Here is a 57,671-nt window from a genome sequence, read left to right as displayed (position 1 = left end):
TCGATGACCCAACCGTATACGCCGGTGACGACGACGGTGAAGACCAGGGTGCCGAGGATGAGCAGCGGGAAGGATTCGATGCCGAAGTAAGCCAGCAGTGCCAGACTGATCGCCGCGAGGTAAGCGGAAATCATATAAACCTCGCCGTGGGCGAAGTTGATCATGCCAATGATGCCATAGACCATTGTGTAGCCGATGGCGATCAGGCCATAGACCGACCCGAGGGTCAGGCCGTTGACCAGTTGCTGCAGGAAAATACCATCCATAACGCAATCTCACGCGGTGAGCACCTGCACACCGGGGGGTGTGCGGCGCTTCTGGAGGAAAAGACAGATTTGTTGCTGGACACGATGCAGCTGGCAACCGCGATCCCCTGTGGGAGCTGGCTTGCCTGCGATAGCGGTTTCACATTCAACACAGGTGTCGACTGTCAGTCCGTCATCGCGGGCAAGCCCGGCTCCCACATGGGATCTGTGGTGTCTGCGTGGCCGCGTTAAGACTTACTTCTGCTTTTCCAACTGGTGGTATTTGCCGTCCTTGTCCCACTGGTAAACCACGTAGTCGGAGATTTTCAGGTCGCCCTTGCCGTCCCATTCCTTCTTGCCCATCACGGTCTGGACCGGGTGCGCCTTGAGCCACTTGGAGGCGTCTTCGCCCTTGTTGGACTTGGCACCGTTGAAGGCGGCCGCCAGGGTCTGGACCGACGCGTAGGCGTACAGGGTGTAGCCTTCCGGCTCGTAGCCCGCTTTGCGGAACTCGTCCACCACGGCCTTGCTGTCCGGCAGCAGGCGCGGGTCGGCGCCGAAGGTCATGTACACGCCGTCGACGTATTGCTTGCCACCGGCGGTCGCCACGAGTTCGTCGGTCACGATGCCGTCATCGGACATGAACTTCACGTCCTTGAGGCCGGCTTCACGGATCTGGCGAACCAGGGGACCGGCTTCCGGGTGCAGCCCGCCGAAGTAAACCACGTCGGCGCCGGTGGAGCGGATCTTGGTGACCAGGGCGCTGAAGTCTTTCTCGCCACGGGTCAGGCCTTCTTCCAGCACCGGCTTGACGCCGCGCTTGGTCAACTGGGCAGCGGTGGCGTCGGCCAGGCCTTTACCGTAGGTGTCCTTATCGTTGATGACCGCGACTTTCTTGCCCTTGAGCACGTCGACGATGTAGTCGCCGGCCACGATGCCTTGCTGGTCGTCACGGCCGCACATGCGGAACATGGCGCCCAGGCCACGTTCGGTCACTTGTGGGTTGGTGGAGCCTGGGGTGATCGCGATGATGCCCGCTTCGTCATACACCTCGGAGGCCGGGATGGTGTTGGACGAGCAGAAGTGCCCGACCACGCCGATCACCTTGTCCTGGTCCGCGAGGCGGTTGGCCACGGCCACGGCCTGCTTGGGTTCGCAAGCGTCGTCACCGGCCACCAGCACGATTTTTTCGCCATTGATGCCGCCGGCCTTGTTGATCGAATCGGCCGCCGCCTGGGCACCCTTCATGTACTGCTCGCCGAACGACGCGTTGGCACCGGTCATCGGCCCCGCTACGCCGATCTTCACATCAGCTTGAACAAACGTAGAAACACCCAGCGCCGCAGCAACGGCGAGGGCCAGAAAACCTTTCTTGTAAAACGTCTGGGACATGAGTGGTGCTCCGATATTTTTTGATTTTTGGCACGACGACTTGCGTTCAAACTTTTCACCGAAAGCTCAGAGCAAGGCGCGTGCCATTACGTTTTTATTCTTCAAAAAGACACGGTGTCATTGTTATTACAGGCGTTTCGGCTCAGCTCGCCAGGACGTGCAACCCTCTGGCACCCGAAGGTGCAACCGACGGACCAAAACAGTACAACCTCAAGAGGTGGCACCGGCAACCAAGCGAATAAACGACAGTTCCTACAGCTGTAACAGCCTGCGTAACGGAACTGCACATTTACAGTGCGTGATTGCTACGACTTGCACCAATACAGATTAGTAGCTTGCTAATAAAATACGGGCTTCTGAGCGGTATTTCGGCGATCAGATCACGATCCTCAGGCATTGGCCTGCGTGGTACAGCGAGAAACCGGCTTCATAAAGGCAGCTGCGCAAGCCCGCCCGCGCCAGCGGTTGCATCGGCGCGAAAGGAATCGGCAACGCCTGTGGGTCCTGGTGACATAAGTAGTCGGCAAACGCCTTGCCGACCACGCTGCCGGTGGTCACGCCGCGCCCGTTATAACCCGTTACGGCCACCAGGCCAGGCGCCGGTTCGAACAACCGCATCAGGTGATCCGGGGTAAAGGCGATGCAGCCGGTCCAGGTGAATTCCCACTGCACCGAGTTGAGGTACGGGAAGTAATGCTGTTGCACCCGATCGGCCCAGGCCTTGAGGAACCAGGCCGGTTTCTGGTTACCGTTGCCCAGGCTGCCGAGCAACAGACGGCCATCGGCATCGCGACGGATGCTGCTCAGCACCTGGCGCGTGTCCCATGAACCCTGGCCGCCGGGAAGGATCTGCCGGGCGGCATCGTCCGTCAGCGGGGCCGACGCGACCTGATAGTAGTAACCGGGGAAAAAATTGCGCCGCAGCTCGGTCCATTCGCCCTCGGTGTAGGCGTTGGAAGCGATCACTACCTGTGCAGCCTGCACCGAGCCGTTGGCGGTTTGCACGGACCAGTCCTGGCCCTGGCGCTCCAGTTGCGTGACCGGCGAATGGTCGAACAGTCGCCCACCCAACCCCACGGCTGCATTCGCCAAACCAGTGGTATAGGCCATCGGGTTCAAGGTGCCGGCGCGCCGGTCCAGCAAGGCGGCGGAGATCTTTTTAGTCCCGGTGGCTTGCTCACAGGCCTGGCCGGTGAGCAGTTCCACTGGCGCGCCACGGCGCTTCCATTGTTCTTCACGACTGCGCAGATCCGCCTCGCCACGGGCGTTGTGCGCCATGTGCAAAGTGCCCTCGCGGCGCAATTGGCAATCGATGGCGTATTTGTCGATCAGGCTGAACACCAGCGCCGGTGCCGCGCCCAGCATGCGGTTGAGCTGGCTGCCCACCGCCTCGCCGAAACCGGCTTCGATGTCGTCCGGCGGGATCCACAGGCCGGCGTTGACCAGTCCCACGTTGCGCCCCGAACCGCCATGACCGGTACGGTGAGCCTCCAGCACGGCGACGCTTTTACCCTGTTCCAGCAAGTGAATGGCCGCCGACAGACCGGTGATCCCGGCGCCGATCACGCACACATCCACCTTGACCTCGCCCTTGAGCGCGGCGCGGTCCGGCCGGCCAGGTGTGAGGTGTTCCCACAAACATGTTTCGCGCAGTGCCATTGCCAGACTCCGATGAGACCCAACAAACAGTGTTTCCGAACTGCAAACCCAATCCACTGTGGGAGCTGGCTTGTGTGGGAGCTGGCTTGCCTGCGATGCAGACACCTCGGTGTATCTGTTCCACCAGGGTGATGCCATCGCAGGCAAGCCAGCTCCCACATTGACTGCTCCGACTTGAGGGATCAGTCGAAAGTAATGCCCTGGGCCAACGGCAATTCCAGCGAATAGTTCACGGTATTGGTCTGGCGACGCATGTACCCGCGCCACGCATCCGAACCCGACTCACGCCCGCCGCCCGTCTCTTTCTCGCCGCCAAACGCGCCGCCGATTTCAGCACCGCTTGGGCCAATATTGACGTTGGCGATGCCGCAGTCACTGCCCACCGCCGACATGAACTGCTCGGCCTCACGCACATCGGTGGTGAAGATGCACGATGACAGACCTTGCGGCACAGCGTTGTTCAGGCGCAGCGCTTCAGCGAAGTCGGTGTAGCCAACCACGTACAGGATCGGCGCGAAGGTCTCGGTGCATACCACATCGCTCTGCTCGGGCATTTCCACGATGGCCGGCGACACGTAGTAGGCGTTGGGGAATGTATCTTCCAGTTGACGCTTGCCGCCGAACACCTTGCCGCCCTCGCTCAAGGCTTGTTCCAGGGCGTCCTGCATGTTATCGAAGCCGTGCTTGTCGATCAGCGGGCCAATCAGGTTGCCTTCCAGGGGGTGGCCGATGCGCACCTTGGAATAGGCGGCCTTGAGGCGGGTGACGATTTCTTCCTTGACCGATTCGTGGGCGATCAGCCGACGCAGCGTGGTGCAACGCTGGCCGGCGGTGCCGACGGCGCTGAACAGGATGGCGCGCACGGCCATGTCCAGGTCGGCGCTCGGGCCGAGGATCATCGCGTTGTTGCCGCCCAGTTCCAGGATGCTGCGGGCAAATCGCGCGGCGACCTTCGGCGCCACTTCGCGGCCCATGCGGGTGCTGCCGGTGGCGCTGATCAAGGCCACGCGCGGATCATCCACCAACGCGGCGCCGGCGTCGCGGCCACCGATGATCACTTGGCTGAGATACGCCGGGGCGCCGTCGAACTGCTTGGCCACGCGCTCGAACAGCGCCTGACAGGCCAGGGCAGTCAGCGGGGTCTTTTCTGACGGTTTCCAGATCACCGCGTTGCCGCAGACCAGCGCCAGGGCGGTGTTCCATGCCCACACAGCCACGGGGAAGTTGAACGCGCTGATCACGCCAACCACGCCCAGCGGGTGCCAGGTTTCACGCATATGGTGGCCTGGGCGCTCGGAAGCGATGGTCAAGCCGTACAGCTGGCGCGACAGGCCGACGGCGAAGTCGCAGATGTCGATCATTTCCTGCACTTCGCCCAGGCCTTCCTGGGTGATCTTGCCGGCTTCCCAGGACACCAGCTCGCCGAGGTCAGCCTTGTATTGGCGCAGTACATCGCCAAATTGGCGCACCAGTTCGCCACGGCGCGGCGCCGGCACGTTGCGCCAGGCATCGAATGCATGCTCGGCGCGACTGACCTGCTGCTCCACCTCGGCGGCGCCTTCCCAGTTCACCGCGCCAATGCGGCTGCCATCGATCGGCGAATGCACCGGTTGTTTCCCGGACTGGTACAACGCCGGGTCTACGCCGAGACGATCAAGCAATGCGGCAACCATGGAAGACTCCTTCAAATCTGCAAACAAAAATTGCGCCGCCCAAGACACGGCGATCCAGGGCTTATTTGTAGCGGGCCCAAGACTTGCCAACAAACGACGATTAGGCGAGATATCATTCCGTTTATTCATGCAAAGAATAAAAAAGAGGCGTGCCGTGCTGAACAGAAGACATTTGCCCTCGATCACTGCCTTGCAGTGCTTCGAAGCGGCCACCCGCCACCTGAGCTTTACTCGCGCGGCCGAGGAACTGAACCTCACCCAAAGCGCGGTAAGCAAGCAGGTGGCGCAGCTGGAAGAATTGCTGCAGCACCTGCTGTTTCGCCGGGTGCGCCGCCGCTTGCAAATGACCCCAGCGGGCGACCTGTACCTGGTGGAAGTGCGCAAGATCCTCACGCAGGTGGAAATGTCCACGCACTACCTGCGCTCCTACGGCGGCGAAACCGAAGTGCTGCGCGTGTCCACACCCTACACTTTCGGCGCGCGCTGGCTGGTGCCGCGCCTCAAGGGTTGGCGGCTGCGCCACCCGCAGATCCATCTGGACCTGTGCAACGAGCAGGAGCCCGACGAGCTGCTGCAAGGCAAGGCCGATATGGCCTTCTATTTCGGCCAGGGTTCACGCCCCGGTACAGAGAGCCTGATGTTGTTCAGCGAAGAGCTGATTCCCGTGTGTGCGCCAGAGAGCTTGCCCACACAGCCGTTTACTGACCCAACGCAACTGAGCGATCTGGTGCTGCTGCAAAACGCCTCACGGCCGCAAGGTTGGCACGACTGGTTCGCCAGCCAGGGCTTTCACACCGAACACAGCTACCACGGGCCGCGTTTCGACACCTTTTATATGTGCATTCGCGCCGCGCAAGTCGGCTGTGGCGTGGCGCTGTTGCCGCGGTTTCTGGTGGAGGAAGAGTTGGCCGACGGCAAGCTGGTGATTCCCTGGCAGCATGCGATGCCGAGCCAGGATGCGTATTACCTGGCCTATCCGGAGCATTCGGCGGAAGTGCCCAAAGTGCGCGAATTCGTGAAGTGGATGATGGAGCAGGTTTAGCTCTTTTTTGCCTGTACCACCGCCATCGCAGGCAAACCAGCTCCCCCACTTGGAATGCATTCACCTGTGGGAGCTGGCTTGCCTGCGATGGCGGCAGTGGCTTCACTGAAAAAATCACTGGCAAAACAACACAGGTCTATGCGCCACTAGCCCCCTTCCTCAATTGTGCGTAAAGGTCGACGCCCATCGTCGATCCGTCTGGAGATTCCCGTTATGAGCGAGAGTGTGTTTGCCGATCGCATCGTGCAGAACTTGCTCGACACCGACTTCTACAAGCTGACCATGATGCAGGCGGTGCTGCACAACTACCCCAACGTGGAAGTTGAATGGGAGTTCCGTTGCCGTAACAGCGAAGACCTGCGGCCCTACCTCGCGGAGATCCGCTACCAGATCGAACGCCTCGCCGAGCTGAGCCTGAGCCCGGACCAGTTGGGTTTCCTGGAGCGCATCAGCTTCATGAAGCCGGACTTTTTGCGCTTCCTCGGGCTGTTCCGCTTCAACCTGCGCTACGTGCAGACCGGTATCGAAAACGGCGAGCTGTTCATCCGCCTGCGCGGACCGTGGCTGCATGTGATCCTGTTTGAAGTGCCGATGCTCGCCATCGTCAGCGAAGTGCGTAACCGCTACCGCTACCAGACCGTGATCCTCGAACAGGCGCGCGAGCAGCTGTACCGCAAGTTCGACTGGCTGACCGCCAACGCCAGCAGCGATGAGCTATCGGAGCTGCAAGTGGCCGACTTCGGCACGCGTCGGCGCTTCTCGTACCGGGTGCAGGAAGAAGTCGTCAGTGTGCTCAAGCATGACTTCCCGGGGCGTTTTGTCGGCACCAGCAATGTGCACCTGGCCCGTGAGTTCGACATGAAACCGCTGGGCACCATGGCCCATGAATGGATCATGGCCCACCAGCAACTCGGTCCGCGCCTGATCGACAGCCAGATCGCCGCGCTGGATTGCTGGGTCCGCGAATACCGTGGCTTGCTCGGCATTGCCCTGACCGATTGCATCACCACCGACGCCTTCCTGGGCGACTTCGACTTGTACTTCGCCAAGCTGTTCGACGGTTTGCGCCATGACTCCGGCGATCCTGTGCAGTGGGCAGAAAAAGCCATCGCCCACTACCACAAGCTCGGCATCGAGCCGATGAGCAAGACCCTGGTGTTTTCCGACAGCCTGACGCTGCCCAAGGCCCTGGAAATCTTCCGCGCGCTGCGTGGCCGTATCAATGTGAGCTTTGGTATCGGCACCAACCTGACCTGCGATATTCCAGGTGTCGAGCCGATGAGCATCGTGCTTAAAATGACCGCCTGCAATGGCCAGCCCGTCGCGAAGATTTCCGATGAAGCGGGCAAGACCCACTGCACCGATCCGAATTTCGTCGCCTATTTGCGTCACGTTTTCAAAGTACCTGCCCTATCCAGCAAGGAGTGAATCATGCAAGCCGTACAGCGTGAGATTGCGCAGCAGCTCAAGGTCCAGGCGCCCTTCAAAGACCAGGCCGCCCTTGAGGCCGAGGTTGCCCGGCGCGTGCGTTTTATTCAGGACTGCCTGCGAAATTCCGGGCTCAAAGCGTTGGTGCTGGGCATCAGCGGAGGCGTCGACTCCCTGACCGCAGGCCTGCTTGCCCAACGCGCGATGCAGGAACTGCGCGCCAGCACCGGCGATGAAGCCTACCGTTTTATCGCCGTGCGCCTGCCCTATGAAACCCAGTTCGATGAACTCGACGCCCAGGCGTCAGTGGACTTTATCGAGCCGGATGAGCGCCATACCGTGAACATCGGCCCGGCGGTGAAAGCCCTGGCCAATGAAGTGGCGGCGTTTGAAGGCAAGGCGGCGGTGTCCCGCGATTTCGTGCTGGGCAACACCAAGGCGCGCATGCGCATGGTGGCGCAGTACACCATCGCGGGCGCGGCCGGTGGCCTGGTGATCGGTACCGACCATGCGGCGGAAGCGGTGATGGGCTTTTTCACCAAGTTCGGTGATGGCGCGTGCGACCTGGCGCCGTTGAGTGGCTTGGTGAAAAACCAGGTGCGGGCGATTGCGCGGCACTTTGGCGCGCCGGAGTCGTTGGTGGAGAAAGTGCCGACGGCGGATCTGGAAGACCTGTCACCGGGCAAGCCGGACGAGGCGTCACATGGCGTGACCTATGCCGAAATCGATGCGTTCCTGCACGGCGAGCCGGTGCGGGAGGAAGCGTTCCGGATCATTAGCGAGACGTATCGCAAGACCGAGCACAAGCGGGTGATGCCGTTTGCGCCGTGAGGTGAGCCAGATAGGTGTGTGTTGATTGTCAGACCGCTATCGCAGGCAAGCCAGCTCCCACATTCGACCGCATTCTCATGCTGGAATCCGGTCAACTGTGGGAGCTGGCTTGCCTGCGATGAACGATAACGCGGTCTTACTTGACGGTCACCGTGCCTTTCATCATCGAGATATGCCCTGGGAACGAGCAGAAGAACATGTAGTCCGTGCCGGCGGTCAGCTTCGACACATCAAAAGTCACCGAATCCTTCTCGCCGGCACCGATGATCTTGGTGTGGGCAATGATGCGGTCATCACTTGGCTTCAGGTAGTCCTTGTCAATGCCAGCGGCCATGCCGTCGGTGGCGACGGGCTGCATGTTGGCGGCGCTGGTCAGCACCCAGTTATGGCCCATCACGTTTTTCGGCAGGTTGCCGGAGTGAGTCAGTTCAACGGTGAACTGCTTGCAGCTCTTGTCGATTTCGATGGCCTTGGTGTTGAAGGACATCTGGTCAGTGGAGTCGACGGTGACCTTGCACTCTGCGGCAAGCAACTGGCCGCTCGCCAGAGTCAGCAGGGAAACAGCAACGAGTTTGGCAAACATGTGAATCTCCAAGGCAGGGTTTAAAAAACGCGTATTGCGACAAAGGGTGCCTGAAGCAGGCGGACATTCTTATGATCTGAATCAACAGATTGTATACAACTTTAGGCTATCAGACTTATCAACACAATCTACCAGCCAAAGTACCGCCACCTGCCTATGATCGGCGCACCATCCATCGGAGTCCGCGCCATGCACCTCAATCAACTGTTCAACGGCCTGCTGGCTGCGTACGCCTGCGGTAAGTGAAAGCAAAGCACGCTGCTAAGCTGCTACCATGGCAGCCCAAAGGCAGCTGCGCGCCGCCACCCTCACCTTCGACCCTAGAGGATCGCTCATGGCCAAACCTAATTACTCCTTCGCCAAACGTCAGAGAGACTTGGCCAAGGAACAGAAGAAAGAGGAAAAACTGCAACGCAAGAAAGCCACCGCAGAAGAAGAGGCCGCTGCACTGAACCCGGAAGCGGAAGGCGAAGTGGCGAACGACGAAGCAGAAACACCGCCTCAAGCCTGACCAGCAGCCCGGTATTTGCTGCAACCGGCTTAATGTGGGAGCCGGGCTTGCCCGCGATGCAAGCGACTCGGTGCATCAGTCAGACCGAGTTGCTGCCATCGCAGGCAAGCCAGCTCCCACAAAAGCCAGCTGCACACTCTGTTATTCCAGCGGCATCACCGTCACCCGCACCTCCGGGTCATGGCTCCCTCCCCCCAGAATCACCCCGCGCAACGGCGATACATCGGAAAAGTCCCGGCCCCAGGCCAGGGTGATGTGCTCCAGTGCCGGCTGCACGTTATTCGTCGGATCAAAATCCACCCAACCCAAGATCGGGCAATACACCGAGACCCACGCGTGGGATGCATCCGCGCCGATCATCCGTGCCTGGCCGGGCGGCGGCTGGGTGAGCAAGTAGCCGCTGATGTAGCGCGCCGCCAGGCCGCGTGAGCGCAGGCAGGCGAGCATCAGGTGGGCGAAGTCCTGGCACACGCCACGACGACGCTCCAGCACTTCCACCAGCGGCGTGGCGACTTGGGTGGCTTCGGCATCGAAGGTGAATTCGCTGAAGATTTTTTCCATCAGCGCCTGCACGCCCAACAGCAGCGGCGCGCCGGCAGGAAAGCAGCTTTCGGAGAACTCGACGAACGCTTTCTTCAGGTGCACATAGGGTGATTCGAAGCGGTAGCGGCAGGCTTCGATCAGCTCAAGGGACATGGCCTGGCTGTTGTAGGTCAGGCCGTCGCGGATCTGGTCCCAGGCTGGCGATTGCTGGAAATCCAGCGCCGGCCGCGCCAGCACCTCCACCGTCAGCCCGGCATTCACCAGCAATTCGTCATGGGGCCGTTCGAACGCCAGGCGCGTAATGGGGTTGCCGAACACATCCAGCTCATCGCGACGCGAAGTCGGTTCCGGGATGATGTCCAGCTGCTGCGAACTGCACCTTTGCCAGGCGCACGGCCGTGGCCACAGGTGCGCCAACTGCTGAGCCAGAGACACCGGGCTGTCGTAGTGGTAGTGGGTATCGTGGAAAATCTGGTACCGCGCACTCGTCATACCGACACCGTTTGCTGACTGACCGCATCCACATGGGCGAAATGGCGCAAGGCCAGGCGGTCCGACACTTGCCCACTTTCGTCGGCGACCGCTTGCAGCAGATCGGCCAGGCCGTCCAACGCGGCACGCACGCTGGACTCGCCAAACAACGGGTTCTCCAGGCAGCCCAGGTCGAAACGCGCCAGGCGCTCCACCAACGGGCCCAGACCGACTTCCCGGGGCACGCCGAAATCGTCGTTGAGACGCCGCAGGGTGCGCCTCACCAGCTTGAGCTGGAACAACACCGCGTGGGGGTTCTGCTCGTCGAGCAGCAGCAGGTCGAGCACCGGGATCAGTTGGGGCACCGCCAGGTAGCGCGAGCGATAGGTGATGCTGCTGTTGCCCAACTCCAGCAACCACTCCAGGCCGGCCTGATCGAACACCGCCACGCCGCGCAGGAATGCCGCCAGGCTGCTGCTGAGAAATTGCAGACGCTCGATGCGTCGACCCATCATCAAAAAGCGCCAGCCTTCGTCGCGGGTCATGTCGTCCAGGGCGAACCCGGACAGCGCCGCCAGAGACATCACCAGGCGGTTGAGGAAATCCAGCAGTTCGCCAAAGTCCGGCGCCTCGCTTTCCAGCTCCAGGGCTTCGCGTTGCAGCTCCACCAGGGCCTGCCAGTTCTCCCGGGACAGCTTGCCGCGCACCTGGGAAGCCGCCCACTGCAAGCGTTGCAGGTTGGCGCGCAGGCTTGATGGCCAATCATCACCGAGCAACGCGGCGCGCAGACGTTCGGGCAACTCGCCTTCGTCGGGCAGCAGACGCAGGCTCTCGCCCAACTCAACCGCCGCCTGCAAGGCCAGCGGGTCATCGCCATCCACATAGCGCGCCAGCACGACGCGCAGCCAGCGCGCACTGTCATCACAGCGCTCGCAATACCGGCCGAACCAGAACAGGTTTTCCACCACCCGCGACGGCAGATAAGGATCGCGACGCACCAGGTCATGGGCACCAATCGCACGTTGTGCACGCCAGTGTTCGCCAGCAGCTGCGCGGTCACCGAGTACCCAGGTGTCCTTGCTCGCGCCGCCGCGCTGCATCGACACCACTTCGGCGTCGGCATCGGCCGCCACGCGGGTCAGACCGCCGGGCAGCACGCGATAACCCTCGTCGCTGGCCACGGCGTATACGCGCATGCCGATCGCGCGGTGCTGCAGATGGTCATCCACGGTGTGCCACACCGGCGCCTGGGACAGTTGCGCCAATTCCTGGGCGACGTAGGCGTACGGCCGTGCGCGCATGCGGTCGGCCAGGGCCTGGCGTTGCTCGTCATTCAGGTCACGCCCAAACACCGGGGTGAAACTTTGCGATGCAAATGCAGGTTTGATCAGCAGCTCCGGGAGTTTCTCCAGCGCTTGGGCGAATACCGCCGCCTCACCGCACCACCAGGTGGCGATGGATGGCAGGATCAGCTCCTCGCCGAACAGGAACTGGTTGATCTTCGGCAGAAAGCCCAGCAGGCCAGGCGACTCCAGCACACCGCTGCCCAGGGCATTGGCCACCAGCACGTTGCCTTGGCGCACGGCATCGAGCAGGCCTGGCACACCGAGGGCCGAGTCGGTGCGCAACTCCAGTGGGTCGCAGAAATCATCGTCGAGGCGACGCATGATCGCGTGCACCCGGCGCAACCCGCTGAGGGTTTTGAGGAACACGGTGCTGTCGCGCACGGTGAGGTCGCCGCCTTCCACCAGCGGGTAGCCAAGCTGGCGGGCGAGGTAGAGGTGTTCGAAATAGCTTTCGTTGAAGCGCCCAGGCGTGAGCAGCACGATCAGCGGCGGCTGGTCATCACCGGGCGCCTGGCGGGCCAGGGTTTCCTGCAGGGTTCGGAAGAACCCGGTGAGGTGCTGCACCTGCAGGTCGCGGTAAAGGTCCGGAAACGCGCGGGACACGATGGTGCGATTTTCCAACGCGTAACCCGCCCCCGAAGGCGCCTGGGTGCGGTCGGCGGTGACCCACCAGCGTCCATCCGGCGTACGCGCCAGATCAACCGCGTAGAGGTGCAGAAAAGCACCGTCCGGCGGCTGGATGCCTTGGCACGGCCATAGAAAATTGTTGTGACCGAACACCAGCTCGGCCGGCAGCAAGCCTTCCTTGATCAGGCGTTGCGGACCGTAGAGATCGGCGAGCACGGCATTGAGCAGGCGCGCGCGCTGGGCGATACCGGCTGACAGGTGCTGCCATTCATCAGCGGCCAGCACGTGGGGCAACAAATCAAGTTCCCACGGTCGGTCGGCGCCCTTGGGGTCGGCGTAAACGTTGTACGTCACGCCGTTTTCCTGGATCTGCCGGGTCAGCAACGCCTGGCGCTGGGCCAGTTGCGCCGGGGTGCTGCGCTGCAGGTGGTCGAGCAGGCGCTGCCAATGGGCACGCACCGCGCCGCTGTGGTCCAGCAGTTCGTGATAAGTGCCCGCGGTCAGCGGGTAACGGTCGAGCAAATCGGACATGGAACGCTCGGCAGGGGCAAAGAGGCTCAGGTTAATCTAACAAACACTGCAAATCCCCTGTGGGAGCGGGCTTGCTCGCGAAAGCAGTCTGTCAGTTGATTATGTATCGACTGACACTCCGCTTTCGCGAGCAAGCCCGCTCCCACATTTTGAACTGTGTTCAGTCATTTTTATTGGGGTGACGCCGTAAATCGAGGGTCATCGGTAACTCGTCGTTAATCGTCAAGCCAGGCACCGGCAACTTGCCTGGACTATGCCCCAACCGGAAAAACCTCGCCATCCTGCGGCTCTCCGCCTCATTGGCATTCACCGGCAAGCTGTCGTAATTACGTCCGCCCGGATGCGCCACATGGTACTGGCAGCCGCCCAGCGAGCGTTGCATCCAGGTATCCAGCAGATCAAACACCAACGGAGCATGCACCGCGATGGTCGGTTGCAGGCAGTTGGCCGGTTGCCAGGCGCGGTAGCGCACGCCGGCGACGAACTCACCGACGCGCCCGGTGGGCTGCAACGGTACCGGGATACCGTTGCAGGTCAGCAGGTAGCGCTGCGGTGGCAGCCCGGTCAACTTGACCTGGAGGCGCTCGAGGGACGAGTCCACATAACGCACCGTGCCGCCCACCGCGCCCTCCTCGCCCAGCACATGCCACGGCTCCAGGGCCTGGCGCAGCTCCAGTTCGATACCGCTGACGGCGTAGTCGCCGACCTTGGGAAAACGGAACTCCAGATGCGCGGCAAACCATTCGGCGCGCAGCGGATAGCCGGCGGCGTTGAGTTCGGCGATCACGTCGGCAAAGTCTTGTTCGATAAAGTGCGGCAACAGGAAGCGGTCATGCAATTGCGTGCCCCAGCGCGCGAGTTTGGGCGGTGCATAGGGTTCGCGCCAGAACCGCGCGACCAAGGCACGCAGCAACAGTTGCTGGGCCAGACTCATGCGCGCGTGCGGCGGCATTTCGAACGCACGCAGCTCGAGCAGGCCCAGGCGGCCGGTGGCACCGTCCGGCGAGTAGAGTTTGTCGATGCAGAATTCGGCGCGGTGGGTATTGCCGGTCACGTCGATCAGCAGGTTGCGCAGCAGGCGATCCACCAGCCATGGCGGGCACTCTTCGCCGGGCTCGGGCATTTGCGCGAAGGCGATCTCCAGCTCGTACAGCGCATCGTTGCGCGCTTCATCCACGCGCGGCGCCTGGGAGGTCGGGCCGATGAACAGGCCGGAGAACAAATAGGACAGCGAGGGGTGGTTATGCCAGTAGCTGATCAGGCTGCGCAGCAGATCGGGTCGGCGCAGGAAGGGTGAGTCCTTGGGCGTCGCGCCCCCCAGCACAAAGTGGTTACCGCCGCCGGTGCCGGTGTGGCGTCCGTCGATCATGAATTTCTCGGTGGTGAGGCGGGTTTGCCGCGCCTCTTCGTAGAGGAATTCGGTGCGCTCAACCAGCTCATCCCAGGTGGCGGAAGGCTGGACATTGACCTCGATCACACCCGGGTCCGGCGTCACGCGAAAGTTGCTCAGGCGCGTATCGGCCGGCGGCTCGTAGCCTTCGAGCAACACTGGGCACCGCAGCTCTTCGGCGGTCGCCTCGATGGCGGCGACCAGTTCCAGATAGTCTTCGACGCGCTCCAGGGGCGGCATGAACAGATAGAGGCGCCCCTCCCGTGCCTCGGCGCACAGGGCGGTGCGGGTCAGCCAATCGGCGGACTCGTCGACTTTCGGCACACGCTCATCGCTCGGTGCGGGTTCGCCATGGTTTTGCAGTTGAGCAGTGCCCGGCAGCTCCGGCTGGTCCTGGTTGGGATCGGTCGGGTGCACAAACGGATACTCGGCCGCGGTCACCCAGGGTTGCGAAGCCAATGGCAGGCGGTAGCCCAGCGGCGAATCGCCCGGCACCAGGCGGCAGTGGTTGTCACGCAAGTACCAACGCCCACTCTGCCAGCGGTCATTGGCCGCCGTACGCGCCAGTGGCAGCACTTGGCCGATGATTTTATCCAGCCCTTGGGCGAACACTTTGCGCAGGCGCTCGCGCTCCAGGTCGTCGCTCAGGCGCGGGTCCTGGGCAGTGACATTCTGCGGCAGCGCACCTTCGCGCCACAGGTAGTAGAAATTGTCTTCAAAGGCCGGGAATACAAAGCGCGCGGGCAGTTTGAGGCGTTCGGCGACGCTGGCCAGGAAACGCCCGGCCAGGATGCCGTCGGCGCCGTAGTCTCGTTGCTCATCGGCGATCAATGCGCTGTTGTGCCAGATCGGCACGCCGTCACGACGCCAGTGGCAATTGAGCGACCAGCGCGGCAATTGCTCGCCGGGGTACCACTTGCCCTGCCCGAAGTGCACCAGGCCTTGGGGCGCGTAATGTGCACGCATACGCTGGAACAGCTCGGCGGACAGGCGACGCTTGTCCGGCCCGAGCGCAGCGGTGTTCCATTCGGCAGCATCAGGGTCGTCGATGGAGACGAAGGTCGGCTCGCCGCCCATGGTCAGGCGCACGTCGTGCTTGAGCAGGTCGCCATCGATCTGCCGGCCCAGGGCCTGGATCGCCAGCCATTGCTCCTCGGTGTAGGGCTTGGTGACTCGAGGGGCTTCCCAGATCCGCTCCACCGACATTTCGTGGGTGAATTCGCACTCGCACGGTTCCACCAGCCCACTGATCGGTGCCGCCGAGGATGGATCGGGGCTGCAGGCCAACGGGATATGCCCTTCACCGGCGAACAACCCGGAGGTGGCGTCCAAGCCGATCCAGCCGGCGCCGGGCAAATACACTTCGCACCAGGCGTGCAGGTCGGTGAAGTCCACCTCGGTGCCGGAGGGGCCGTCGAGGGCCTTGACGTCGGCGGTGAGCTGGATCAGGTAGCCGGACACAAACCGCGCCGCCAAGCCGAGGTTGCGCAGTAACTGAACCAGCAGCCAGGCGGAATCGCGGCAGGAGCCGCAGGCGTTATCCAGGGTGAATTCCGGGGTTTGCACCCCCGGTTCCATGCGGATCAGGTAGCCGATATCGGCGGCAACACGCTGGTTGAGGCCCACCAGAAAGTCCACGGCCGGCAACGGCGTGCGCTCGATACCGGCCAAATAGGCGGCAAACTTTGGCGTCAGCGGCAGGGTTTCCAGGTACGGCGCCAGTTCGCGCTGCTCATCGGCGGCGTAGCTGAAGGGGATTTTTTCGGCGTAGGGCTCAAGGAAAAAGTCAAACGGGTTGAACACCGCCATCTCGGCGACCAGGTCGACTTCGATGCGCAGCTCACGGGTCTTTTCCGGGAACACTAACCGCGCCAGGTAATTGCCCTGAGGGTCTTGCTGCCAATTGATGAAATGCTGCTCGGGCAGCACTTTCAGCGCGTAAGACAGAATCCGCATACGGCTGTGAGGCGTCGGGCGCAAACGCACGATCTGCGGGCCGAGTTCGACAGCGCGGTCGTAGCGGTAATGCGTGACGTGGTGCAACGCGACATGAATCGACACGGCGGCCTCCTGCGAGCCAGGGCATGGACACAACGCGCGCAAGACTTATGCCAGAGCGGCCGTCGTTGCGCTTTATCGTAAGACCCGGTGCAGTACAGCACCAAAACGGCGCCAATGTACGTGCCGTGGTGCAAGAGCTGCACATATTTGTGGCGCAGGGTGACGAATCTACCCAGCTAGCGTGCTTTGTGTGTTGCGATGATGGCTTGGCGCAGCCGCTTCACTTCAACGAGTTTCTGGCGCATTTCGCGGTGACGCTTACTGTTGAGCAGCAGCAATCCCAGCAGCGGGAACAGCAGGCTCAAGCCATAGGAAAGCGGATGCGGACCAAACGCGATGGTGGGCAGCACCGCCAGAACACAGAGCGCAAGCAACATCGCCAGCGGCCATACCCATTGCGGCCGCCCGCGCGCGATCATGAAATTGCACTGCACGATGCCCCACGTCAGCGCGAGGCCACCCAGGAAGGAATACTTGAGGTTGTCGTCCATCGGCAAGCGCGGGAAATAACTGTCGAAAATCAGTGGCACCGCAAAAACCAGGCTGAACACCGCCGCGAAAATCGCCCCCATGAAGACCGGAAAGTACTGCGCCAGAAAACTGCGAATACCGGGTAGCTCATTCATCGCTCATTTCCTCATACAATCCCACGGCAATGGTGCGCACATTCCCCGAGATTGCACTGCCGGTGAAACCGATGGCCGCGCCCAGGGCATCCTGTATCTGGGTCACCGTTGCATGCTTGACCTGGGCGGGGGTGAAACGCTTGGTCGCCTCGCCGGACAGTTGCTTTAACTTGAGCATTTTGGCGGTCATGCGCGGGTCCTGGATGCTGAGCAGCTCCTTCGTGAGCTTGGCGCGCTCTTGCCGGGTCAATCCTCGCAATACGTCCCGCACGCTTTTGCCGGTGGCGGCCTGGTTCAGCCGCACCAGCTTTATCGTGGTCAACGTCGATGCGCCGACCCCGATCAACGACGCCGCATCCAGCGCGATCATCGTGTACTGATACCACTGCGAGCTGTCGAGCTTGTCGTTTTTGGAGGGGTCACTGATCTCATTGCTGACGCGATAGCCACTGGCAAAACACTGCAGCGTGCTGGCCGTGGCGGCGGTATAGCCGATGGCCGTGATCACGCTGCTGGCGCCCGCCGTGAACGGCACGGCGACGGTGCCGCTGAGCACGACGATCCAACCGATGATCGCGCCTGCGCAGGACAGAGACGTGTTGATCGCCTCTCCCACCAAGCGCGATTCGCGAGGGTTGTCCTGGACCTGTTGCGCAAACTGCGCCGGGGCAATGTACTTCTGCGCTTCACGCAAAATAATGCGTTTGGGAGCAATGCTGCAGATCGGCTGGAACTCACGCAGAGTGACCACGTTGAAGTCGGCATCGATGTACACCACACCCGCGCCGACAATGCCGGGGTCTGCATCAATGGCCGCAAACAGGCGCGGCAGGTTGATCTGGCTTTCGATGCGCTGGCGCGCCATGAACTGGGAGCGGTTAAAGTCCATGCCGATGCCGGCCAGAGGATTGCCCATGGATGTTCTTCCTTGAAAGGGGTGCAGATTGAACTGACGCTATCGCAGGCAAGCCAGCTCCCACAGTTGACCGCGTTCCTGCATGAGCATGCGGTCAAAGGTGGGAGCTGCTTGCCTGCGATAGCAATACAATGGGCGCCACCTTAACAAACAGGCCACCCGCCTGCCAGAAAGCAAAACGCCAGCACTGAGGCTGGCGTTCTGCTTGATCAGACCGCGATCAACGCGGCACCACCGGCTTGCGGGTGGGCTTGCCGCCTTTACCCTTGGCCGCATCGGTGCGCTCTTTGGCGGCCTGCTTGTTCCGCGCCTGCGCCGCGGCCTTGGCCTGTTCGCGCTTGTCCCATGGGTTGCTGCCGTCGCTGCCGCGAGGCGGCAGGCCGGTGTGCTGGGTGAGGATTTTGGTGGTGGTTTCCTTGGCGACCTTATGGCTGCCGGCCGGCGTCGAGTTCTTGCGACGGGCGCTCTGGTAGCTGTCGGTGCTCGGTTGGTGCAGCGGGATCAACTGGTCCTTGCCCGGCCCGATCAGGTCGGCGCGGCCCATGCGGGTCAGCGCTTCACGCAGCATCGGCCAACCTTTCGGGTCGTGGTAGCGCAGGAACGCCTTGTGCAGACGACGTTGCTCTTCGCTCTTGACGATGGTCACCGCGTCGCTCTTGTAGGTGACCTTGCGCAGCGGGTTCTTGCCCGAGTGGTACATCGCCGTGGCGGTGGCCATCGGCGACGGGTAGAACGCCTGCACCTGGTCGGCGCGGAAGCCGTTGCCCTTGAGCCACAGGGCCAGGTTCATCATGTCTTCATCGGTAGTGCCGGGGTGGGCGGCGATGAAGTACGGGATCAGGTACTGCTCCTTGCCCGCTTCCTTGGTGTACTTCTCGAACATGCGCTTGAACTTGTCATAGCTGCCAATGCCCGGCTTCATCATTTGGTTGAGCGGACCTTCCTCGGTGTGTTCCGGGGCGATCTTCAGGTAGCCGCCGACGTGGTGCGTCACCAGTTCCTTGACGTATTCCGGCGATTCCACGGCGAGGTCGTAGCGCAGGCCGGAGGCGATCAGAATTTTCTTCACGCCCGGCAACGCTCGCGCACTGCGGTACAGCTGGATCAACGACGAGTGGTCGGTGTTCAGGTTCGGGCAGATGCCGGGGAAAACGCACGATGGCTTGCGGCAAGCGGATTCGATTTCCGGGCTCTTGCAGGCGATGCGGTACATGTTTGCGGTCGGCCCGCCGAGGTCGGAAATCACGCCGGTAAAACCCGGAACTTTGTCGCGGATCTCTTCGATCTCGCGAATGATCGACTCTTCGGAACGGTTCTGGATGATGCGGCCTTCGTGCTCGGTGATCGAGCAGAAGGTGCAGCCGCCGAAGCAGCCACGCATGATGTTCACCGAGAAACGGATCATGTCGTAGGCAGGAATCTTCTCCTTGCCATACGCCGGGTGCGGCACACGTGCGTAAGGCATGCCAAACACGTAGTCCATTTCTTCGGTGGTCATCGGAATGGGCGGCGGGTTGAACCACACGTCCACTTCGCCGTGCTTCTGCACCAGGGCGCGGGCGTTGCCTGGGTTGGTTTCCAGGTGCAACACGCGGTTGGCGTGGGCGTAGAGCACCGCGTCGCCACGAACCTTTTCCACCGAAGGCAGGCGGATCACAGTCTTGTCGCGGGTCATGCGCGGGCTGGCCAGGATCTGCACAACCTTGGCCTCGTCCGGATCATCCACCGGCCCCTTTTCCTGTTCGATGGCGCAGGCCTGGGTGTCCTGGGTATTGACGTACGGGTTGATGATCTTGTCGACCTTGCCCGGACGGTCAATGCGCGTGGAGTCCACTTCGTACCAGCCGGCCGGCGTGTCACGGCGGATGAACGCAGTGCCGCGCACGTCGGTGATGTCTTCGATCTTGTGGCCCCACGACAGGCGTTGGGCAACTTCAACGATGGCCCGCTCGGCGTTGCCGTACAGCAGGATATCGGCGGTGGCGTCGATCAGGATCGAGTTGCGCACCCGGTCCTGCCAGTAATCATAGTGGGCGATGCGGCGCAGGGAGGCTTCGATGCCGCCGAGTACGATCGGCACGTTCTTGTAGGCTTCCTTGCAGCGCTGGCTGTACACCAGGCTCGCGCGGTCCGGGCGTTTGCCGGCCATGCCGCCGGGGGTGTAGGCGTCGTCGGAGCGGATTTTCTTGTCGGCGGTGTAGCGGTTGATCATCGAGTCCATGTTGCCGGCCGCGACGCCGAAGAACAGGTTCGGCTCGCCGAGTTTCATGAAGTCATCTTTGGACTGCCAGTTCGGCTGCGCAATGATCCCGACGCGAAAGCCCTGGGACTCCAGCAGCCGGCCGATGATCGCCATGCCGAACGATGGATGGTCCACGTAGGCATCACCGGTAACGATGATGATGTCGCACGAATCCCAGCCAAGCTGATCCATCTCCTCCCTGCTCATCGGCAGGAATGGCGCAGGACCGAAACATTCGGCCCAGTACTTGGGATAGTCAAATAACGGCTTGGCTGTTTGCATGACGGTGACCGGTGTTGAGATGAAAAATCGCGGGCGCGGAATATAGCACAAATTTTGACCAATTCCGACGGCAGTGGTCGGCTTTTACCCTGGCGCCTGCCTCACCCGCGCCTTTAGCCTGATTTGCCGGTGCATGGGCCCTAATTTGCTAGGCCCTGCCCTCGCCCGCCCCTGGATAGGCTGTCGCAATTGGACTCCTCTCTCGTGGTAATACCGATGGATATCGACACCGCTGCGCCCTCTTCCACGCCCGACACTCATGCAGTTTTAATCAAGAGCCAACTGCCTGCCTGGCTGACTCGGGCGCCTGCAAACCTGCGCTCGGCCTTACGCGCCAGCTTGCTCAACAGCAACCAATCCAGGCACTGGCTCCTAGAGGTTTTCAACCGAATCCAGAGCCCGCAAGCGTTTGCCCTGCCCCTGCTTGAGCGCGCCATGCGCCGCGAGTACCTGACCTTGCTGGACGCCAAAACCTCGATCCTGGTGCGCCAATGGCAAACCTCGCACCTGCTGGGACTGGTGCGCACGGATGCGGGCACCACCGAACACACGCTGCTGGAAGCGGCCCTGCAGAATTTTGAGGCATCGGAGGCAGAGGACGACGGCATGGGAGCCGGCTCCGTACTGGTCAACGTTGTCGCTGGCGGGCGCCTTGCTACCGTATTTTCACCGACTCAGTTTGCCGGCTTCTGCCGCAAGCTGGATATGGGCGGCAGCTACCTCAGGCATGTTCGTGAAGTCATTCGTTCCAGTGAGGCCGTGCGCGCAAAATTTCGCAAACACGAGCAGTACAGATTCGAAGTCGCGCTGCATCAGGCCTACCTCAAGGACGACCTCCCTCTGCGTCTGTATGAGAAGCTGGTCGCCCTGGCTCGCGACGGCCATCACCCGGACCTCACATGCAGCCACCTGACACTCAACGCCATTGTCATTCCGACGGTGCTGGTCATCCAGAAGACCAACGCCGACGCCCGCCCCCTTCTCTACACCCCTGAAGATCCCATAGCCGCGCTTCGTCAACACACCTCGATGCAGGATCTGCAAACCCAGATGGCCCGCCGCCTGCTAAGCCCGGCGTATCAGAATTTTTTCAAACACCTGGTGCCCTTGCATAACCGCGAATCGCTGCTGGCGGTAAAGCCTGCCAGGGTCGATTGGATGTCTGGCGGCTCGCCTGGAAAAGTCTGGCCACCACGCCTGGAACACCCGGTAACGCTGACCGGTATTACTGACCCCCTGTTTCACGCCATCGCGCTGCAACGCTTCGATCAAATCGAACGTGATGCTTGCGAAGTGGCGGTGCCTACGGCACAGGCCGACCTCATCAGCCGCCAGAAACGTTTGCAGTACTACCTCGATATGGGCAAGTCCTTGCTGTTTTTCGCCGCCTCCTTTGTGCCCGTCGTCGGCGAGGTGATGCTGGTCGTCGCAGGCGCTCAGTTGGTCGGCACGGTATACAGCGGTTTTGCCGCCTGGAGTCGGGGCGACAGCCAGGCAGCCCTGGAGGATCTGCTGGATGTGGTCGACAACATTGCCATGGCCGTCGCCACCGCAGGCGTGATCAAGGCCGGTCGCTTTACCGCTGGCCTGGTAAAAGTGCAGGTACGCAACCAAGGCTGGCGCCTGTGGCACTCCGACTTGGAACCCTACCGTCACCCACAGGCACTCCCCGAGCACCTGGTCGCCGATAAACAAGGCGTTTATCAGCATGAAAAGCAGCACTTCCTGAAAATGGACGATCACGTCCATGCCATCAAACGTTCAGCGGATGGCAAGCAATGGGCATTGGCGCACCCCACCGACCCGCTCGGCTATTCACCCCCGCTGTTGAGCAACGGAGTGGGCGGCTGGCGTCACGTGCATGAGACACCTCAAGACTGGGACACCCTTAAACTGATCAAGCGCCTGGGACCCGATGCGGCCGCTATAAAACCGCCTGCCGTTGAAACCCTCCTGCTGCTCAGTGGCGTAGACTCCGCAACGTTGCGCCAAGCCCACCAGGACATGGTGCGGCCGCCGCCCTTGCTGCGTGACACGGTCAAGCACTTCAATCTGGAGCAGGAAATCACCGATTTCAACCTGGACCGTGCGCAAGGGAGCACTGTGACGGCGCATTCGCCGCTCATTCAATTTCACTTGCTCCGCTCGTTGCCGCAGTGGCCCGACAGCTACACCCTGAAGGTGGTCGACGATCAGCAAAATACGCTGATGAGCACCGGCACGGCGCTCAGAGAAATCAGGGTGAGCGAGGCCGAATTTCGGCGGGGCGACTTGCTGCATGCGGTGCAGAAACAGATGGAGCAAGTCGATTTCAATCAATTGCTGCCTGCCTCGTTCAGTGACTATCTGACCAAAATCGAAAGCCTCGCCCTACGCCTGCAAGAGCAGGCGCTGCAAAAAAAACAGTGGTTGTTTTCGCAACTCAACGCAGTTAACGAAAAAGCGCTCACGCCCGCTGGACAATCCCTCCACGCGCTGATGCCTGAGCTGTCCGAAAGTCATCTTGAAGAACTCGAGGCCACGCTTACACCGTCCGAACGTCAACACCTGCAAGCAGGACAAGGCTTGCCGACGGTGCAGCGCGGGGAGGCGGAGCAATACAATGACGCGATCCGCGCCACGCGCATGCAGGAGAGTGTGTTCCTGAAGTCGCTTCGCAGCCGTGAAAGCGTGCCGCTGACACTGTATGCCCTGGAGCGGGTGCCTGGATGGCCAGACGCGCACCGGATCGAAGTCTACGACGAGAGCCCCCAAGGCCCGCTTCTAGGCGGTATCAGCACAAAGGATGCGAGCGCTCGTCACGTGTTGATCCGTCATGGCGAGCTGTACTCACTCCACACCGCTGAAGGCGGCGCTCCCACGTCAATGACGAGCCTGCCTGCCGCCATCGACGGCACGCTCAGCGCACCTGAGCGCAGCATGCTTCTGGAGCAATCGGGCGCCCACACGCTTGAGCAGGCGCTCCAGCAGGCGGGCCCATCTTTATTGGCGCAAGAGCCGCCACCTTGTCGAGGGCAGATCCCGACGGCGGGGCTCCCCCGCGCCAACGGCATAGCACTCGACCCACTCTTTGCTGAAACGGCATCGATATCCGGGCTGTCGGCGCGCGCCGACGACATCTACCAAGGCCCACCGATGGCCGATGGCAGGTATCGCTACTACATACAAGACAACCAGAAATTCTATCCGGTTAAACATGACCCGCCAGGATGGCGACTGCTCGACGCCCGCAGCCGCTTCAGGGCCTATCAACCCTACCTGCGCAGAAAAGCGGAAGGCGGCTGGGAAATTGACCCGGCGAAGGAAGGATTGCTGGGGGGAGCCGGCGATCCTGACCCATCGCCAGAGGACATGGAGTCGAGTGAAGAGTTTGAGTCAGCGCACTCCACCAGCCCCTATGGGTCCGCCGAGGAAGGCGCGGTGCAGGCGCAATTCACCCGTCAGGAGCGGGCACACATGCGCACCCAGCGCGGCTATCAGCATAGCCAAAATTATCGTGGCTTTTATGATCGCGCCAACAATGGCCGCTACCCCTTGCGCAATGAATTCGGCAAGCCGATGCGAATCAAGCAAATACAAGCGCAGGCGACATCCCTGACCAGCAGCACCGTATACACCAGCCAACCGCTCAGGCCTTACCTTGAATGGGAAGGTTACGAAAACGTCGCCCAACTGTATGAAGACAAGCTTGAGGTTGTGCCTTTCACGGCGGCCCATCAAAAATCTGGTCAGGAATCTTCGCTGATCGGCCAAGCCACCGTGGTTACACGCCGGCCACTGACAAAAGGTGCCGCACTGGGTGTCTACGGCGGCGAAATACTGCCACTTTTTGTCGCCAGGGCGCGCAGAGACCCTTACCTGATGCCTATCAAGGGCGTGAGGCCGACGACACCCTATGCTCTCAACACTCAGTGGGTGCTCTCCGGCGACAATGCACTGTCGAGGATAAACACCATTTTTGAGTATGACGCGGCGGGTCAGCCGATCCGTCAGGCTCCGTCGGGCTACAACGTTGAAGCGGTGCAATTTCGCGTAGCTGTCCACACAGACAGCAATCCGAGCGACCAAATGATACTCACCGGGCTATTTGCCAGCGAAGACATCCCCGCCGGCACGGAATTACGCTGGAACTACCAATACGACGAAGCCACCATTCGCAAGTTGTTTTCCAGGCAGTAGCCGTTACTCATCATCGTCGAAGTTGTAGCTGCCCGGCGCCAGGTTCTCAAAGCGCGTGTACTTGCCGATGAAGGCCAGGCGGATAAAGCCGATGGGGCCGTTCCGCTGTTTGCCGATGATGATCTCGGCAATGCCCTTATGTTCCGTTTCGGGGTGATACACCTCGTCGCGGTATACGAACATGATCACGTCGGCGTCCTGCTCGATCGCGCCGGATTCACGCAAGTCGGAGTTCACCGGGCGCTTGTTGGGCCGTTGCTCCAGGGAACGGTTGAGCTGCGACAGCGCCACCACCGGGCAGTTGAATTCCTTGGCCAGGGCCTTCAAGGACCGCGAGATTTCGGAAATTTCGTTGGTCCGGCTGTCACCGCTGGAGCCCGGGATCTGCATGAGCTGCAGGTAGTCGATCATGATCAGGGCGATATCACCGTGTTCACGCACCAGGCGACGGGTACGTGCACGCATCTCCGAAGGGCTGATGCCCGCAGTGTCGTCGATGAACAGTTTGCGGTCATTGAGCAGGTTGACCGCCGAGGTCAGGCGCGGCCAATCGTCGTCTTCCAGCTGGCCGGAACGCACCTTGGTCTGGTCGATACGCCCCAGGGACGAGAGCATCCGCATGATCAGCGATTCACCTGGCATCTCCAGGGAGTACACCAGCACCGCCTTGTCGCTGCGCAACACGGCGTTTTCCACCAGGTTCATCGCGAAGGTGGTTTTACCCATGGACGGACGGCCGGCGACGATGATCAGGTCGGAGGGCTGCAGGCCGCTGGTCTTCTCATCGAGGTCGGCATAACCGGTGGAAATGCCGGTGATGGCCGCATCGGTATTGAACAGTGTGTCGATGCGGTCGATGGCCTTGGTCAGCAGGTCGTTGACGCTGACCGGGCCGCCGGTTTTCGGGCGGGCCTCGGCGATCTGGAAGATCTGCCGCTCGGCCTCATCGAGAATCTCCGCAGCAGTGCGGCCTTCGGGGTTGAAAGCGCTGTCGGCGATTTCGGTGCTGATGCCGATCAACTGGCGCAGGGTGGCCCGCTCGCGGACGATCTGGGCATAGGCCTTGATGTTCGCGACAGACGGCGTGTTTTTCGCCAGCTCACCGAGGTAGCCCAGGCCGCCGACCTGGGAGGTCTGGCCTTCCTTGTCCAGTTGCTCGGCCAGGGTCACCACGTCGATCGGTGAGTTCTGGTCGGCCAGCTTGGCAATGGCGCGGAAGATCAGGCGGTGGTCATGACGATAGAAGTCACCGTCCGAGACTTGATCCAGCACGCGTTCCCAGGCGTTGTTGTCCAGCATCAGACCACCGAGCACAGCCTGTTCGGCCTCGATGGAATGCGGCGGCACCTTCAGGGCAGCGGTTTGCAGATCGTATTGCTCAGGAGCTGAAATATCGTTCATGGCCACTTGAAATTAGGGGTGTGTAGAAAAACAAAAGGCACGACCTGTAAACAGGATCGTGCCCGATGTTAACCGGCTGCCACGCAAGGTGCCAGCCAGTTGGGTAGTGCTTAAGCTGCGACCACGACAACGCGTACGGTGGCTTCAACTTCGGCGTGCAGGTGCACGGCTACGTCGAATTCGCCTACGTTGCGGATGGTGCCGTTCGGCAGACGAACTTCGCTCTTCTGCACTTCAACGCCGGAGGCGGTCAGTGCATCAGCGATGTCGTGGGTGCCGATCGAACCGAACAGCTTGCCTTCGTCACCGGCGGTGGCAGTGATAGTCACTTCCAGCTCAGCCAGTTGGGCAGCGCGAGTTTCGGCCGATGCTTTTTTGTCTGCTGCTGCTTTTTCCAGCTCAGCACGACGCTCTTCAAACGCAGCCAGGTTGGCGGCGGTTGCAGCGGTGGCTTTGCCGTAAGGCAGCAGGTAGTTACGACCGTAGCCGGCCTTAACGTTCACTTTGTCGCCCAGGTTGCCCAGGTTGGCGACTTTTTCCAGAAGGATCAGTTGCATGTGAAAATCCTCTAACTTTTAACCTTCACCGTTCGCGCTATCGGCATCTTTCGATGCCAGACGTCCGCGAAAATCAATCAGGCCGTCGACAATGGCCAAAACCACGAGTAACGGATAGATCAGCTGCATGAACAACAACATTGTCACGTACATCCCCACCAGCCAGAACTTGGCCAGGCGCTTGCGCGCGACCAGCCCGTGGATCAGGGCCAGCCCGGAAAACACCAGCGGTACGCTGCAAAACAGCACCATCAAGGCCATCTGTGAACCGAGGTTCGGTCCGATAACCATGAGTGCCAGCAACAACATCGCCGGGCCCACGGGGATTCTGATACTGCGAAACTCGCGACCAAAACCACCCGGGTTGTACAACAACGCCTGCCAATATCGCCCAAGCATCAGGCTCAGCACGCTGACGATCTGCATCATTACCGCCATCAGGCCGATCAGGGCCGGTGCAATCAGTGTTGCCAGTCGCGCTCGCTCATCTACCGAAAACTGCTGGTAGAGTTCCCCGAGGGCTAGCGGCAGGACCTTGACGATCTCTTGCGCCAGCGCCTCGATTTGCGGGCGGAAAGCCGCGTCAATCAACACCGAAAACACCAAACCCAATGCCACGCTGACCAGCAGCGTGCGGACCCAGGACTCACTTGCGCGCAAAACCAACGCAAGGCTCGACGACCCCAGCAGTACCAGAAGCACCTTGGGTTCGCCCAGTTGCAGCCACCAGATCAAGGCGGCCAACACTCCCAGGGCCAGGACGCCAACGGCATCCTGCAAACCGCGCCGCAGGAGCACGAGGCATCCAGCGGCAGCACCCAACCAATACAACAACGGCAATGCTGCACATCCAGCCACTACCAGAGTGGCCTGCACACGACCGCGCATGATGAACTCAGCTAAGGCGCGCATGCATTCAATCCCTTACTACTTGTCGACTGCCCGGTCTCAGCGGCCGTGGCTGTCGGTGTAGGCCAGCAGGGCCAGGAAGCGGGCGCGCTTGATAGCGGTGGCCAGCTGACGCTGATAACGTGCTTTGGTACCGGTGATACGGCTTGGAACGATTTTGCCGGTCTCGGATACGTAGGCTTTCAGAGTGTTGAGATCTTTGTAATCGATCTCCTTCACGTCTTCAGCGGTGAAGCGGCAGAATTTACGACGACGGAAGAAACGTGCCATTTGATAGGCTCCTTAAAAGGTCCGTGGATTACTCGTCAGCGTTATCGCTGTTGTCGCTGTCATCACTGTCAGCGCTATCAGCGCCTTCGTGCTCAGGACGGTCGCGACGCTCACGGCGCTCACTGCGGTTTTCTTCAGCCTTGAGCATCTCGGATTGGCCGGTAACGGCTTCTTCGCGACGGATGACCAGGTTACGGATCACTGCATCGTTGTAGCGGAAGTTGTCTTCCAGCTCGGCCAGGGCCTTGCCGGTGCACTCAACGTTCAGCATCACGTAGTGAGCCTTGTGAACATTGTTGATTGCGTAGGCCAGTTGACGACGGCCCCAATCTTCCAGACGGTGGATTTTGCCGCCGTCTTCTTCGATCAGCTTGGTGTAACGCTCAACCATGCCGCCGACTTGCTCGCTTTGATCCGGGTGGACCAAAAAGATGATTTCGTAATGACGCATGAATGCTCCTTACGGGTTGTAGCCTGCCGCTCAAAAACGGTCAGACAAGGAGTGAATGACACTTATGGATCCTGCCGCAGAGAGGCACATGCGTGCCTGCCAGGAAGGCAAGGGGCGCAATTGTAGAGAAGGGGGAGAACGGGCGCAAGGTGATTGGTGATTATTTGAACAATCTTCCATGCACCTTAAAACAACTGGGGCGGGCTCTTGTGGGAGCCGGGCTTGCCCGCGATACAGGCACCTCGGCTTTTCAGTTAAACCGAGGTGATGCTATCGCAGGCAAGCCAGCTCCCACACAAGCCCGCTCCCACAGTTGGATTTATGCCAAGCTCAAATTACTTCTTGGCTTTAGCCTTGGCACCACGCTGACGCCGGGCCTCGAACAGGCATACGCCGGTGGCAACCGACACGTTCAGGCTGCTGACGCTGCCCGCCATCGGCAAGTGCACCAGGTAATCGCAATGTTCGCGGGTCAGGCGACGCATGCCTTTGCCTTCGGCCCCCATGATCAGGATGGTCGGGCCGGTGAGGTCCTGGTCATAAATACTGACCTCGGCCTCGCCTGCCGTGCCCACGATCCACAGGCCGCGTTGCTGGAGTTTTTCCAGGGTACGCGCCAGGTTGGTCACGGCGACCAGCGGAATGACTTCCGCCGCGCCACAGGCCACTTTACGCACCACCGGCGTGAGGGTGGCCGACTTGTCCTTGGGCACGATCACTGCCAGCGCGCCGGCGGCATCCGCCGAACGCAGGCAGGCGCCGAGGTTGTGCGGGTCGGTCACGCCGTCCAGCACCAGCAGCAGCGGCGGGCCTTCGGTGCGGTCAAGCAGCTCGTCGAGCATGGCTTCACCCCAGACCTGGCTCGGACTGACGTCCGCAACCACGCCCTGGTGCACACCTTCAACCCACACGTCCATTTCACGACGCTCGGCCTGGCCGATGGCAACCTTGTTTTGGGTGGCCAGCTCGACCAGCGCTTGTACGCGCGGCTCGCTGCGACCCTCCGCCAACCACACTTGCTTGACGCGCTTGGGATGGTGACGCAGCAGTGCCTCTACGGCATGCACGCCGTAGATTTTTTCCAGATTCATGGCTTGGCCTTAGGTTTGCGCGACCCGCCGCTCTTGGCGGGAGCCGAACCCGCCTTGGGCGGGCCTTTACGGTGTTTACTCGGCTTGCTCGACGGCTTTTCCGCCCCTTGGGACTTTCCCCCAGACGCCGCTTTACCACCGCTTTTGGCTTCGTTGAGCAACTGCTGCTTCAATTCACGGCTCTTGCGCAGCTCGGCGTTCTTTGCCGCCGCATCGCTTGGGCGATAGGCTTCAGGGGCCTTTTCCTTGGTCGACGAGCGACGGCCGGGCTTGGCTGGCGCAGGCTCGGTGGCCGCAGGTTTAGCTTTCGCTGGAGCGCCCTTGCCTTTGCTGACCGGAGTCGCTTCGCTGCCACGTTTTTTACGGCTGCCCGGCGCTTCGGCAGGCTTATCAGGCATGCCGAAGTCGATCTTGCGCTCATCGAGGTCGACGCGCATGACCTGCACTTCCACGGTGTCGCCCAGGCGGAAGCTGCGACCGGTGCGCTCGCCCGCCAGGCGGTGATGCACAGGGTCGAAGTGGTAGTAGTCGCCCGGCAAGGCAGTGACGTGCACCAGGCCTTCGACGTAGATATCGGTCAGCTCGACAAACAGGCCAAAGCCGGTCACGGCGGTGATCACGCCCGGGAACGACTCGCCCACGCGGTCCTTCATGAACTCGCACTTGAGCCAGTTCACCACGTCGCGCGTGGCTTCGTCGGCACGACGCTCGCTCATGGAGCACTGCTCGCCCAGCTGTTCCAGGGCCGCCTCGTCGTACGGATAGATCCGCGCCTTCGGAATGGTCATGGCACCGGCGCGCTTGACGTGCGGGGTGTTCTGCTTGGAGTGGATCACGCTGCGGATCGCGCGGTGCGTGAGCAGGTCCGGATAACGACGAATCGGCGAGGTGAAGTGGGTGTACGCCTCGTAATTCAGACCGAAGTGGCCCTGGTTGTCGGCGCTGTACACCGCCTGGCTCAGGGAACGCAGCATGACGGTCTGGATCACGTGGTAATCCGGACGGTCCTTGATGCTCGCAAGCAATGCCTGGTAGTCCTTCGGCGTCGGGCCATCCTTGCCTTTGTGCAGGGACAGGCCGAGCTCACCGAGGAACGCGCGCAGTTTTTCCAGGCGCTCCGGCGGCGGGCCGTCGTGCACTCGGTACAGCGCAGGGATCTCGTGTTTCTTAAGGAACTCTGCAGTGGCCACGTTGGCCGCCAGCATGCATTCTTCGATCAGTTTGTGAGCATCGTTACGCGTCGTCGGGGTGATCGCGGCGATCTTGCGCTCGGAGCCGAAGACAATCCGGGTCTCCTGAGTTTCAAAATCGATCGCGCCACGGGTGTGGCGGGCGCCCAGCAGGACCTTGTACAGCGAGTAAAGCTGCTTGAGGTGCGGCACCACATCGGCATATTCGCTGCGCAGGGCCTTGGCTTCGCTGGTCTTCGGCGTTTCCAGGATGGTGCTGACCTTGTTGTAGGTCAGGCGCGCCTGGGAGTGAATCACCGCCTCATAGAACTGGTAGTCGGTCATTTCGCCGGTTTTGGAGATGGTCATCTCGCACACCATGGCCAAACGGTCGACTTTCGGGTTCAGCGAGCACAGGCCGTTGGACAGCTGCTCGGGCAGCATCGGGATCACGCGCTCAGGGAAGTACACGGAGTTGCCGCGCACCTGGGCTTCGTTGTCCAGGGCCGAACCGATCTTCACGTAGCTGGACACGTCGGCAATCGCCACGTAGAGCTTCCAGCCGCCGGAGAACAGGCGCAGCTTGCCCGGCTTGGCTTCGCAGTAGACCGCATCGTCAAAGTCGCGAGCATCTTCGCCGTCGATGGTGACGAACGGCAGATGACGCAGGTCGATGCGTTTTTCTTTGTCTTTGTCTTCGACTTCAGGCTTGAGCTTGGCGGCTTCTTTCAGCACAGCCTCAGGCCAGACGTGAGGAATATCGTAGGTGCGTAACGCAACGTCGATTTCCATGCCCGGCGCCATGTAATTGCCGACCACTTCAACGATATCGCCCTGCGGCTGGAATCGCGGCGTTGGCCAGTGGGTGATCTTCACCTCGACGAACTGGCCGACCTTGGCGGCACCATTGCGGCCCGGGGTGATCAGCACTTCCTGCTGGACCTTCGGGTTATCCGGCACGACAAAGCCGATACCGCCTTCTTCGAAGTAACGACCGACGATGGACTCGTGGGCACGGGACACCACTTCCACGATCACACCTTCACGGCGACCGCGACGGTCCAGGCCGGAAACGCGCGCCAGGGCACGGTCGCCATCGAACACCAGGCGCATTTGCGCCGGGCTCATGAACAGGTCATCGCTGCCGTCGTCCGGGATCAGAAAGCCAAAACCATCACGATGGCCGGCGATGCGGCCCAGGATCAGGTCGAGCTTATCCACCGGCGCGTAAGTGCCACGGCGGGTGTAGATCAGTTGGGCATCGCGCTCCATGGCACGCAAGCGGCGGCGCAGGGCTTCGAGCTGGTCTTCGGTGGTCAGACCGAATTCTTCAACCAACTGCTCGCGGCTAGCAGGCGAACCCCGATCGGCGAGATGCGCCAGGATCAGTTCGCGGCTAGGAATAGGGTTTTCATATTTTTCCGCTTCACGAGCGGCCTCGGGATCGAGGGACTGCCAATCGGCCATTAGAGAGTTTTCACCTTGTCTATATGCGGGTTAGTTTGGCATACGCGTATTGAAACGGGAAATTTCAGACGTCATCAAGCTTTTTAAAGCCCTTTGCAGCCCCCCAGACGCACCTTGCACGACCAATGGCGAAATTTTCCAGGCTTTTTTCATGCCAGGGGTTTACAGCTAAAAATACGCTGCGTATAGTGCGCGCCATCAACGACGGCAACGTTGTTGATGCTGCCCAGGTGGTGAAATTGGTAGACACGCCAGCTTCAGGTGCTGGTGATCGCAAGGTCGTGGAAGTTCGAGTCTTCTCCTGGGCACCAAATTCAGATCAAACCCGCGAAAGCGGGTTTTTTCGTTTCAGGCCTTTGATTTTCAACGGAAAAACTTGATTTATATTTTTGAATCAGGGGTTTACAGATCAAAAAGCGCTCCGTATAGTTCGTCCCATCAACGGCGCAAGCGCTGCTGATAATGCCCAGGTGGTGAAATTGGTAGACACGCCAGCTTCAGGTGCTGGTGATCGCAAGGTCGTGGAAGTTCGAGTCTTCTCCTGGGCACCAAATTCAGATCAAACCCGCGAAAGCGGGTTTTTTCGTTTCCGGAGCCAAAAAAACTCCAGCCGCAATGCCTCCCTGCGCCGCACTTGAGAAGTTTTATCGTTTATCCTTGCAATGATTTGTTGCATATAAGCGAGGAACACTTCGGATGATGATCCGCGATAACCGATTCACAACATCCCTTCTGCGTGGCCTGACCCTCTCCCTGCTCGGCCTGACCCTGCTCTCGCCCACCGCCTATTGCGCCGACAAGATTTCCCTGACCCTCTACAACGGCCAGCACAAAGAAGTCGGCGATGAACTCGCCAAAGCCTTCGAGGCCAAGACCGGCATTCACGTCAACGTACGCAAAGGCAGCAGCAACCAGCTGGCCAGCCAAGTCGTGGAAGAAGGCGATCGCTCGCCTGCCGACGTGATCTACACCGAAGAGTCACCGCCGCTGAACAAACTCGGCGAGCAAGGCCTGCTGGCCAAAATCGATGCCAGCACCCTCGACGTGCTGCCCAAGGATTATGTCGGTGCCAACGGCGACTGGATGGGCGTCACCGCACGTACGCGAGTTGTGGCCTTCAACCCCAAATTGATCGCTGAAAAAGATTTGCCGAAATCGGTATTGGACTTTGCCGGCCCCGAGTGGCAAGGCAAGGTCGGTTTCGTGCCCACCAGCGGCGCGTTCCAGGAACAGGCCGTGGCAATCATCAAGCTGCACGGTCGCGAAGCCGCCGAAGAATGGCTGACCGGCCTGCGCGCCTTCGGCAAGGTGTACAGCAATAATATGGTCGCCCTTAAAGCAGTGGAGAACGGCGAAGTGGCCACCGTCCTGGTGAACAACTACTACTGGTTTGCCCTGAAGAAGGAAAAAACCAACCTGGATTCGCAACTGCACTATTTCACCAACGGCGACGCTGGCGGCCTGATCACCGTGTCTTCGGCCGCGGCACTCAAATCCAGCAAACACCCCAAGCAAGCCCAGCAACTGCTGGCGTTCATGGCCAGCGAAGAAGGCCAGCGCGTCATCACCAATACCTCGGCCGAATATCCACTGCGCAAAGGCATGGAGTCCAGCCGCGGGCTCAAGCCTTTCAGCGAGCTGCAACCGCCGAAAGTCACCCCCGCCGACCTGGGCAACGCCGAAGAAGCCCTGGACCTGGAACGCGACGTTGGCTTGAACTGATGAACCCATCGCTAAGCGCCGCGGGGTTCAGCCCTCGGCGCAAACGTCCTTCGATCTGGCTGCTGTTGCCCGTACTGCTTCTGGTTGGCTTGAGCCTGCTGCCACTGGCGTATGTCGGGCTCAAGGCCTGGCAGGCCGGCTGGGCGCAGGCGGTGCACCTGCTGTGGCGCCCGTATGTCTTCGGGTTGCTGCGCAACACCCTGGCGCTGATGGTTGGGGTGACCGTGGCGTGCGCGGTTGTCGGCCTTTCCCTGGCCTGGCTGCTGGAGCGCAGCAACCTGCCTGGGCGGCGCATCTGGGGGGTAATCCTGTGCTTGCCGTTTGCGGTGCCGGCGTTTGTCAGCAGCTTTACCTGGGTGTCGCTGAGCGCCAATTTCGAAGGGCTGGCCGGCGCCATCCTGGTGATGAGCCTGTCGAAGTACCCGCTGGTGTTTCTGCCCGTAGCGGCGACACTGCGCAATCTTGATCCCGCCCTGGAAGAGTCGGCCCGCACCCTGGGGCTGAATCGCTGGGGCGTGTTCTTTCGCATCACTTTGCCGCTGCTGTGGCCATCGCTGCTGGCCGGGGCGCTGTTGATCGCGCTGCATATGCTGGTGGAATTCGGCGCGCTGTCAATCATCGGGTTGCAGACGTTCACCACGGCGATCTACCAGCAGTTCGAACTGGAATTCAGCAACGCGAATGCCGCGATGCTCTCGGCGGTGCTGCTGGTGATGTGCCTGACGCTGCTGTGGCTGGAGCTGCGCGTGCGCGGCAAGGGCCGACATGTGCGTATCGGCCAGGGCGCGGCGCGGCATGCCGAGCAGGTGCGGCTGGGCAAGTGGGCAGCCCTGGGCCAGGTGTACTGCCTGGCGCTGGCGATCATCGGCAGCGGTATTCCGCTGGGGATGCTCGGCTATTGGTTGGCGGTGGGTTCCTCCGCGGCATTCCCGGTAGCCGAGATCAGTGAAGCACTGCTCTCTTCCCTGGCGCTGTCGCTGGGCGGCGCATCGCTGTGCCTGGTCCTGGCGGTGCCGGTGGGGCTGCTGGTGGTGCGCTACAGAGGCCAACTGGCAATCTGGGCCGAGCGCCTGCCGTACCTGCTCCACGCCCTGCCTGGCCTGGTGATCGCGCTGACCCTGGTGTATTTCGCCCTGCATTACGTGCCGGCGCTGTACCAGACCTCGGCGTTACTGTTGATTGCGTATGCACTGCTGTTTTTGCCGCTGGCCCAGGCGCCGATTCGCACGGCGTTGAACAAGGCGGCGCCGCAGTTGGAAGAGGCTGCGCGGACACTGGGGGCGTCATCGTTCAGTGCGTTTTGCCGGGTGACCTTGCCGATTATCTTCCCGGCGCTGGGCGCGGCGTTTGCGCTGGTGTTTCTGGATGCGATGAAGGAATTGACCGCGACATTGTTGCTGAGCCCGACCGGGTTGAATACCTTGGCGACGGCGGTATGGGCGCATACGTCGAATGTGGAGTTTGCAGCGGCAGCGCCTTATGCGGCGCTGTTGATTGTGGTGTCGGGGTTGCCGGTGTATTTGCTCACGACTCGGATGTATCTGAGCCGCTGATACTGCTATCGCAGGCAAGCCAGCTCCCACATATTGAATTGCGAACCCATTCAAAATGTGGGAGCTGGCTTGCCTGGATGAGGCCGGTGAAGACAAACTCAGGCCCGGAACTGCCCCAAACTCGCCTTCAACTGCGCCGCCAACCCATCCAGCACCTTGCCACTGGCCGTCGTCTCCACCACCGCCTGCGCGGCACGCTCGGCCTGGGCATGGATCACTTCAACGCGCCCGCGCACCGCATGGGCGCCCTGGGCCTGATGCTCGGCAGCGCGCGTCGCCAAGCCGATGGCGGCATGCACCTGCTCCACCGAAGCCTGCACCGTCTGCTGCAAGCGCACGCTGTCGCGCAACACCCGCAAGCCTTCGTCGGCCTGGCGCCCGGCTTTGCCGATGGTTTCCACCGCTTCCCGGGCACCCTGCTGCAGCGCCACGATGTGCGCCTGGATATCTCCGGTGGAGCTTTGGGTCTTGCTCGCCAGTGCACGCACCTCGTCCGCGACCACGGCAAAGCCACGCCCGGTTTCGCCGGCACGGGCCGCTTCGATCGCCGCGTTGAGCGCCAGCAGGTTGGTTTGCTCGGCGATTCCGTGAATCACCGTCAGCACCACTTCAATCTGCTCGCTTTGCTGCGCCAACCGCTCGATGACTTGGGAACCGGCCTGAACCTGGCCCGCCAATGCCTCGATCAAGCCGCCCACTTCGTTTGACGTGCGCGAGTTCTCATCCGTGGCCTGGCGGATATCCACCACCTGCTGCAACGCCGCCTGCATCGCATGACTTTCGGCCTGCGCCTCATCGGCCATCTGCGACAGCGCGCGCAGGCTCTCGGCCACCTCATCGCGCTGCAAGCCTGCCGCGGCATCAGCCCCGGCGTTGCGCAAGGTCATGGCGCCGATTTCTACGCCGGTACGCTGGGCCACATCGCCCGCCTCGCGCACGATGGGCTGCAACTTATCCACAAAGCGATTGACCGCAGACGCCATGTCGCCGATCTCGTCCTTGCTGCTGATCTGCACGCGCTTGGTGAGGTCGCCCTCGCCCGCCGCCAGATCATCCATGGCGGCGATCAGCAGCTTCAGGCGGTTGACCACACGGCGGCCGAGCACAATGGCGATCAGCAGCAATACGCCAAGACCGACCAGCGCCAGGCCCATGCCGATACGCCAGCGCAAGGTGCCGGCAGCCTCTTGGACCGCGCTGGTGGTGTTGGCGGTCATCTGGGTGGCCGTGGCTTGCGCCGATTGCAGGCGCGCGCCCATGGCGGCAGCGCTATCGGCCGCTGCGCCTTTGAGGCTGTCGCCAACCAATTGATCGCCGCTGGCAATCAGCGCGGCGAAACGCTTGTCCAGTGCTTGCAGGTCCGCCTCGACCGACGCGGTCGACACACCCATGCGGACTTTGCCGATTTCCACCCCGTTGGGGCTGATGGAGGCCTCGACGTAGTACACGGAAGGATCGTTCCTGGCCGCATCCAACACTTTGTCCAACGCGCGGTCACCCGCGCCCTTGGCCAGCAGCGCCTGGTTGATCGGATTTTCGCGATTCAGGTAGCGGGTCAAATGCTCACCCGCCGCGTCGTCATAGACCACGAACAGCACGTTGGGATTGCGCTGCGCGCGCCGGGCAAATTCCGACAACGTCGGCACATCGTTATCCCACATGGCGCGAGGCGCCACCGAGGCCAGCAGTTGCGCCATATCATTGGCGGAGTCTTTCAGGTCTTTTTCCAGGGTCGCACGCAGTTGCTTCTGCTCTTCCTGCAGGCGAGTCGAAAGCCCCGCCGTCAAGCGCTGCCGGGTACTGGTGGACAAGCTATCGAGGCTGGACGTGACCTCCTTGCCAGCCTGCGCCAGCTCGCCGGACAGTTTCTGGCTATCGATGCCCAGGCGATTGCCCAGATCCGCTTCCAGCGCCGTGACCGTGCTTCGTGTCAGAGCGACGGCTACCAACACTTGCACCAAAAGAGCGATACCTAGGGTAACGAACACCGGCCGCAACAGACGGCTTTGTAACAATGAGAGAACGGCAGACATCGGGAATCCCTCCACCACGGGTGCCATTAATTTGATAGCACCGCGAAAGAGAGAAACACAGCAAAGGTCGTGCCGCTTGGAGGGCTGATACGACAAAGGGCTCCCTGAGGAGCCCTTTGCTTTTTACATCAACAGCTTATTAAGCGAACGGGTGACGCAGAACGATGGTTTCGTTGCGGTCCGGGCCCGTCGAAATAATGTCAATCGGTGCGCCGATCAGCTCTTCCACACGCTTGATGTAGGCACGCGCGTTAGCCGGCAACTCTTCCAGGGTCTTGGCGCCCACGGTCGATTCGGTCCAGCCCGGCACTTCTTCGTACACAGGCTGCAGGCCTACGTAGCTGTCAGCGTCAGTCGGGGCAACGTCATTGCCTTCTGCATCCTTGTAGCCGGTGCAGATGTTGATCGCTTCCAGACCGTCGAGCACGTCCAGCTTGGTCAGGCAGATGCCCGAGATGCTGTTCACGTCGATAGCGCGACGCAGGATGACGGCGTCGAACCAGCCACAACGACGAGCGCGGCCGGTGGTTGCACCGAACTCGTGCCCTTGCTTGGCCAGGTGCGCGCCGACTGCGTCGAACAGCTCAGTCGGGAACGGGCCCGACCCTACACGCGTGGTGTAGGCCTTGGTGATGCCCAGGATGTAGTCCAGGAACATCGGACCAACACCCGAACCGGTCGCAACGCCGCCAGCGGTGGTGTTGGAACTGGTCACGTAGGGGTAGGTGCCGTGGTCGATGTCCAGCAGCGAACCCTGGGCGCCTTCGAACATGATGTCTTTGCCGGCACGACGCAGGTCGTGCAGCTCGGCGGTCACGTCCAGCATCAGCGGCTTGAGCAGCTCGGCGTATTCCTTGCACTCGGCCAAGGTCTTTTCAAACTCGATGGCCGGCTCTTTGTAGTAACCCACCAGCATGAAGTTGTGGTAATCGACCAGTTCACGCAGCTTGTCTTCGAAGCGCGGCATGTTGAGCAGATCGCCCACACGCAGGCCACGACGCGCCACCTTGTCTTCGTAGGCCGGGCCGATGCCACGACCGGTGGTGCCGATCTTCAGCTCGCCACGGGCCTTTTCACGGGCCTGGTCCAGCGCAACGTGGAAGGACAGGATCAGCGGGCAGGACGGGCTGATACGCAGGCGCTCACGCACCGGTACGCCTTTCTCTTCCAGCTTGGTGATCTCACGCAACAGGGCGTCCGGTGCAACCACCACGCCGTTGCCGATCAGGCACTGCACGCCTTCGCGTAGCACACCCGACGGGATCAGGTGCAAGACGGTTTTTTCGCCATCGATGACCAAGGTGTGGCCAGCGTTGTGGCCACCTTGGTAGCGCACTACGGCGGCAGCATGTTCGGTCAGCAGATCAACGATCTTGCCTTTGCCCTCATCACCCCATTGGGTGCCCAGGACTACGACATTCTTACCCATAACACTTGTCCTCATTCGCGCAAACTTGGTGCCGGCGATGGCCGGCAGGAAAACTCAAGAAGCCAGTGGCGATACTTGCCAAAGCCCGTTCTGCAGAATCAATTGCCGGTCGCAGTCCGCTTCACGGGCGGCGGCCAATGGCTGCCCAGGCAACGCCTGGACCACACGCTGACCCTCACTGCGCAACTGGCAAACCTGCTGCCAGAGTGCTGCGTCCGTACTGTCGGGCATCCAGATGCCACCAGACGGCAGCTCGACCTCAGCACGCCCCAGGGTCACCAGGGTTTTCAAATCGGTGGAAAAGCCGGTGGCCGGACGCGCGCGACCGAAGTCGGCGCCGATATCGTCATAACGACCGCCTTGGGCGATGGCTTGGCCAACACCCGGTACAAACACTGCGAACACCACACCGGTGTGGTAGTGATAGCCGCGCAATTCACCCAGGTCAAAATACAGTGGCAGTTGCGGGAAGCGCGCCGATAACTGCTCGGCAATCGCCAGCAGATCGTTCAGAGCCGCCAGCACCGGCGCCGGCGCATTGGCCAGGCGCTCGCGCGCAGCCACCAGCACTTCACGGCCACCGCACAGGTTCACCAGCGCACGCAGCATGCCGGCGAGGTCCGCAGGCACGCCTTCGGTCAGGGCAATCACTTCGTCGATGGCCTTGCGTTGCAGGGCATCGAACAACTGTTGTTCCGCTTCACCGGACAAACCGGCCGCGCGGGCCAGGCCACGGTAGATACCAACGTGACCCAGGTCCATGTGGACATCCGGCACGTCAGCCAGTTGCAGCATGGCCAGCATCAAGCTGATCACTTCAACGTCGCTGCTCGGGCTGGCATCGCCGTACAGCTCGGCGCCCAACTGGATCGGACTACGCGAAGACGACAGTGCGCGCGGTTGTGCGTGCAGCACACTACCGGCGTAGCACAGGCGGCTCGGGCCTTCGCGGCGCAGGGTGTGCGCATCGATGCGCGCCACTTGCGGCGTGATGTCGGCACGGAAGCCCATTTGCCGGCCCGATTGCGGGTCGATGACCTTGAAGGTGCGCAGATCCAAGTCCTGGCCCGCGCCGGTCAGCAGGGATTCCAGGTACTCGATATGCGGGGTGACGACAAACTCGTAGCCCCAGCTCTGGAACAGATCCAACACCTGGCGACGCGCAACTTCAATGCGCGCTGCTTCTGGTGGCAGTACTTCTTCGATGCCATCTGGCAGCAGCCAGCGGTCTACCGTTGCCATTACGCCATTCCCCTTTGATCCGGGCGGCCAGCCCTAGGCCGAGCCTTGAGTAGAGCAGAAAATACCCGCCCCTTGCATAAACCACGCGCAAGAGCGACGTGACGAACGGCCTGTAACCGGCCTCGTCGGGCACTTTCCTCGAAAAACCTGTCACGCCTGCCGAATCAAACATGCAGACGCAAAAAAGCCGGGAATTTCCCGGCTGCCGCATCATACACCCGTTTTCTGAAAGGATCACCCCGCCAGGCAGTTTAGCCGCCCGACGGAGGGGTCCTACCGAATCACAGGCCTGTTACTTGGACTTTTCCAGGTAGCGGAAGAAGTCGCTGCTTGGGTCCAGCACCAGGACGTCGGTCTTGTTCGCGAAGCTTTCACGGTAGGCACGCAGGCTACGGTAAAACGCGTAGAACTCCTGGTCCTGGCCGTAGGCTTTGGCGTAGATCGACGCGGCTTGCGCATCACCATCACCACGGGCCTCTTCAGACTCGCGGTAGGCCTCTGCCAACAGGACACGGCGCTGACGGTCGGCATCCGCACGGATCCCTTCGGCCAGCTCGTTACCCTTGGCGCGGTGCTCACGGGCTTCACGCTCACGCTCGGTGCTCATGCGCTCGAACACGCTACGGTTCACTTCCTTGGGCAGGTCGATCGCCTTGACCCGAACATCGACCACTTCGATGCCCAGCTCTTTTTCCGCCATGGTGTTCAGCGAACGCGTGATGTCAGCCATCAGCGCATCACGCTCACCGGATACCACCTCGTGCAGGGTGCGCTTACCAAACTGGTCACGCAGGCCCGATTCCAGACGGCGCGACAAACGCTCGTCGGCAATCTGCTTGAGGCCGGAGGTCGCGGTGTAGAAGCGTTCGGCATCCTTGACGCGCCACTTGGCGTAGGCGTCAACCATCACGGCTTTCTTTTCCAGGGTCAGGAAGCGCTGTGTCGGTGCATCCAGGGTCATCAGGCGCGCATCGAACTTGCGCACCTGGTTGACGTAGGGGACTTTCACATGCAGGCCCGGCTGGACATCCGCCTGGACCACGCGGCCGAATTGCAGCATCACCGCGCGCTCGGTCTGAGCCACGATGTAGAAGCAGTTCCAGGCAGCGATGACCACGACGACGCCCACAATCAGGGCGGTCAGCGATTTATTGCTCATCAACGACTCTCCCTGGTACGTGTTTGCTGTTGCAGCAAGTCAGCGGCCGCACGGGCGCTCGCTTCGTTGGCAGCGGCATTGGAACCGGTGGACGGTGCGCCGGTGCTGCTACGACCACCTTCGATCATCTTGTCCAGCGGCAGGTACAGCAGGTTGTTCTGCCCACCCTTGCTGCCGGTCACGAGAACCTTGCTGGTGTTGCTGAAAACTTCCTGCATGGTGTCCAGGTACAGACGCTCGCGGGTAACCTCAGGTGCCTTGCGGTACTCGGCGACCAGCTTGGTAAAGCGATCCGCCTCACCCTTGGCGCGCGAGACCACTTCGTCGCGGTAACCGTTGGCATCCTCGAGGATACGCTGGGCCTGACCACGGGCTTCCGGCACGACACCGTTGGCGTAGGTTTCAGCCTGGTTGCGCGAACGCTGCTCGTCTTCACGGGCACGGATCACGTCATCGAAGGCTTCCTGCACTTCACGCGGCGCGGCTGCGCTCTGTACGTTCACCTGGGTAACGGTGATACCAGTGCGATAGGTATCGAGGAACCGCTGCAGGCGCTCCTTGATTTCGCTGGCCATCAGTTCCCGACCTTCGGTCAGCACCTGGTCCATCGCGGTAGAACCGACGACGTGGCGCAGGGCACTTTCGGTGGCGTGCTGCAGGCTGATTTCCGGCTGGTCGACGTTAAGCACGAAGTCCTGCAGGTTGCTGATCTTGTACTGCACGGTCAGCGGCACTTCGACGATGTTCTCGTCTTCGGTCAGCATCTGGCCCTGCTTGGTGTAGGCACGCTCACGCGTGACGTTCTCCATGTACTTCTTGTCGATCGGCGGGAAGTAGATATTCAAGCCTGGGCCGACGGTCTCGTAGTACTTGCCGAAGCGCAGCACCACGGCTTGCTCCTGCTCGTCCACCACGTAGACAGCGCTGTACAGCCACACGGCCGCCAGCACGACAAGCCCCAGGCCCAGCAGGCCATAGCCACCGCCCTTGCTTGTGCGACCGCCGCCGTCACCACCACGTTTTTTTCCACCACCGAACAACCCATTCAGGCTTTCCTGCAGCTTTCGGAAGGCCTCGTCGAGATCCGGTGGCCCCTTGCGGTCGCCATTATTGCGGCGTTTACCACCCCAAGGATCCTGATTATTCGAGTTGCCACCCGGCTCATTCCAAGCCATAGCGCTCTCCATCTGATAAAGCAAAGACGCACCCACGGCGCGCCGACCAATGCTACAGAATGCCTGCCGCTGCGGCACAACCGCTTTAGGAGGCTTTTATTGCAAAGTGTGTTCTTCGAGGAACTCGGCCGGAACAACACCTTCACGGCTCACCAGCCGATTCAGCTCCGAGCGCGGCAATCGAACGGCCAGCAAGCTGACCCCTTCTTCGTCGTGTTCTTCTTTCTGTACCGCGCCCAGCTCGAAGAACTGTGCACGCAGTCGAGCAAAACGCTGCGGCAAGCGCAAGGTGCCAACGAACAATTCGCCGCCGAGCAACTCGGCGATGGCTTGTTCAAGCAACTCAAGACCACTGCCATCACGCGCCGACAGCCAGACCCGCTGGGGCCTGCCGTTCTCATCGCGCTGGATTTGCGGTTCGACGCCTTCAAGCAAATCGAGTTTGTTATAGACCTCGAGGATCGGCAAGTCCTGGGCACCAATCTCGCCCAGCACCAGCATCACCTGTTCAATCTGCAACATGCGATCCGGCTCCGCCGCATCGATCACGTGCAACAGCAGGTCGGAATTGCTCGACTCTTCGAGCGTAGACCGAAATGCCTCGACCAGCTTGTGCGGCAAGTGACGAATGAAGCCCACGGTATCGGCCAGGACAATCGGCCCCAGGTCGTCCAGATCCAGACGGCGCAGGGTCGGGTCGAGGGTGGCGAACAGTTGGTCGGCCGCATACACGTCCGATTTCGTCACATTGTTGAACAGCGTGGATTTACCGGCGTTGGTATAGCCCACCAGGGACACGGTAGGGATATCCGCACGCGTGCGGCCACGTCGCGATTGCTCGCGCTGGCTGCGCACTTTCTCGAGACGGCCTTTGATCTGGCGCAGGCGAACCCGCAGCAGGCGTCGGTCGGTTTCGAGCTGGGTTTCACCTGGGCCGCGCATGCCGATACCGCCGCCCTGGCGCTCAAGGTGAGTCCAGCCGCGGACCAGCCGCGTGCTCATGTGATCAAGCTGGGCCAGTTCGACCTGGAGCTTGCCTTCATGGGTACGGGCGCGCTGGGCGAAAATATCGAGAATCAGGCCGGTGCGGTCGATCACGCGACACTCGAAGACACGTTCGAGGTTACGTTCCTGACTGGGCGTGAGGGTGTGATTGAAGATCACCAGATCGGCTTCTTCGGCGTGAACCAGGTCGCGCAGTTCCTCGACCTTGCCGCTGCCAATCAGATATTTGGCGGTTGGCCGATGACGCGGCACGTTAAAAAACGCAACGGTCTCGGCGCCAGCCGAATTTGCCAACTCCTGAAACTCCTGCGGATCTTCGCGCGCCTCAGGGTCCTGTCCATCCAAGTGAACGAGGATGACTCGTTCACCACCACCGTGGCGCTCAAAGAACAAAGGAGACTCCTATCAGGCGTTACCTGGCTCAGCGTCAACTGCTTCATCACCTGCTGCGCTAGGCAGACGGATCGGACGAACAGGGACGACGGTCGAGATAGCGTGTTTGTAAACCATTTGGCTGACGGTATTTTTCAGCAGGATCACGAACTGGTCAAACGACTCGATCGTGCCTTGCAGCTTGATCCCGTTGACCAGGTAGATGGAAACCCCCACTTTCTCTTTACGTAAAGTATTCAAGTAAGGGTCTTGTAGCGAATGCCCTTTTGACATGTGCCGCACTCCTTTAAGGATCAATAATAAAAAATCGGAAAATAGATAGCTCAAGGCCGTCACACCCCCAAGGATAGACGGCAATTGCAAGGACTCAGCTCAATATGGAGACCGTTCCCAAGTATTTCAAGGCGCGTGACAGATTGTCGCTGTCCAGGCTGTCCAGCCAGTGCAAATCGCCCCAGCTGCGCAACCAGGTGAACTGGCGCTTCGCCAATTGGCGTGTGGCGATGATGCCACGCTCCTGCATTTCGGCTGACGTCAGCTTGCCATCCAGATGATCCCAAACTTGGCGGTAACCTACGGCACGTATCGAAGGCAACCCTGGATGCAGGTCACCTCTGGAACGCAAAGCTACGACCTCGTCTACAAACCCCTGTTCCAACATATTTGTGAATCTTTGTGCAATTCTTTCATGCAGCACCTGGCGGCTTGCCGGAGCGATGGCCAGATGGGCCACAGTATAGGGCAATTGTGAGTGTCCAGATGCGCCTGCGTCAGCACTTTGCGCAGATTGTCGCTGGCGATGCGCGGTCATGGTCTGCCCACTGACACGCCAGACCTCCAGGGCGCGACTGAGGCGCTGGGGATCATTGGGGTGAATGCGCGCGGCTGACACCGGATCCACTGCCGTCAATTGATCGTGCAGGGCTTGCCAGCCAAGGCGTGCAGCCTCGTCCTCAAGCTCGGCGCGCACCTGGGGATCGGCCGGCGGCATGTCCGCCAGGCCTTCCTGCAAAGCCTTGTAGTAGAGCATCGTGCCGCCCACCAGCAGCGGGATATTGCCGCGGGCGGTGATCTCAGCCATGGCCGCGAGGGCGTCGGTACGGAAATCCGCCGCCGAGTAGCTCATCGCGGGGTCGAGGATGTCGATCAAACGGTGCGGGTACTGGGCCAGCAGCGCCTTTGAAGGTTTGGCGGTACCAATGTCCATGTCTCGGTAAACCAGTGCGGAGTCGACACTGATCAGCTCGCATGGCAGCACCTTGCTCAGCTCGATGGCCAGGTCGGTCTTGCCGGCGGCCGTGGGGCCCATCAGGAAGATCGCGGGGGGCAAGGTACTCATCAACGGCCGCGCAGGAACAGTTTGTCCAGATCGTCCAGTCCCATCTGGGTCCAGGTCGGTCGGCCATGGTTGCATTGTCCGCTGCGCTCGGTGTTTTCCATGTCGCGCAGCAGGCCGTTCATTTCCGGCAGGGCCAGGCGGCGATTGGCGCGGATGGCGCCATGGCAGGCCATGGTGCCCAGCAGTTCGTTGATATGCGCCTGGATACGATCGCTGGTGCCGTATTCCATCAAGTCGGCCAATACATCGGCGACCAGACGGTTGGCCTCGGCCTGCTTGAGCAGCGCGGGAATCTGGCGGATGGCCAGGGTTTCCGGACCCAGGCGTTGCAGCTCAAAGCCCAGCCGCTGGAACACGGCGTGGTGCTCTTCGGCGCAATCGGCCTCACGCTGGCTGACCGCCAGGGATTCCGGCACCAGCAGCGGCTGGCCGCTGAGGCCTTCGCTGGCCATGGCAATCTTGAGGCGTTCATACATGATCCGCTCATGGGCGGCGTGCATGTCCACCAGCACCAGCCCGTGGGCGTTTTCGGCAAGGATGTAGATGCCCTTGAGCTGCGCCAGTGCATAACCCAGCGGCGGAATATCACCGCCGCCTTCCGGCAACGCAACAGCAGCGCCCGGCTCGGCACCCGGCAGCGGCGCGAAAAATTCACGATAGGCTGCCTGGGCCTCGGCCACCGGCACCGTCGATTGCGGGCGCGGCGTGTACTGGTATTGATAACCCGCGCCCGCACCAGAACCCGGCGCGGTGTAGGAAGGTTGCGGCTGCGGCGATTGCAGCAGGTTGCCCGCCAGGCTCATTTCGCCCTGGGGGCCGAATTCACCGGCTTCCGGCCCGCTTGGCCGGACCACCGCCGTCACGATCGGCGCCGACAGCTGATCATCCGGGCGCACATCGCCCAGGGTGCGGTGCAAGGTGCCGTAGAGGAAGTCGTGCACCATGCGTCCATCACGAAAGCGCACTTCGTGCTTGGTAGGGTGCACATTGACGTCCACCACCGACGGGTCGACCTCGAAGAACAGCACAAACGTCGGGTGTCGCCCGTTGAACAGCACATCGCGATACGCCTGGCGCACCGCGTGGGCCACCAGCTTGTCGCGCACCGCGCGGCCGTTCACGAAGAAATACTGCAAGTCCGCCTGGCTGCGGGAGAAGGTCGGCAACCCGACCCAGCCCCACAGGCGCAGGCCATTGCGCTCGATTTCAATCGGCAGCGCCTGCTCCAGAAACCCCGCGCCGCAAATCGCCGAGACCCGGCGCGCACGCGCGGCGTCGTCATGGGCTTCGTGCAGGCTGAGAATGGTCTTGCCGTTGTGGCGCAAGTGAAACGCCACGTCGAAACGGGCCAGGGCCAGGCGCTTGATGACTTCCTGCAGGTGATCGAATTCGGTTTTTTCGGCCTTGAGGAATTTGCGCCGCGCCGGGGTGTTGAAGAACAGGTCGCGCACTTCCACCGAAGTGCCCACCGGGTGGGCCGCCGGCTGGACCCGAGGCGCCATGTCGCGGCCTTCGGTTTCCACTTGCCAAGCCTGTTCGGCGCTGCGGGTGCGCGACGTCAGGGTCAAGCGCGCGACGGAGCTGATGGACGCCAGGGCCTCACCGCGAAAACCCAGGCTCATCACGCGTTCAAGGTCTTCCAGGTCGCGGATCTTGCTGGTGGCGTGACGCGCCAGGGCCAGCGGCAGGTCATCGGCGGAAATGCCACTGCCATCGTCACGTACGCGCAGCAGTTTGACGCCGCCCTGCTCCACGTCGACATCGATGCGTTTGGCGCCGGAGTCGATGCTGTTTTCCAGCAGCTCCTTGATCACCGATGCCGGGCGCTCGACCACCTCGCCCGCAGCGATCTGGTTGGCGAGACGCGGGCTGAGCAGCTCGATACGCGAGCCGCTGTTCAAGAGGGTTTCGCTCATTACTGCGCCGCCAATTCAGTGCCGGGGATGGTCAACACCTGGCCGACTTTCAACTCATCCGTCCTCAGGTTGTTGGCGCTGCGCAAGGTCGCGGCCGAGACCTGGAAACGCACCGCCAGCATGGCCAGGGTGTCGCCGGGCTGCACGCGATGGTCACGCGGGCCCTGGGCGATCTTGCCGGAGTCACGCAGCCAGGCAATGTAGGTGCCCGGCGGCGGGTTCTGCTGGAAGAACTGGCGAACACCGGCGCTGATCGAGCGCGCCAGGGCTTGCTGGTGGCTGGCGCTGGCCAGCTTCGAGGCTTCGTTGGCGTTGGAGATAAACCCGGTTTCTACCAGGATCGACGGGATATCCGGAGACTTCAACACCATGAACCCAGCTTGCTCCACGCGCTGTTTGTGCAGCGAGGTGACCCGGCCGATATTGCTCAGCACCTTCTGGCCCACGTTCAAGCTGGACGTCAGCGAAGCGGTCATCGACAAGTCGAGCAGCACGCCGGCGAGCATTTTGTCCTTGTCATCAAGGGACACGTTGCCGGCCCCGCCGATCAAGTCGGAACGGTTTTCACTGTCGGCCAGCCAGCGTGCGGTTTCGGACGTGGCGCCGCGATCCGACAGGGCAAACACCGAGGCCCCGAAGGCGGCTGTCGAAGGCGCGGCGTCGGCATGGATCGACACAAACAGGTCGGCGCCTTTCTTGCGCGCGATTTCGGTACGGCCGCGCAACGGGATGAAGTAATCGCCGGTACGGGTCAGCTCGGCGCGGTAGCCTTTCATGCCATTGACCTGACGCTGCAATTCGCGGGCGATGGCCAGTACTACGTCTTTCTCATGCTGGCCACGCGAGCCGGACGCGCCAGGGTCTTCACCACCGTGACCGGCGTCGATCACTACAATAATGTCGCGTTTGCCGGCTGGAGCCGGCGGCGGCGGCGGCAGCTTGACCTGTGGCTGCGAAGGGTTGACCGGAACGGCAGGCACGGTTGCCACGCTCGGCGTTGGCGCGGGCGGCGGCGCGGCATCGGCGGCGTTGTCGAACAGATCGACCACCAGTCGGTTGCCGTACTGGGCGTTTGGCGCCAGCGAGAAACTTTTTGGGGTCACGACCTTTTTCAGGTCGATCACCACGCGCAGGTCGGTCGGCGTACGCTGGGCCGAGCGCATGGCGGTAATCGGGGTGTTGGCGGTGGACACGTTCAACGGCCCGCCCAGTGTTGCACCATTGATGTCGATCACCAGGCGATCGGGCGCCGTCAGGGTAAAGACACTGTGCTGGACCGGGCCAGACAGGTCGAACACCAGTCGCGTGTTATCCGGCGCTCGCCACAGGCGAACACTTTTCACCTGAGAAGCAGCCAGAGCATTGACAGTCATTGCCGCAAGCAACACCCCCACGACAGCAACCAACGCGCGAAAGCGCATACCTAACCCCACCAATTATTTGAATTCCAATGCCAAAGCGGCGCACCACGACTGGCCGCGCGCGCTCTGGGGCAACAACTTCAACTGACGTCCGTGCTCATGCGGCGTAATGGTAATGGTCATGTCAGGCTTTGGCAAAAAGCCCGTGCCTTTATCTGGCCATTCGATCAGGCACAGCGCGTCTTCATCGAAGTAATCTCGAATACCCATGTACTCGAGCTCTTCGGGGTCCACCAGGCGATAGAGGTCGAAATGGAACGCTCGCACGTCGCCAATCTCATAGGGCTCCACCAAGGTGAACGTCGGGCTTTTTACCGCCCCGGCATGGCCCAGCCCGCGAATGATCCCCCGGGACAACGTGGTCTTGCCCGCCCCCAAATCGCCTTCGAGGAAGATCAGCCCCGCCCCGGCCGTGACCTGAGCAATGCGCTGGCCGAACGCGACCATGGCTTCTTCATCGGCCAGGAAAAGAATTACTTCAGACACGGCGACTGTTCCTCCAGCAGTTGACGAATGGCAGGTATCAGGTCGCTGGCGGCGAGGCCGCGACCAAAGGTGCCCTGGCGCTCCCCCGCCGTGGCGTGCAACCACACCGCCAGGCAGCTTGCTTCATAGGCGGGCATGCCCTGGGCCAGCAGTGCGCCGACCAGCCCGGCCAACACGTCGCCCAGCCCAGCCGTGGCCATCGCCGGATGGCCTTGGTCACATCGTGAAACACGTCCGTCCGGGCTGGCGATCAAACTGCCAGCGCCCTTGAGGATAGCCACTGCGTTGAAGGTCTGGCTCAACGCGCGCGCCACCTTAAGGCGATCGGCCTGAACCTCGGCCGTCGAGATGCCCAACAAGCGCGCGGCTTCGCCTGGATGCGGAGTGATCACGCAGTTGGCCGGCAGACTGACGCTGCCGGTCGCCAACTGGTTCAAGGCGTCGGCGTCCCAGACTTGCGGTTGTTGCGCGTTCGCGGCGACGGACAGCAGGCTTTTACCCCAGGAAGCGTCACCCAGGCCGGGCCCGATCACAATGACCGAGATCTTTTCCAGCAAGCCCATCAATTGATTGGCCGAACTCACCCCCACGCTCATGACTTCCGGCAAACGCGCCAACGCAGCGGGAACATGCTCGATGCGGGTCGCCAGCGACACCATGCCCGCGCCACTGCGCAAGGCACTTTCGGCGCTTAACAGGGCCGCGCCGCCGAGGCCACGGTCACCGCCAATGACCAGCAGGTGGCCGAACTGGCCTTTATGAGCGTCCGGGGAACGTGCAGCCAGTTGCGGCAAATGGCCGTGCAAAAGGCGCTGTACGTCGGTTATTGCGTGTTTTGTCTGCGGCATGCGTCTTCAAGCTCCGATGTCTGGCAGAATTATACCTATCTAACCTGCGGTTTCCCTTGTCTCATGCCTGCCATCACCACCGATCTGCCCGCCCTCGCCCAATCGATCAAAGACTGGGGCCGCGAGCTGGGCTTTCAACAAGTCGGCATCAGCGGCCTGGACCTGGCCGAGCACGAACAGCACCTGCAACGCTGGCTCGACGCGGGTTACCACGGCGAAATGGACTACATGGGCGCCCATGGCAGCAAACGCTCCCACCCCGATGAGCTGGTGCCGGGCACGTTGCGCGTAGTCTCGCTGCGCATGGATTACCTGCCCGGCGACACGCACATGGCGCAACGGCTGGCCCAGCCGGAAAAAGCCTATGTTTCGCGCTATGCCTTGGGCCGCGACTACCACAAGCTGATCCGCAAGCGCGTGCAGCAACTGGCGGACCGCATCCAGGCCCACATCGGCCCCTTTGGCTTTCGCGCCTTCGTCGACAGCGCGCCGGTGCTGGAAAAAGCCATTGCCGAGCAAGCCGGCCTGGGCTGGATCGGTAAAAATACCCTGGTACTCAATCGCAAGGCCGGCAGTTATTTTTTCCTCAGCGAACTGTTTGTCGACTTGCCGTTGCCGGTCGACCCGCCCCACGGCACCGAACATTGCGGGCGCTGCACCGCCTGCCTGGACATCTGCCCCACCAATGCCTTCGTCGGCCCTTATGTGCTCGATGCGCGGCGCTGCATTTCCTACCTGACCATCGAGCTCAAAAGCGCAATCCCCGAGGACCTGCGCCCATTGATCGGTAACCGCGTGTTCGGTTGCGATGACTGTCAGATCGTTTGCCCATGGAATCGTTTCGCCCGATCCACCGCCGAAGGCGATTTCAAGCCGCGGCACAATCTGGACAATGCGCAACTGGCCGAATTGTTCATGTGGGACGAGGATAAATTCCTCAGCAACACCGAAGGCTCGCCCCTGCGTCGCGCCGGTTATGAGCGCTGGCTGCGCAACCTCGCCGTGGGCCTGGGCAATGCGCCATCAAGCATTCCGGTGCTGGAAGCCTTGAAGGCGCGCCGTGACTACCCGTCGGAACTGGTGCGCGAACATGTGGAATGGGCACTGAACCAGCACGCCGTGCGTCAGTGAACGTCGTCGTTGTAGACAAACTTGGGCATTTCCCAGTGAAAACGGATCGCCAGCAGGCGCAGTAGAAACCCACTGAACAATGTCAGCAGGATGGCTTGTTCGCCAGGCAGTTCCAGGTACAGGCACAGCAGGTAGAACCAGGCGGCGAGGAACGACACGCTGGCGTACAGCTCGCGGCGGAAGATCAGCGGGATGTCGTTGCAGAAGATATCCCGCAGGATGCCGCCGAACACGCCGGTGATCACGCCACTGACCGACGCTACCAACATACCGTGGCCCATTTCCAGGGCGGTCATGCAGCCGATCAGCGTGAAAGCCACCAGGCCCACGGCGTCCAGCGCCAGAAAGAGTGAGCGCAGATGCCGCATAAGCGGCGCGGCGAAGATCGTCACCAGCGCAGCGATGGAGGTCAGCACCAGGTATTCCGGGTGCTTGACCCAGGTCAGCGGATAATGCCCCAACAGCACGTCGCGCACCGAACCGCCGCCCAACGCCGTCACGCAAGCGATCAGCACCACGCCAAACCAATCCATGCCGCGACGCCCGGCCGACAGGGCACCGGTCATGGCTTCGGCGGTGATGGCGATGAGGTAGAGCATCAGCAGCATGAGGGCGATCCTTGCGATGGTGTAGTGAGCGGGCTTGCCCCGCGCTGGGTGGCGAAGCCGCCCCAAACCAGGCGACCTGGTTCTATCTGGAACTCGGGGGTGTCGTTATTGGGGCGGCTTCGCCACCCGGCGCGGGGCAAGCCCGCTCACTACAAGGACCGACAAGAAGCGAATCAAGCCTTGATAAAGTGCTTGCGATAATGCTGCAACTCGGCAATCGACTCGCGAATATCATCCAGCGCCAAATGCGTGCTGCCTTTATGGAAGCTATCTTTAACTTCTGGCGCCCAGCGTGCAGCCAGCTCCTTCAACGTCGACACGTCCAGGTTGCGATAGTGGAAGTAACTTTCCAGCGCCTTCATGTGGGTATAGAGGAAGCGGCGATCCTGGCAGATGCTGTTGCCGCAGATTGGCGACTTGCCCTTCGGCACCCATTTTTCCAGGAAGGCGATGGTTTCGGCTTCGGCTTCGGCCATGCTGATGCGACTGTCGCGCACGCGCTGGGTCAGGCCGGAGTTGCCGTGGGTGCGGGTGTTCCATTCATCCATGGTCGCCAGCACTTCATCACTGTGATGGATGGCGATCACCGGACCTTCGGCCAAGGTATTGAGGTTGCTGTCGGTGACAATGGTCGCCATCTCGATGATGACGTCGGTGTCAGGGTTCAGACCGGTCATTTCCAGATCGATCCAAATCAGGTTCTGTGGGTTTTGCATGGTTTGATTCTCTTGGCACCTTGGCGTAGCTGCGCAGTTTAGCAGGCGGGGCCGTGCTAGACTCGCGACCGTTTCACCTAAACTTTTGCATTATCGACACGGAACACCAATGGCCAAACGCCAGCTCAATCGTCGCCAAAACTGGCGCATCGAAAAGATTCAGGGTGAGCGCGCCGCGCGCGCCGCCAAACGTGAATCCTCCGCCGTGGAAGCGCTCGAGGGCGGCGACTTGGGGCCCGAACAAACGGGCCTGGTGATCGCGCACTTCGGTGTGCAGGTCGAAGTCGAGGCACTCGAAGGCGAACTCGCGGGCTCGGTTTCTCGTTGCCACTTGCGTGCCAACCTGCCGGCCCTGGTCACCGGCGACAAAGTCGTCTGGCGTGCAGGCAACCAGGGCATCGGGGTGATCGTCGCCCAGTTGCCGCGCACCACCGAACTGCGCCGCCCCGACAGCCGCGGGCAGCTCAAGCCGGTGGCGGCCAACGTCGACATGATCGTGATCGTGTTCGCACCACTGCCCGAGCCGCATGCCAACCTGATCGACCGCTACCTGGTCGCGGCCGAGCATGCCGGCATTCGCCCGCTGTTGCTGCTGAACAAATTCGACCTGATCGATGCGCAGAACGCCCCGGCGCTCAATGCCTTGCTCGCGGTATACCGCACCCTCGGTTACCCGGTGCTGGAAGTCTCCGCGCACCACGGCAACGGCATGGAACAGCTGCAACAGCAGTTGGACGGACGCATCAGCGTGTTTGTCGGCCAGTCGGGCGTGGGTAAATCCTCGCTGGTCAACAGCCTGCTGCCGGAAGTCGACACCCGCGTCGGCCCGCTGTCGGAACTGTCCGGCCAGGGCACCCACACCACCACCACCGCGCGGTTGTTCCACTTCCCGGGCGGCGGCGAGTTGATCGACTCCCCCGGTATCCGTGAATTCGGCCTGGGCCACGTCAGCCGCAGTGATGTGGAAGCGGGCTTCATCGAGTTCAACGACCTGATCGGCACCTGCCGCTTCCGCGACTGCAAGCACGACCGCGAGCCGGGCTGTGCATTGCTCAAGGCGCTGGAAGACGGCCGCGTGCAGCAGCAGCGGATGAACAGCTATCGGTCGATTATTGCGAGTTTGCCGGAGAGCAGTTACTGAGCGGCCATTTCCTGATACATATAAATGGCATCACAAAGCGCCCTTATCCATTGATTTAACGGGCGCCGGCATCAAGAATTCGACACAACTGGGTGGCGCGTCGACGCAAGCCAGCTTGAATTCGAAACGTCTGATGCTCATAATCTCCCCGTCACCAGCGCAAGCTGGCAGGAGTCTGGATCCTTTTCGGGGTTGATCCAGCGGCGCAGAAGGGGCGAAGCAAGCTCCACTGCGTGTCGAATGAAGCCGCCTTCGGGCGGCTTTGCTTTTTGTGGGGCGTTAACGATTGGCTCTTTACTATCACCCCAAACAGGGCGACGTGCTCCTTTGCGACTTCACGCGAGGTTTCGTCGCACCAGAAATGCTCAAAATCCGCAAAGTCGTAGTGATATCTCCTACCACTACGCACAATCGCAAGCTCTGCACGGTGGTGCCGATCTCCTCTACCGCACCTGAGGTACAGCACGACTGGCACCACTTATTACGTACTAACCCACTTCAATCTGATGGCTACAAAGAACTGTGGGTGAAGTGCGACATGATTTACACCGTAAGCTTCGAGCGCCTCGACAAGCTCCATAGAAAAAGCCGATCCAAAGGGCGAGAATACTTCGTACCACGCCTGTGTACCGACGACATGCGAGGAGTGATCAGTGGTGTCAAAGCCTACCTCCCGCTCTAGCCAGAACTGAAAACGCCCCGATGAGTCGGAGCGTTTTCAGTTGAAATTGTCGCTAGTGTTCTACGACCCCGTACCAGGCGCCGTAGGATCCTTCACCCCGCCATCATCAAACAGATTCAGCTTCTGGCGCAGTTCATGCGCCGGCAACGGCTCCTGCCCTGGGGGAATGGCGTTCGGGTCGGCGGGCACTTCGCCCGGCGCGCCCGCGCCTGGGGTCGGTTGCGGTGACGGCGGCTGATCACCTTCGATCGCACGCTGGGCCTTTTTGGTCAGCACCACGATGTCGATACGCCGATTGATCGGGTTGAACGGGTCCTTCGCGTCAAACAGCTGCGAAGACGCAAACCCCACCACGCGCGCCACTTGCGGGTCCGGGTAGCTGCCGGCCACCAACGCACGGCGTGCGGCGTTGGCGCGGTTGGCCGAGAGTTCCCAGTTGCCGAAGTCGCCCTGGCCCGAGTAGGGCTTGGCGTCGGTATGGCCGCTGATGCTGATCTTGTTCGGCACCGCCTTGATGGTGTCGGCCATGGCCAGCAGGATGTCTTCAAAGTACGGTTTCAAGCGCGCACTGCCGGAATCGAACATCGGCCGGTTGGCGGCGTCGGTAATCTGGATGCGCAAACCGTCCGGGGTGATCTCGAACGAAATCTGATCCTTGAACTTCAGCAGTTGCGGGTTTTCCTCGACCTTGTTCTGCAGTTCCTGCAGCAACAGCTCAAGGCGTTCCTGCTCGACCTGCTCGGCCATCGATTCCACAGTATCGCGCTCGATCGGGATTTTTTCCTGCGGCGACTCGGTCTGCACTTCCGGGTTGATGGTGCGTTCAGGCGCCAACTGCGGCGAACCGCCCAGGTCGATCACGAAAGGCGTGCCGCTTTCCGAAAAGCCAATCGGGTCTTTGAAGTAGCCGGCGATGGCGATCTTCTGTTCCGGCGTGGCGGTGGACATCAGCCACAGCACCAGAAAGAACGCCATCATCGCCGTCGCAAAGTCGGCGAAGGCGATTTTCCAGGCGCCGCCGTGGTGCCCCGCAGCGAAGCGCTTGACGCGCTTGATGATTATCGGCTGGTTGTTTTCCATGGCTTAGCGACCGCGGACCGCTTGTTCCAGCTCGGCGAAGCTTGGGCGGTGCTTGGGGTACAACACCTTACGACCGAACTCCACCGCCAGCGATGGCGGCATGCCGGAAGCCGAAGCGACCAGGCTGGCCTTGATCGACTCGTACAGGTTGATTTCTTCCTTGGCGTCATGGGCCAGGGAGGTCGCCAGGGGGCCGAAGAAGCCGTAGGCCGCGAGAATACCGAAGAAGGTACCCACCAACGCCGCGCCTACGTGCATGCCGATGGCGGCCTGGTCGCCTTCGCCCAGCGACGCCATGGTCACCACGATACCGAGTACCGCCGCAACGATACCGAAGCCGGGCATGCCGTCGGCGATACCGGTGACGGCGTGGGAAGGGTGTTCCAGCTCTTCTTTGAGGCTGAACAGTTCCATGTCGAACAGGCCTTCCAGCTCGTGGGGGGCCATGTTGCCGGAAGACATGATGCGCAAGTAATCACAGATGTAGGCGGTCATGCGCTCATCTTTGAGCACGGCCGGGTACTTGGCGAAAATCGGGCTGGCCGCGGCGTCTTCAATGTCCGCCTCGATGGCCATCATGCCTTCGCGGCGGCTCTTGTTAAGGATCTCGTAGACCAGGCCCAGCACTTCCAGATAGAAGGTGTGGGTGAAGCGCGAACCGAACATGGCCAGCGATTTTTTGACCACGTGCATGGTCATGTAGCCAGGGTTCGCCTGCAAGAACGCGCCGAACGCCGCACCACCGATGATCAGCACTTCGAAGGGCTGGACCAGCGCAGCAATTTTACCGTGGGACAGGACGTAGCCACCGAGCACGCTTGCGATGACGACGATGATGCCGATAATTTTAGCCATAGGAGATGAGTACTTGCGCCGTCGGGTTCATGGACATATTTAAGGGAACTGAAAACTCTTGTTCCTCTTATCGGCAAAACTGCGCCAGACTATAGCCCGTTAAGGCGAAAAGCCAGTTCGGCCCGCTCCGGGCGTGTTGACAGCAAGTGATGATCGCGCCCCCACCATGGCCAATGAAACGACAGTTCCCACTGCAAAACCCACTTCTCTCGCCGCTTGGATCAAGCGCCTGGACGAGGTACTGCTGCCTGTTCCCCAGGCCAGCCACGACCGCGTGTGCAAAGGCATCCGCGACAGCCGCAGCTCGCTGCGGGACATCGCCGAGCTGATGCAAGACAGCCCGGCCCTTGTGCTCAGCGTGATCCGCGAGGCCAACAGCCACACCCATGGCAGCCTGGCGGAACCGGCGGAAAACCTCGAAGTGGCGCTTAACCGCCTGGGCCTCAAGCGCGCCGAAGAACTGCTGGCGCGCCTGCCTGCGGTACCGGCCCACGAGATTCCGGTGGCGCTGCGCCAATTGCTGCTGGTGAGCCAGCATGCTTCGCAGCAAGCCAACGGTTTGTTTGGCAGCCGCCTGGCGCGGCTGTGGCAGGATATTCATTGGGGCAGCCTGCTGTTTCTGTCGCCGATGTGGCCGATGGCGGTTGCCTTCCCCAAGCTCTTGGAAGAATGGGAGCTGCGGGTTATCCACAAGAACCAGCCCGCCCGCCAAGTCGAGCAGGAATTGTTCGGCGTGCGCCTGCTGGACCTGTGCGTCGGCCTGACTGAAGCCTGGCACCTGCCGATCTGGGTATCTCAAGGCTATAAATTGCTGCTGACCGAACAACGCTTGCTGGTCAAGGCACTGCATATCGCCCGCGAAGACGACCCGCTACGCCATCAGCAACTGCTCGACGCCGAACCCAACCTGCGCCGCTGGCTGAACCAGCCGGCCAATACCGTATTGCTGGCCAACGGCCTGGCAATGTCGACCCAGGAGTCCTGGACCTGCCCGCACACCGAGCGTTGGCAGTACCTGACTGCGCTGTACCTGCAACAGCCCTTGGGCGACGTGCAGCAACAGGTCCATCAACAAGCCGTCACCAGCGCCCGCACCACGTTGATGCCCGACCTCTGGCACCCGGCGCTGTCGCTGATCTGGCCGTGGCACGTGCAGAAGATCCATCGTGGCCTGCTGCCGGCGCCGCCGCCCACCGCCGAGTCCCTGGCTGTGTGGCGCAAGCATTGCACCGAGCTGCTGGTGGAGCCGAGCCGCTTTGCCAACGCCATGCATCTGACCACCTGCGCCAAGGAGGCCTTGGTGGCCAGCGGCATGCAGCGGGTTATGCTGCTGATGACCGATCGCGCCCAGAGCACCTTGCGCGTGCATCAGGTCGACGGCCTGCCCAAGGACGCCGCCAACCTCAGCCTGGACGTAGTCAACAGCACGCTGCTGCAGCGACTGCTGGAAAAGTCCGCCCAGGTGCGCCTCAACCCTGACAACCATGCGCAGTTCTCGGCCTTGCTGCCGCCGATCCTGCGTCGCCTGTTTACCGGCGAACACCTGCTGCTGCGCTCGCTGAGTTGCAACGGCAAGGTGGTGATGCTGATGGTGGCTGACCAGGGCGGTGGGCCGTTCTCGGAAACTACCGTGCAAGCCTTCGGCAAAACCGCCCAATGCATCGAGAAGGCCCTGCACTGCTTTACCAACCGCAGCACCTGATGCTTGCGCTACAATCGCCCTCTTTTATCCCCAACCTTTGTGCCCAGGAGACCTCACATGCCTGACTTCTCTGGCTTGCCGCTGGTGATCGAACCCAGCGACCTGCTCGGTCGCCTGGAGGCCGAACACCTGATCCTGGTGG

General features: G+C 61.4%; 46 protein-coding genes, 2 tRNA genes and 2 pseudogenes (2 of these 50 running past the window's edge). 14 read left to right on the top strand and 36 right to left on the bottom strand.

Going from position 1 to position 57,671, the window contains the following annotated elements:
* The 4 genes from KVG91_RS16055 to amaB form a co-directional block, all read right to left on the bottom strand.
* Positions 1-266, bottom strand: partial view of an ABC transporter permease subunit gene (locus tag KVG91_RS16055; RefSeq protein WP_048727385.1) — the 5' portion only. 649 nt of this gene lie to the left of the window's left edge; only the first 266 of its 915 coding nucleotides appear in the window; it begins with the start codon at positions 264-266; the stop codon falls past the left edge of the window.
* 234 nt (positions 267-500) lie between these two features.
* A complete protein-coding gene (locus KVG91_RS16050) occupies positions 501-1,637 on the bottom strand; it encodes a branched-chain amino acid ABC transporter substrate-binding protein (RefSeq protein ID WP_169377805.1) in 1,137 nt (378 codons plus the stop codon).
* A 375-nt stretch (positions 1,638-2,012) separates the two neighbouring features.
* Entirely contained in the window at positions 2,013-3,296 is a 1,284-nt protein-coding gene (gene amaA / locus KVG91_RS16045; protein ID WP_169377806.1) for an L-pipecolate oxidase, read from the bottom strand.
* A gap of 182 nt (positions 3,297-3,478) precedes the next feature.
* Positions 3,479-4,969, bottom strand: a complete 1,491-nt coding sequence (amaB, locus tag KVG91_RS16040; RefSeq protein ID WP_169377807.1) for an L-piperidine-6-carboxylate dehydrogenase — start codon at positions 4,967-4,969, stop codon at positions 3,479-3,481.
* A gap of 154 nt (positions 4,970-5,123) precedes the next feature.
* On the opposite strand from amaB, the gene KVG91_RS16035 reads away from it, so the two are divergent.
* The 3 genes from KVG91_RS16035 (at position 5,124) to nadE (ending at position 8,270) form a co-directional block, all read left to right on the top strand.
* Positions 5,124-6,011, top strand: a complete 888-nt coding sequence (locus KVG91_RS16035) for a LysR family transcriptional regulator (RefSeq protein WP_169377808.1) — start codon at positions 5,124-5,126, stop codon at positions 6,009-6,011.
* A 213-nt stretch (positions 6,012-6,224) separates the two neighbouring features.
* Entirely contained in the window at positions 6,225-7,439 is a 1,215-nt protein-coding gene (gene pncB, locus KVG91_RS16030) for a nicotinate phosphoribosyltransferase (protein ID WP_124361042.1), read from the top strand.
* A gap of 3 nt (positions 7,440-7,442) precedes the next feature.
* Positions 7,443-8,270: an ammonia-dependent NAD(+) synthetase gene (gene nadE / locus KVG91_RS16025; RefSeq protein WP_169377809.1), complete on the top strand. Its 828-nt coding sequence runs from the start codon at positions 7,443-7,445 to the stop codon at positions 8,268-8,270.
* 136 nt (positions 8,271-8,406) lie between these two features.
* Here the strand turns inward: nadE and azu are convergent, their stop codons facing one another.
* Positions 8,407-8,853 carry an azurin gene (gene azu, locus KVG91_RS16020; RefSeq protein WP_169377810.1) on the bottom strand — a complete coding sequence of 149 codons (447 nt, stop codon included), beginning with the start codon at positions 8,851-8,853 and terminating at the stop codon, positions 8,407-8,409.
* A gap of 334 nt (positions 8,854-9,187) precedes the next feature.
* On the opposite strand from azu, the gene KVG91_RS16015 reads away from it, so the two are divergent.
* The gene (locus KVG91_RS16015) at positions 9,188-9,364 is read left to right on the top strand and encodes a hypothetical protein (protein ID WP_169377811.1); all 177 of its coding nucleotides are present in this window, start codon (positions 9,188-9,190) and stop codon (positions 9,362-9,364) included.
* A 141-nt stretch (positions 9,365-9,505) separates the two neighbouring features.
* Here KVG91_RS16015 and KVG91_RS16010 read toward each other — a convergent pair whose 3' ends face one another.
* From KVG91_RS16010 to KVG91_RS15985, 6 genes are all read right to left on the bottom strand, one after another.
* Positions 9,506-10,399 carry a transglutaminase family protein gene (locus tag KVG91_RS16010; protein ID WP_169377812.1) on the bottom strand — a complete coding sequence of 298 codons (894 nt, stop codon included), beginning with the start codon at positions 10,397-10,399 and terminating at the stop codon, positions 9,506-9,508.
* A complete protein-coding gene (locus KVG91_RS16005; RefSeq protein ID WP_169377813.1) occupies positions 10,396-12,882 on the bottom strand; it encodes a circularly permuted type 2 ATP-grasp protein in 2,487 nt (828 codons plus the stop codon). The genes KVG91_RS16010 and KVG91_RS16005 overlap by 4 nt, the downstream gene beginning before the upstream one ends.
* A gap of 160 nt (positions 12,883-13,042) precedes the next feature.
* Positions 13,043-16,333, bottom strand: coding sequence for a transglutaminase family protein (locus tag KVG91_RS16000; RefSeq protein WP_169377814.1), 3,291 nt, complete (start codon positions 16,331-16,333; stop codon positions 13,043-13,045).
* Positions 16,334-16,509: 176 nt separating this feature from the next.
* A complete protein-coding gene (locus tag KVG91_RS15995; RefSeq protein WP_169377815.1) occupies positions 16,510-16,959 on the bottom strand; it encodes a hypothetical protein in 450 nt (149 codons plus the stop codon).
* The gene (locus KVG91_RS15990; protein ID WP_169377816.1) at positions 16,952-17,875 is read right to left on the bottom strand and encodes an NAD synthetase; all 924 of its coding nucleotides are present in this window, start codon (positions 17,873-17,875) and stop codon (positions 16,952-16,954) included. The genes KVG91_RS15995 and KVG91_RS15990 overlap by 8 nt, the downstream gene beginning before the upstream one ends.
* A 220-nt stretch (positions 17,876-18,095) precedes the next feature.
* On the bottom strand, positions 18,096-20,399 hold the full coding sequence (locus tag KVG91_RS15985) for a YgiQ family radical SAM protein (RefSeq protein ID WP_076951873.1): 2,304 nt from the start codon (positions 20,397-20,399) through the stop codon (positions 18,096-18,098).
* Positions 20,400-20,615: 216 nt separating this feature from the next.
* Between KVG91_RS15985 and KVG91_RS15980 the strand changes: the two genes are divergently transcribed.
* On the top strand, positions 20,616-24,578 hold the full coding sequence (locus tag KVG91_RS15980; RefSeq protein WP_169377817.1) for a dermonecrotic toxin domain-containing protein: 3,963 nt from the start codon (positions 20,616-20,618) through the stop codon (positions 24,576-24,578).
* Between the two features lie 3 nt (positions 24,579-24,581).
* Here KVG91_RS15980 and dnaB read toward each other — a convergent pair whose 3' ends face one another.
* From dnaB to KVG91_RS15940, 8 genes are all read right to left on the bottom strand, one after another.
* A complete protein-coding gene (gene dnaB, locus KVG91_RS15975) occupies positions 24,582-25,979 on the bottom strand; it encodes a replicative DNA helicase (RefSeq protein WP_169377818.1) in 1,398 nt (465 codons plus the stop codon).
* 110 nt (positions 25,980-26,089) lie between these two features.
* Complete coding sequence (gene rplI, locus KVG91_RS15970) at positions 26,090-26,536, bottom strand: 50S ribosomal protein L9 (RefSeq protein ID WP_003171376.1); 447 nt, start codon at positions 26,534-26,536, stop codon at positions 26,090-26,092.
* Between the two features lie 18 nt (positions 26,537-26,554).
* Complete coding sequence (locus KVG91_RS15965; protein WP_169377819.1) at positions 26,555-27,448, bottom strand: YybS family protein; 894 nt, start codon at positions 27,446-27,448, stop codon at positions 26,555-26,557.
* A 36-nt stretch (positions 27,449-27,484) separates the two neighbouring features.
* Positions 27,485-27,715 carry a 30S ribosomal protein S18 gene (gene rpsR, locus KVG91_RS15960; RefSeq protein WP_002551829.1) on the bottom strand — a complete coding sequence of 77 codons (231 nt, stop codon included), beginning with the start codon at positions 27,713-27,715 and terminating at the stop codon, positions 27,485-27,487.
* 28 nt (positions 27,716-27,743) lie between these two features.
* Positions 27,744-28,166, bottom strand: coding sequence for a 30S ribosomal protein S6 (gene rpsF / locus KVG91_RS15955; protein ID WP_003236224.1), 423 nt, complete (start codon positions 28,164-28,166; stop codon positions 27,744-27,746).
* Between the two features lie 335 nt (positions 28,167-28,501).
* Positions 28,502-29,257: a 23S rRNA (guanosine(2251)-2'-O)-methyltransferase RlmB gene (gene rlmB / locus KVG91_RS15950; RefSeq protein WP_169377820.1), complete on the bottom strand. Its 756-nt coding sequence runs from the start codon at positions 29,255-29,257 to the stop codon at positions 28,502-28,504.
* On the bottom strand, positions 29,254-31,893 hold the full coding sequence (rnr, locus tag KVG91_RS15945; protein WP_217894901.1) for a ribonuclease R: 2,640 nt from the start codon (positions 31,891-31,893) through the stop codon (positions 29,254-29,256). The genes rlmB and rnr overlap by 4 nt, the downstream gene beginning before the upstream one ends.
* Positions 31,894-31,957: 64 nt before the next feature.
* Positions 31,958-32,143, bottom strand: a complete 186-nt coding sequence (locus KVG91_RS15940) for a hypothetical protein (RefSeq protein ID WP_169378623.1) — start codon at positions 32,141-32,143, stop codon at positions 31,958-31,960.
* Between KVG91_RS15940 and KVG91_RS15935 the strand changes: the two genes are divergently transcribed.
* The 4 genes from KVG91_RS15935 to KVG91_RS15920 all read left to right on the top strand — a co-directional run bounded on the left by KVG91_RS15935 (position 32,118) and on the right by KVG91_RS15920 (position 35,168).
* Positions 32,118-32,204: transfer RNA gene (locus KVG91_RS15935), tRNA-Leu, on the top strand. The genes KVG91_RS15940 and KVG91_RS15935 overlap by 26 nt on opposite strands.
* A 153-nt stretch (positions 32,205-32,357) precedes the next feature.
* A tRNA-Leu gene (locus tag KVG91_RS15930) sits at positions 32,358-32,444 on the top strand.
* Between the two features lie 145 nt (positions 32,445-32,589).
* Entirely contained in the window at positions 32,590-33,615 is a 1,026-nt protein-coding gene (locus KVG91_RS15925) for an iron ABC transporter substrate-binding protein (RefSeq protein ID WP_169376950.1), read from the top strand.
* A complete protein-coding gene (locus KVG91_RS15920) occupies positions 33,615-35,168 on the top strand; it encodes an ABC transporter permease (protein WP_169376949.1) in 1,554 nt (517 codons plus the stop codon). Before KVG91_RS15925 ends, KVG91_RS15920 begins: the two co-directional genes overlap by 1 nt.
* A gap of 98 nt (positions 35,169-35,266) precedes the next feature.
* Here the strand turns inward: KVG91_RS15920 and KVG91_RS28020 are convergent.
* The 13 genes and pseudogenes from KVG91_RS28020 to KVG91_RS15860 form a co-directional block, all read right to left on the bottom strand.
* Positions 35,267-35,782 (bottom strand): annotated as a pseudogene (locus tag KVG91_RS28020) (methyl-accepting chemotaxis protein); the annotation flags it as partial.
* Between the two features lie 390 nt (positions 35,783-36,172).
* A pseudogene (locus tag KVG91_RS28015) lies at positions 36,173-36,226 on the bottom strand (hypothetical protein); the annotation flags it as partial.
* A gap of 1,114 nt (positions 36,227-37,340) precedes the next feature.
* Positions 37,341-38,630, bottom strand: coding sequence for an adenylosuccinate synthase (locus KVG91_RS15910; protein WP_124361026.1), 1,290 nt, complete (start codon positions 38,628-38,630; stop codon positions 37,341-37,343).
* A gap of 54 nt (positions 38,631-38,684) precedes the next feature.
* On the bottom strand, positions 38,685-39,872 hold the full coding sequence (locus KVG91_RS15905) for an ATP phosphoribosyltransferase regulatory subunit (protein WP_169376947.1): 1,188 nt from the start codon (positions 39,870-39,872) through the stop codon (positions 38,685-38,687).
* 292 nt (positions 39,873-40,164) lie between these two features.
* A complete protein-coding gene (gene hflC, locus KVG91_RS15900; RefSeq protein WP_169376946.1) occupies positions 40,165-41,031 on the bottom strand; it encodes a protease modulator HflC in 867 nt (288 codons plus the stop codon).
* Positions 41,031-42,206 (bottom strand): FtsH protease activity modulator HflK, encoded by a 1,176-nt coding sequence (hflK, locus tag KVG91_RS15895; RefSeq protein ID WP_076951863.1) that lies wholly within the window; start codon positions 42,204-42,206, stop codon positions 41,031-41,033. The genes hflC and hflK overlap by 1 nt, the downstream gene beginning before the upstream one ends.
* 96 nt (positions 42,207-42,302) lie before the next feature.
* A complete protein-coding gene (hflX, locus tag KVG91_RS15890) occupies positions 42,303-43,604 on the bottom strand; it encodes a ribosome rescue GTPase HflX (RefSeq protein ID WP_169376945.1) in 1,302 nt (433 codons plus the stop codon).
* A 12-nt stretch (positions 43,605-43,616) separates the two neighbouring features.
* On the bottom strand, positions 43,617-43,877 hold the full coding sequence (hfq, locus tag KVG91_RS15885) for an RNA chaperone Hfq (RefSeq protein WP_124422158.1): 261 nt from the start codon (positions 43,875-43,877) through the stop codon (positions 43,617-43,619).
* Between the two features lie 94 nt (positions 43,878-43,971).
* Complete coding sequence (miaA, locus tag KVG91_RS15880; RefSeq protein WP_169376944.1) at positions 43,972-44,943, bottom strand: tRNA (adenosine(37)-N6)-dimethylallyltransferase MiaA; 972 nt, start codon at positions 44,941-44,943, stop codon at positions 43,972-43,974.
* Positions 44,943-46,859, bottom strand: coding sequence for a DNA mismatch repair endonuclease MutL (gene mutL / locus KVG91_RS15875; protein WP_404822396.1), 1,917 nt, complete (start codon positions 46,857-46,859; stop codon positions 44,943-44,945). Before mutL ends, miaA begins: the two co-directional genes overlap by 1 nt.
* Positions 46,859-48,280: an N-acetylmuramoyl-L-alanine amidase gene (locus tag KVG91_RS15870; protein ID WP_076951859.1), complete on the bottom strand. Its 1,422-nt coding sequence runs from the start codon at positions 48,278-48,280 to the stop codon at positions 46,859-46,861. The genes mutL and KVG91_RS15870 overlap by 1 nt, the downstream gene beginning before the upstream one ends.
* 15 nt (positions 48,281-48,295) lie before the next feature.
* Positions 48,296-48,766, bottom strand: coding sequence for a tRNA (adenosine(37)-N6)-threonylcarbamoyltransferase complex ATPase subunit type 1 TsaE (gene tsaE, locus KVG91_RS15865; protein WP_169376943.1), 471 nt, complete (start codon positions 48,764-48,766; stop codon positions 48,296-48,298).
* On the bottom strand, positions 48,754-49,614 hold the full coding sequence (locus KVG91_RS15860; RefSeq protein ID WP_217894900.1) for an NAD(P)H-hydrate dehydratase: 861 nt from the start codon (positions 49,612-49,614) through the stop codon (positions 48,754-48,756). The genes tsaE and KVG91_RS15860 overlap by 13 nt, the downstream gene beginning before the upstream one ends.
* 63 nt (positions 49,615-49,677) lie before the next feature.
* Here KVG91_RS15860 and queG point away from each other — a divergent pair, with 63 nt between their 5' ends.
* Positions 49,678-50,745, top strand: coding sequence for a tRNA epoxyqueuosine(34) reductase QueG (gene queG, locus KVG91_RS15855; protein WP_169376210.1), 1,068 nt, complete (start codon positions 49,678-49,680; stop codon positions 50,743-50,745).
* Here queG and KVG91_RS15850 read toward each other — a convergent pair.
* Positions 50,739-51,353 carry a trimeric intracellular cation channel family protein gene (locus KVG91_RS15850; protein WP_076951855.1) on the bottom strand — a complete coding sequence of 205 codons (615 nt, stop codon included), beginning with the start codon at positions 51,351-51,353 and terminating at the stop codon, positions 50,739-50,741. The two genes, queG and KVG91_RS15850, sit on opposite strands and share 7 nt — an antisense overlap.
* Before the next feature lie 173 nt (positions 51,354-51,526).
* Positions 51,527-52,069 carry an oligoribonuclease gene (gene orn / locus KVG91_RS15845; RefSeq protein ID WP_076951854.1) on the bottom strand — a complete coding sequence of 181 codons (543 nt, stop codon included), beginning with the start codon at positions 52,067-52,069 and terminating at the stop codon, positions 51,527-51,529.
* Between the two features lie 109 nt (positions 52,070-52,178).
* Here orn and rsgA point away from each other — a divergent pair, with 109 nt between their 5' ends.
* Entirely contained in the window at positions 52,179-53,210 is a 1,032-nt protein-coding gene (gene rsgA / locus KVG91_RS15840) for a small ribosomal subunit biogenesis GTPase RsgA (RefSeq protein WP_169376977.1), read from the top strand.
* A 319-nt stretch (positions 53,211-53,529) separates the two neighbouring features.
* Complete coding sequence (locus KVG91_RS15835; RefSeq protein WP_318840890.1) at positions 53,530-53,892, top strand: type II toxin-antitoxin system PemK/MazF family toxin; 363 nt, start codon at positions 53,530-53,532, stop codon at positions 53,890-53,892.
* Positions 53,893-53,952: 60 nt separating this feature from the next.
* On the opposite strand, the gene motB is transcribed toward KVG91_RS15835, so the two are convergent.
* Together motB and motA are read right to left on the bottom strand one after the other, a co-directional pair.
* Positions 53,953-54,972 carry a flagellar motor protein MotB gene (gene motB, locus KVG91_RS15830; protein ID WP_169376979.1) on the bottom strand — a complete coding sequence of 340 codons (1,020 nt, stop codon included), beginning with the start codon at positions 54,970-54,972 and terminating at the stop codon, positions 53,953-53,955.
* 3 nt (positions 54,973-54,975) lie between these two features.
* Positions 54,976-55,827, bottom strand: coding sequence for a flagellar motor stator protein MotA (gene motA, locus KVG91_RS15825; protein ID WP_169376980.1), 852 nt, complete (start codon positions 55,825-55,827; stop codon positions 54,976-54,978).
* A 166-nt stretch (positions 55,828-55,993) separates the two neighbouring features.
* Between motA and KVG91_RS15820 the strand changes: the two genes are divergently transcribed.
* Together KVG91_RS15820 and KVG91_RS15815 are read left to right on the top strand one after the other, a co-directional pair.
* The gene (locus tag KVG91_RS15820; protein ID WP_169376981.1) at positions 55,994-57,529 is read left to right on the top strand and encodes an HDOD domain-containing protein; all 1,536 of its coding nucleotides are present in this window, start codon (positions 55,994-55,996) and stop codon (positions 57,527-57,529) included.
* A 57-nt stretch (positions 57,530-57,586) separates the two neighbouring features.
* Positions 57,587-57,671, top strand: partial view of a rhodanese-like domain-containing protein gene (locus KVG91_RS15815; RefSeq protein WP_169376982.1) — the 5' end (the start) only. 731 nt of this gene lie beyond the right edge of the window; only the first 85 of its 816 coding nucleotides appear in the window; it begins with the start codon at positions 57,587-57,589; its stop codon lies off the right edge, out of view.

The organism is Pseudomonas azadiae (assembly GCF_019145355.1).
GTDB classification, from domain to species: Bacteria; Pseudomonadota; Gammaproteobacteria; order Pseudomonadales; family Pseudomonadaceae; genus Aquipseudomonas; species Aquipseudomonas azadiae.
Note: the sequence above shows the minus strand (reverse complement) of the source record. Positions and strands in the feature narration are given on the sequence as shown.

Coding starts and splice junctions, on each gene's coding strand:
- KVG91_RS15860 (WP_217894900.1), bottom strand. CDS start 49,614: ATGCCGCAGACAAAACACGCAATAACCGACGTACAGCGCCTTTTGCAC.
- azu (WP_169377810.1), bottom strand. CDS start 8,853: ATGTTTGCCAAACTCGTTGCTGTTTCCCTGCTGACTCTGGCGAGCGGC.
- KVG91_RS16010 (WP_169377812.1), bottom strand. CDS start 10,399: ATGACGAGTGCGCGGTACCAGATTTTCCACGATACCCACTACCACTAC.
- mutL (WP_404822396.1), bottom strand. CDS start 46,859: ATGAGCGAAACCCTCTTGAACAGCGGCTCGCGTATCGAGCTGCTCAGC.
- pncB (WP_124361042.1), top strand. CDS start 6,225: ATGAGCGAGAGTGTGTTTGCCGATCGCATCGTGCAGAACTTGCTCGAC.
- amaA (WP_169377806.1), bottom strand. CDS start 3,296: ATGGCACTGCGCGAAACATGTTTGTGGGAACACCTCACACCTGGCCGG.
- KVG91_RS15925 (WP_169376950.1), top strand. CDS start 32,590: ATGATGATCCGCGATAACCGATTCACAACATCCCTTCTGCGTGGCCTG.
- rlmB (WP_169377820.1), bottom strand. CDS start 29,257: ATGAATCTGGAAAAAATCTACGGCGTGCATGCCGTAGAGGCACTGCTG.
- rsgA (WP_169376977.1), top strand. CDS start 52,179: ATGGCCAAACGCCAGCTCAATCGTCGCCAAAACTGGCGCATCGAAAAG.
- KVG91_RS15850 (WP_076951855.1), bottom strand. CDS start 51,353: ATGCTGCTGATGCTCTACCTCATCGCCATCACCGCCGAAGCCATGACC.
- KVG91_RS16015 (WP_169377811.1), top strand. CDS start 9,188: ATGGCCAAACCTAATTACTCCTTCGCCAAACGTCAGAGAGACTTGGCC.
- rplI (WP_003171376.1), bottom strand. CDS start 26,536: ATGCAACTGATCCTTCTGGAAAAAGTCGCCAACCTGGGCAACCTGGGC.
- KVG91_RS16005 (WP_169377813.1), bottom strand. CDS start 12,882: ATGTCCGATTTGCTCGACCGTTACCCGCTGACCGCGGGCACTTATCAC.
- miaA (WP_169376944.1), bottom strand. CDS start 44,943: ATGAGTACCTTGCCCCCCGCGATCTTCCTGATGGGCCCCACGGCCGCC.
- KVG91_RS15995 (WP_169377815.1), bottom strand. CDS start 16,959: ATGAATGAGCTACCCGGTATTCGCAGTTTTCTGGCGCAGTACTTTCCG.
- dnaB (WP_169377818.1), bottom strand. CDS start 25,979: ATGAACGATATTTCAGCTCCTGAGCAATACGATCTGCAAACCGCTGCC.
- KVG91_RS15980 (WP_169377817.1), top strand. CDS start 20,616: ATGGATATCGACACCGCTGCGCCCTCTTCCACGCCCGACACTCATGCA.
- hflC (WP_169376946.1), bottom strand. CDS start 41,031: ATGAGCAATAAATCGCTGACCGCCCTGATTGTGGGCGTCGTCGTGGTC.
- KVG91_RS16050 (WP_169377805.1), bottom strand. CDS start 1,637: ATGTCCCAGACGTTTTACAAGAAAGGTTTTCTGGCCCTCGCCGTTGCT.
- motA (WP_169376980.1), bottom strand. CDS start 55,827: ATGGCTAAAATTATCGGCATCATCGTCGTCATCGCAAGCGTGCTCGGT.
- KVG91_RS15965 (WP_169377819.1), bottom strand. CDS start 27,448: ATGCGCGCCTTAGCTGAGTTCATCATGCGCGGTCGTGTGCAGGCCACT.
- motB (WP_169376979.1), bottom strand. CDS start 54,972: ATGGAAAACAACCAGCCGATAATCATCAAGCGCGTCAAGCGCTTCGCT.
- KVG91_RS15990 (WP_169377816.1), bottom strand. CDS start 17,875: ATGGGCAATCCTCTGGCCGGCATCGGCATGGACTTTAACCGCTCCCAG.
- KVG91_RS15920 (WP_169376949.1), top strand. CDS start 33,615: ATGAACCCATCGCTAAGCGCCGCGGGGTTCAGCCCTCGGCGCAAACGT.
- hfq (WP_124422158.1), bottom strand. CDS start 43,877: ATGTCAAAAGGGCATTCGCTACAAGACCCTTACTTGAATACTTTACGT.
- nadE (WP_169377809.1), top strand. CDS start 7,443: ATGCAAGCCGTACAGCGTGAGATTGCGCAGCAGCTCAAGGTCCAGGCG.
- KVG91_RS15820 (WP_169376981.1), top strand. CDS start 55,994: ATGGCCAATGAAACGACAGTTCCCACTGCAAAACCCACTTCTCTCGCC.
- rpsR (WP_002551829.1), bottom strand. CDS start 27,715: ATGGCACGTTTCTTCCGTCGTCGTAAATTCTGCCGCTTCACCGCTGAA.
- hflK (WP_076951863.1), bottom strand. CDS start 42,206: ATGGCTTGGAATGAGCCGGGTGGCAACTCGAATAATCAGGATCCTTGG.
- amaB (WP_169377807.1), bottom strand. CDS start 4,969: ATGGTTGCCGCATTGCTTGATCGTCTCGGCGTAGACCCGGCGTTGTAC.
- KVG91_RS15870 (WP_076951859.1), bottom strand. CDS start 48,280: ATGCGCTTTCGCGCGTTGGTTGCTGTCGTGGGGGTGTTGCTTGCGGCA.
- orn (WP_076951854.1), bottom strand. CDS start 52,069: ATGCAAAACCCACAGAACCTGATTTGGATCGATCTGGAAATGACCGGT.
- rpsF (WP_003236224.1), bottom strand. CDS start 28,166: ATGCGTCATTACGAAATCATCTTTTTGGTCCACCCGGATCAAAGCGAG.
- rnr (WP_217894901.1), bottom strand. CDS start 31,893: ATGGCCGATTGGCAGTCCCTCGATCCCGAGGCCGCTCGTGAAGCGGAA.
- KVG91_RS15985 (WP_076951873.1), bottom strand. CDS start 20,399: ATGCAAACAGCCAAGCCGTTATTTGACTATCCCAAGTACTGGGCCGAA.
- queG (WP_169376210.1), top strand. CDS start 49,678: ATGCCTGCCATCACCACCGATCTGCCCGCCCTCGCCCAATCGATCAAA.
- KVG91_RS15905 (WP_169376947.1), bottom strand. CDS start 39,872: ATGGCAACGGTAGACCGCTGGCTGCTGCCAGATGGCATCGAAGAAGTA.
- KVG91_RS15910 (WP_124361026.1), bottom strand. CDS start 38,630: ATGGGTAAGAATGTCGTAGTCCTGGGCACCCAATGGGGTGATGAGGGC.